This window comes from Marinobacter sp. NFXS9, from assembly GCF_040148665.1.
Lineage (GTDB): Bacteria > Pseudomonadota > Gammaproteobacteria > Pseudomonadales > Oleiphilaceae > Marinobacter_A > Marinobacter_A mangrovi.
In genome coordinates, this window is record NZ_JAGDDW010000020.1 from 1 (window position 1) to 52,981 (window position 52,981).

Sequence of the window (52,981 nt, forward strand, 5' to 3'; positions counted from 1 at the left end):
CGCCTTGGGCGCCGCTATGCGGAAACTGGTGCAGATGGCCTACGGCGTGCTGAAGCACCAGCAAGGCTACGATCCTCAGTGGGCAGCGTAAGCCCATTGAGGACTGTAGGGACAGATGGTATCTACGATAACGCTTCTGTTCGACCAGACCGAGGGGCATGGAGGCGTTGCGTTTAACCGGAATTACGCCGCTTCTTCCTCATCCACGATCGCCGAACGATCCTCACCGCCCAGCGCTTCCAGCAGTGCCGGAATCAGGCGCGCCAGTTCCAGTGTCATCAGCGTGAACGCAGCATCGAACTTGGCGGCGGCGTCATCGGCGTCCACGTCGTCCAGTTTTTCCTGGAAGGTGTCGCCGAACTTGAGGCGGCGCAGGGCCAGTTCTTCGTCCAGTACAAAGGTCAGGCTGTCTTCCCAGCCCAGGGACAGCTTGGTCACCTGCATGCCGGCGTTGAGGTGGTTGCGGATTTCGTCGCCCAGCAGGTCCAGGCCCTTGCAGCGGACCACGCCCCCGTCTTCGCTGGTGTCCTTGAGTTCGCATTCGTTGCCCAGTGAGAAGGTCGAGGGCAGGTCGATGGTTTCGCTCAGCCAGCCGGAGAAGGTAAAGGTCGGTGCTTGTTCCAGCGCGGGCGGGCGGATCGGCAGGGAGCCGATGCACTTGCGCAGGGTGGTGGCGATTTCCTCGGCCTGCTTGTCGGACCCGGCGTCGACAATCATGAAGCCGTCCTGCGGTGCCAGGTAGGCAAACGTGCGCTTGGACTTGGTAAAGGCCCGTGGCAGCATTTCCTGGGTCAGCTGCTCCTTGATCTCGTCCTTTTCCTTGCGCGGAACCTTGCGCATTTGCTCCGCTTCAATCATCTCGACCCTTTCCGTCACGGCTTCCTTGAGCACCGCGGCGGGCAGAACACGCTCTTCCTTGCGCAGGGCAATCAGGTGATAGCCATTGGCGCTGTGTACCAGTTGCTGGCCATGGCGACCCAGCGGCGGGACCCAACCCTGACGGAAAGACTCCTGCGGACCGCAGGGTTTAAAGGCGGATTCACCCAACTGACGTTCCAGCTCTTCGGCGGACACGGTGAACGGTTTGGTGAATCGGTAGATACGGGCATTACGAAACCACATTCAGATGTTTCCCTGAGTTGAATGGTTATTGGAACTTGATGGCCGGAGGGACGGCTCCGGCAAAAGATATGTGCGCATTGAAGCACAAAGCGACCGCAAAGGTCAGTGTCGAAATTGCGGACGGTCGAACGCCGTTTGGACAAGGGGTTGAGTGGGCTCAGAAATCCATCGTTTCAACCAGGATCGTCTTGATGACGAAGCCTACAACGCCGGCGCCCAGCACCACGAACAGAATCGCGGTGCCGAAGCGTCCGGCTTTGGAGCGTTTGGCCAGGTCCCAGACGATGAAGCCCATGTAGGCGATCAAGGCCGTCAACAGGACATAGAGGGCGATCTCGGAAAACAGGGCTTCGTTCATGGATGCTGATCAGGCCGGTTCGTCCCGCAGGAAGACCCAGTTGTCGCCGCTAGATTGTTCTTCGCTGAAGTAATAGCCCGCCGAGTCGAATTGCTTGAGGGCTTCCGGATCGTTGATGCGGTTCTTGATGGCGTAGGCACACATCAGTCCGCGGGCTTTCTTCGCATAAAAGCTGATCATCTTGTACTGACCGTTCTTCCAGTCCTTGAACTGCGGCGTGATGATGCGACCGTCCAGTTCCTTCTTCTTGACGCTCTTGAAGTACTCGTTGGACGCCAGGTTGATCAGAACCTGGCCTTCATCCGCCAGTTCGTCATTGAGCGCCATGGTCAGCTTGTTGCCCCAGAAGGCATACAGATCCTTGCCGCGTTTGTTCTCGAACCGGGTGCCCATCTCCAGCCGATACGGCTGCATCAGGTCCAGCGGACGCAGGATGCCATAGAGACCGGACAGAATGCGCAGGTGATCCTGGGCAAACTCGAAATCCCGGTCGTTGAAAGACGGCGCGTCCAGGCCGGTGTATACGTCGCCGTTGAACGCCAGGACGGCCGGTCGGGCATTGTCTGGCGAAAATGGCGTATGCCACTGTTGATAGCGCTCGGCGTTCAGCTGGCCCAGCTTGTCGCTGATGCCCATCAGGTTGCTGACCTGATGCGGCTCCAGGGTCTTGAGCTGGTCGATCAGTTCGCAGGCGTCGTCCAGGAAAGCCGGCTGGGTGTATTTCTGCGTCGCCAGGGGGCTCTCGTAATCCAGGTTCTTGGCCGGGGAAATGACCATCAGCATGATTAGGTCCTCGCTCTCGAATAGGGGCTATCGAAATAGTCGATAATCATAAATTATAAAATACTGATTATTAAATTGAGTTTGGCTATCTCACGCATCGGTTCAGACTTTGTCCAAAAACGCCATCAGGTCGTCCCGGGTAAACGGCCAGTCCAGTTCGCGGCCGTTGTCCGCACGCCGCAACACGGGAATGCGCTCGCCATAGCGGGCGACCAGTTCCGTGGATTGGGCGATGTCCACCACGTCCACGGGAATCGGCGGATCCATGGGCGTTTGTACGAGCAGCGTCTCGGCCAGTTCACAAAGTTGGCAGTTGTCGGTGGTGTAAAACACCAGCTGCATGGGATGAAGCGCGTCCTGGCTCATAGGGTTACCGCGCGTCGAGCTGCTGGCCGGTCACGCCGTGGCTGTCCGGCCCCATCAGGTAGAGGAACATCGGCATGATCTCTTCCGGCGTCGGATTGCTGTCCGGGTTCTCGGCCGGGTAGGCGTGGGCGCGCATGTTGGTGCGGGTGGCGCCGGGGTTGAGGCTGTTCACCCGCACGTTGTGGCGCTCGTCGTCCAGTTCGTCGGCCAGGAGTTGACTCAGACCTTCCAATGCAAACTTCGACACCGAATAGGCGCCCCAGTAGGCCCGCGCCTTGCGGCCCACACTGGAGGAGACGAAGACAATGGAGGCGTCGTCGGATTTGCGCATGGCCGGAATCAAGGCGCGGGACAGCAGAAAGGGTGCCGTGACGTTCACCCGCATCACTTGCTCCCAGATTTCCGGATCGTAGTGTTCAATCGGCGTGCGCTGGCCGAGCAGGCCGGCATTGTGCAGGATGCCGTCCACCTGGCCGAAGGATTCCTCGATGGTCATGGCCATCTCCTCGTAATCCTTCACCGCCGCGCCTTCCAGGTTCATCGGGACAATGGCCGGTTGCGGGTGGCCGGCGGCTTCGATCTCGTCATAGACCGATTCCAGCTTGCTGATGGTGCGGCCCAGCAGGATGACGGTCGCCCCATGGGCGGCGTAGGTCTTGGCGGCGCATCGGCCGATGCCGTCACCGGCGCCGGTGACCAGGATGATGCGACCTTTCAGCAGGTCGGCAGGTGCCTTGTAATCTTGCATGGTCTGCGCTCCTTGATCCGGGCCTGATTCCCTCAGGCTTCCTTTCCAGTGTACCGGTTCTGCAGCATGGCCAGCAGTTGCCCGGCGGAATCGATGACAAAATCCGCCTGCCAGCCGGGGATTTCGCCAGGGTGGCGGATATAGCCGTAACGGGCCGCCACCGTGGTCATGCCGGCCCGGCGCCCGGCCTCGATATCGCGCACATGGTCACCGACATAGACGCAGTCGGCGGCCGGGATGTGCAGCAGCTCGCTGGCCAGGAACAGGGATTCGGGGTGGGGCTTGCGCTGGTCCACGTCGTCCGGGCAGACCAGGGCATCGCAGCGGTCATGAAGATCCAGTGCGTGCAGCAGCGGGACGCTGAAGCGGCGCGGTTTATTGGTGACGATGCCCCAGGCAATGCGGTTTTCTTCCAGCCAGGTCAGCAGATCCGCCATGCCGGGAAACAGTTTGGTTTCCACGGCGATCTCGCTTTCATAGAGATCGAGGAATTCGCTGTGCCGATCGAAATAGTCCTCGTCTTCTGGGGTCAGCCCGAAGCCCACGTGGATCATTGCCCGGGCGCCGTCGGATACCGCCTCGCGGATGTCGGGCTCGGGCAGGTGGGGCAGCTTGTAGCGTTCGCGCACGGCGTTCAGGCAGCGAATGAAATCCGGCGCCGTATCGATCAGGGTGCCGTCCAGGTCAAACAGGATGGCGCGCGGTCGCTTCACGCCGACTCGCTCCCGTCGTCCAGCTTGGCGTGCATCAGATAGTTGACGTCCACGTCACGGCCCAGCTTGTAGATCTTGGTGATCGGATTGAAGGTCATGCCGGTCAGGTCTTTCACCTCAAATCCGGCGTGGCGCAGGAAGTCGGACATCTCTGAGGGCCGGATGAACTTGCGCCACTCGTGCGTTCCTTTAGGCAGCATGTTGAGCACGTATTCCGCGCCCACGATGGCAAACAGGAACGACTTGGGATTGCGGTTGATGGTGGAGACGAACAGGTCACCGCCCGGACGCAGCAGCTTGGCACAGGCCTGGATAATCGAGGCCGGTTCCGGCACGTGTTCCAGCATTTCCAGGCAGGTGATGGCGTCGTACTGGCCGATGTGCGCCGGATCCTCCGCCAGGGTTTCGATGGGAATCTGCTGGTAGTCCACTTCGATACCGGATTCGAGACCGTGCAGACGGGCGACGGAAAGCGGTGCCTCACCCATGTCGATCCCGGTGACGTGCGCACCGCGCTGGGCCATGCCTTCACTGAGCAGGCCGCCGCCGCAGCCCACGTCCAGTACCTTGCGACCGGGCAGGGGCGCGCGCTCGTCGATGTAGTTCAGGCGCAGCGGATTGATGTCGTGCAGCGGCTTGAACTCGCTGTTGGGATCCCACCAGCGGCTGGCCAGCGCCTCAAATTTGGCAATCTCGTTGCGGTCTACGTTGTTACCACTCATTCGTGTCTTTCCTGTGAGAAAACAATAACGAGTCAGGGGATCAGCCCTGGCGAATGCGTTGCGCCCAGTGGTCGACCCGCAGCATCAGGTCCGGTACGTCAATGCGCGTCAGGACGCCGTCCTGCACCTGAGGTACGCCGCCGATCCAGCTGTGGCTCAGTTGGCGGCCATGGCGGCTGTAGATCAGGTGCGAGGCCGGGTCGTAAATCGGCTGGTTGAAAGGATCGCTCAGGTCGATGGCGATCACATCCGCCAGTTTGCCGGCTTCCAGCGAGCCGATGTCCTGTTCCCTGCCCAGCGCCCGGGCCCCATTGATGGTGGCCATGGCCAGCGCATCGTGGGCGGACAGGGCCGCGGCGTCCTCGGCCACCGCCTTGGCCAGCAGCGCAGCGGTACTGACTTCGCCGAACAGATCCAGGTCGTTGTTGCTGGCAGCGCCGTCCGTGCCGATGGCCACGTTCACGCCCGCTTTTTGGAGCTTATCCACCGGGCAGAAGCCGCTGGCCAGTTTCAGGTTGGATTCCGGGCAATGGACCACGTGGGCGCCGCTCTCCGCCATTAACGTCAGGTCGCTGCCGTCCACCTGCGTCATGTGGACACACTGGGTGCCGGGGGACAGCAGGCCCAGATCCGCGAGACGCTGGGTCGGGCGTGTGCCGGATTTCTCAAGGGCGTCGGCGACTTCGAAGGCGGTTTCGTGCAGGTGGATCTGGATCGCCGCCTGCTTGTCCGCAGCGAGGCTGACAATGTCCTTCAAAGGCCCGTCGGAGACGGTATAGGGCGCATGCGGCCCGATGGCGATCCGGGTATGACTGTGATCGCCCCAGTGGTCGATCAGGTCCGCGCCTTTTTTCAGGTAGGTGTCCGGCCCATCGCCCCAGGCCGTGGGGAAATCGAGGACCGGAAAGCAGATCTGGCTGCGAATGCCGACATCCGTCGACACCTGGGCGGCCACCTCCGGGAAGAAGTACATGTCCGAGAAGCAGGTGGTGCCGGTACGCAGCATTTCCGCAATCGCCAGTCGCGTGCCGTCGGCAATGAAGTCGTCGCTGATGAACTTGGCCTCGGCCGGCCAGATGTGGTCGTTCAGCCAGGTCATCAGCGGCAGGTCATCGGCCAGCCCGCGCATCAGCGACATGGCGGCGTGCCCGTGGGCATTAACCAGACCCGGCAACAGCACATGATCGTTGAGATCGAGGGCTTCCCGGGCATGGAAGCGACGGTCGGCTTCGTCCTGCGGCACGATGGCTTCAATACGCCCGCCCTGGATCAGCAGGGCGTGATGATTGAGGACGGTGCCGGCGGGAACCACCGGAATAATCCAGCGTGCGTTGATGCGGGTATCGACAGCGGTAATGGTGTCTGCGGTCATGCCTGTCCTGGTTGGGTTTCCATGGAATGTCGGCGCGGGCCGGTATGCTCGCCAGTATAGCGACGTCCGACCGGTGGAACCAGCAATCCGGGTGCTCCGGGCGGCCCTGAAGCGTTATAATCCGGACCAGTAAGCCCTCAATTTCAGGACGCTTTTTCATGACTGACAATACCCCACAGACGCCCAGTCCCGACAGCCTCGGCACCCTGGCCATTCTCTGGCACGGCGACCACCTGGCATTGCTCGACCAGCGCCTGCTGCCAGACCAGGAGATCTGGCTGACCTACCAGGACCCCCACGGCGTTGCCGATGCCATCCGGGACATGGTGGTTCGTGGCGCACCGGCCATTGGGATCAGCGCGGCCTACGGTGTGGTGCTGGCGGCGATCCAGGCACGGGTGAAGGACGACTGGAAAGGCGCGATTGGCGAGGCGATCGATGTCCTGGCCGCCTCCCGGCCCACCGCCGTCAACCTGTTCTGGGCGCTGGAGCGGATGAAGACCCGGCTGCAGGCTTGTCAGGCGCCGGATGAAGCGATTGCCAGCCTGACCGGCGAAGCCGAGGCCATCCACGCCGAGGATGTGGCCGCCAACCGGCTGATGGGTCGCCACGCGCTGTCCATTATGGAAGAGTCGCCTTTCGCTGTGCTGACCCACTGCAACACCGGCGCGTTGGCTACCGGTGGCTATGGTACGGCACTGGGCGTGGTGCGCAGCCTCTGGCACGCCGATCGGCTCACGCGGGTTTACGCCGACGAGACCCGCCCCTGGTTGCAGGGCAGCCGCCTGACGGCCTGGGAACTGCAACAGGAAGGCATCCCCGTCACGTTGAATGCCGACAGCGCCGCCGCCCAGATCCTGCGTCAGGGCGAGGTTCGCTGGGTGATCGTCGGGGCGGACCGGATTACCGCCAACGGCGACGTCGCCAACAAGATCGGCACCTACAGCCTGGCGATCCTGGCGCGCCATCATGGGGTGCGCTTTATGGTGGTAGCGCCTTCCAGCACGGTCGACATGGCGCTGCATTCCGGCGCGGACATTCCCATTGAAGAGCGGGACGGTACCGAAGTCCGGTCCGTGCGCGGCGTGGCGATTGCGCCGGGAAAGGTGCCGGTCTACAACCCGGTCTTTGATGTGACGCCGGCAGAATTGATTGACGCCATCGTGACGGAGAAAGGGGTGATCGAGAAGCCGGATGCGGAACGGATGACGGCAATGTTCGGCAGTCGCTAAAGGACGTGTGACCAGCCCGGCCTTACCGCCGGGCTGGTCGAGAGGGCTTTCAGTAAACGAACGGCGCGCTGCGCAGCTGGGCGAGGGCGCTGTCATCGGCCTTTTTCTCAGCGCCGGTGGACACGCGCAGACTGTGCAGTCGTGGTTCGATGGTCTGGCGGTAGGTCTTGAGCACGTCGTCCAGGGTGACGTTGCGGATGGCCTTGGCCAGTTGCTCACGACTGTCGAAATCGAACTCGCCCCGGTCGATCTCCTGCCAGTAACGCTCGGACACCTCGCTCAAACGACGATCCTGCGCCAGCAGCTGGCTCAGGACGGCCTGCTTTTCCCGCTCCAGGTCGGCTTTGCTCAAGTCGGCGAGCTTATTGTCGAAACCTTTCAGGAAATCACTGACCGCCTGGTCGATGGCGGCGGCGCTGGCCTTGGGCGACTGGATCATGAAGCCCAGGGCCGGGACCTCCAGCATCTCGAAGGACGACGCGGAGACGATGTAGCCCAACTGCTGCTGGGTGCGCAGGCTCTCATAGAAGGGCGCGCCGATAATCTGCGCCAGAACGCTGAAGCGGGCCCGCTCGTCGAAATCCGTTGAGTCACCCTGCAGGTACAGCGCATAGCCGGTGTCCGGGTGGTCGACCTGCAGGTTCACCGACAACTCGCCCTTGGGCAGCTGGCGAACTCCGCTGCGGGGCACGTCGTCGATGGTGCTGTCGCTGAACAGGATGGCGTTGGCCTGACGCTGCAGGTTCATGGCGGCGGCTTCAGTCAGGTTGCCGTGAGCCAGCATCACCGGATCCACCTCCGCCAGGAACTGACGGGCGAATTCGCGCAGGTCGGACAGCGTGACCGCATTGGCCGCAGCCAGCTTGTCATCCACCGACCAGGCGCCTTCGATCAGGGCGCTCTGCAGCTTCATGGCCGCCTGCTGGACCGGCTTGCTCTTCTTCTGGTTGCGCAGGTCATCGATCAGCTGTTCCCGGTTGATCTGGAAACGCTGGGCGTCGATGTCCGGGTGCGCCACCTGGTTCATGATGCGACGCAGCAGCACGTGCAGCTTGTCGTCGTAGCCGCTCACACGGAGGGTCATGCCCCGCAGATGGTTGTAGACGGCGTAATCCAGGCCGGCGAGCTGGGCCGGGTAGGCGTACGCGTTCAGGTTATCCTTGATGCTGTCCACCAACAGGCTGGTCAGCACCTGACCACGCGCGGAATCCCGGGTCAGGGGCGAGCGCAGGCTCAAATACACGTCGGCCTTGGGGGCGCCAAAGCGCTTGTCGCGCGCGTACCAGACCTTGGGAGCTCCCTGGCCGGAAAGGGCAATCGGGTGATCCATGGTCTTGCCGTCCACCATGCCAAAGTTTTCCGGGATGAACGGGTTAGGTGCCGGCAAGCCCAACTGGGCCACCAGGTTTTTCGGGGCGTCATCCAGACTGGCGGCGTTGAACGACTGCACCTGATAGGGCGTGTCGTACCAGGTCGTCTTGGGTGCGTCGTCCGGCAGGGCTTCGGGGGTCATCAGGGAGATCAGCGCATTGTCCGGCGTCAGTCGCTTGAGCACGTCCCGGTATTTCTCGGGCGTGTAGTCCTGCATCATGTAGGGCGCCTGCAGCACGTCTTTCGGCGCCACGCGCTGAAGCTGCATGGCCAGCGAGCTGACCTTGTGGATCGGCGACGACTTCTCCTGGAAGCGGAAGCCAATGTCCGAGAGCTGCCGCAGTTCGTCGTAGTAGGTCTTCTGGATGCCGTCCTTACGGATCTGGTCGATGTAGTCGAACGTCAGCGCGACCACCGTTTTCCAGTTGTCCGCCCCTTTCGGCGTCAGCGACATGCTGATGTTGAAGCTGGTCTGGTGGCCGTCATCCTGGCCCTGCCCGGCGGAAAGACTGTCGGCCAGCCCGGCGTTCTTCAGCACGTTGAGGAGGCTGCCCTGGCCCTCATGACCAATCAGGTTGGCGACATAGCCCGCCGGTTTGTCCGCGTAGTCTTCTTCCATCGACGGCATCGGGAAGGAGAGATCCAGCTGGCGCACGTCTTTCAGGGACTGGACCTGCATAAAGGCCGGCAGGAAACCCGGTTTGAACAGCGGTGCGCTGTAATCGGTCTTTTCCAGGTGGCGGTTTTCGATAGCGGAGAAACGCGGGCGAACCATCTTTTCCAGGCCATCCAGGGACTGCTTGCCGTAGACCACCAGGGTCATCAGGTTGGCGGAGTAGTGGGTCTTCCAGAAATTCACCAGATCTTCCCGGACCGGGTCATTCGGGCGATCGGCCAGGGTATCCAGGCTGCCGACGGCAAACCGGCTGGAAGGGTGTTCCGGATTGTAGATGGCTTTCTCTGCCGAGAAATAGCGGCGTCCGTCGTCTTTCAGTTTGGACGAATACTCGGAATTCACGGCGTGCTTTTCACGTTCCACCAGATCGGCGGTAAACAGCGGCGCGGAGAACTGCTGGGCAAAGCGATCCAGCGCGGGCTCCAGCGAATCGGCCTGGATATCGAAGAAGAAGTTGGTGTCCCGGAACGCCGTGAACGCGTTGTGGCTGCCACCGTGGCTGGTAATGAACTGCTGGTATTCACCCGGTTTGGGGTATTTCTGGGTGCCCAGGAAGAGCATGTGCTCCAGGAAGTGGGCGAGACCCTGGCGATTTTCCGGGTCATTGCCGCTGCCCACGGCCACGTTCATGGCGGCCGCTCCCTTGTCCGCATCCGGATCGGAAATCAGGAGCACTTGCAGGCCGTTGTCCAGCTCCAGGTAGCGGTATTGGCTGTCGTCATTGGGGCTCTTGATCGGCGTCGTCGCAGCGAGCGCCAGGTGGGGCAGGGTGACAAACAGCAGGAGGACCAGTAAACGAAACGGGGACCTGTGGCCGATCAACACAACACTCCTTTTCCCAAGTTCAAAATAGTGTGGCGACCACGCTGGGGCATGATCGCCTGACAATCAATGCTCAGTGAATGGGCCGGTTCGCGACATTATGGCCGGAACCCGCCAGGGTCTTACGGGCCAATTCCGAGGCCGACTCGCCGCTGAGTTCGCCGGAAGCGATCCGCTCGAGCACCGACCCCATGACCGCCAGGGACTGACGGTAATCGCTGAACTCGGCCTGGAAGGCGTCGTCGATGGCGTCGTAGACCTTCTGGATCTTCTCTTCCCGACTCTCGCCGCCGGTGCCGGAATCGTTGATGGCCTTCAGGCAGGCCCGGGCGATCTTGATATAGCGCTCGGAATGGGCGTTTTTCTCAGACATGGTGTGCTCCCGAAAAGTTCAAAGGTCGCGGATTATGTCATTGCAACATCATTGTGTCCCGTCTGCGCAGGGAATTCTGCAAGGCCTGGCTGGTCCATTGTGCATGGTCCGCAAGCCCGCGCACAGTTGTGGAAGGGATGCGACCCAAATCAAATTCAGTACACAGGCGCCATGCGCCTGGTGGACGCTGTGCTAGGCTCATTTGAGAGGTGTCCCGAATGCGCTGTTACGTCCCGTCGCCCCGGGCCCGGGAGGTGTACCTGCCCCAGATCCCTCTCAAGAAATTAGAGTAATTAATCTAGCAAAAACAGTGAATTACACGGAGTAAAAGCTCTAATAAAGTACAATACTTGCAAAAAACAATTGCGTACAATGCGACCGATCTTGCCGGGGTACGCACGCCACGGCGGATCATGGAGAGGGAGTCCTCCAGCTGTCCCCACAGCGATGCTGATCGAGACGTGCAGGCGACCACAGGCCTGCAGCCGTCAGCGTACGTTGAGGGTGGTGGATTCCAAATAAAAGCAATAAGTGGATGGGCAAACTATGGACTATTTCCTGACGGGTGGAACCGGATTCATTGGGCGGTTCCTGGTAGAGAAACTGCTCGCACGAGGCGGTACCGTGCACCTGCTCGTACGCGAGGAGTCACTGGAAAAAATCGACCGGCTGCGTGAGCGTTGCGGCGTCGACGAGACACGGATCAAGCCGGTGGTGGGCGATCTCACCAAACCGCAGTTGGGCATTGATGGCGACGTGCTCAAGTCGTTGAAGGGGCACATCCGCCACTTCTTCCACCTGGCAGCGGTATACGACATGGGCGCGGACGAAGAGTCCCAGCGCGCGGCCAACATCGACGGCACACATCAGGCAATCGCCGCGGCTTCGGCCATGGATGCCGGTTGCTTCCACCACGTGTCTTCCATTGCGGCGGCCGGCCTGTTCAAGGGCACTTTCCGTGAGGATATGTTCGAGGAGGCCGAGAAGCTCGATCACCCCTACCTCAAGACCAAACACGACAGCGAACGGGTGGTGCGCTACGAGTGCACGGTGCCATTCCGCATCTACCGTCCGGGTATGGTCATCGGCCATTCCAGGACCGGTGAGATGGATAAGGTCGACGGCCCTTATTACTTCTTCAAGATGATCCAGAAAATCCGCTCGGCGCTGCCGCAGTGGATGCCGACCATTGGTATCGAAGGCGGCCGGCTCAACATCGTACCGGTCGATTTCGTCGTGGCCGCGTTGGATCACATTGCCCACCTGGATGGCGAGGACGGCAACTGCTTCCATCTGGTGGATTCCGACCCCTACAAAGTGGGCGAGATCCTCAACATCTTCTGCGAGGCCGGTCACGCGCCGCGTATGGCGATGCGGATCGACAGCCGCATGTTCGGCTTCGTGCCGCCGTTTATCCGCCAGAGCCTGAAGAACCTGCCGCCGGTGAAACGCATCACCAGTGCGGTGCTGGACGACATGGGCATCCCGCCGTCGGTGCTGTCGTTCGTGAATTACCCGACCCGGTTCGACGCCCGTGAGACCGAGCGCGTGCTGAAGGGCACCGGCATCGAAGTGCCGCGCCTGACCGATTACGCACCGGTGGTGTGGGACTTCTGGGAGCGCCACCTGGATCCGGACCTGTTCAAGGACCGCACCCTGAAAGGCACCGTCGAAGGCCGCGTGTGTGTCATCACTGGCGCCACCTCCGGCATCGGCCTGGCCACCGCCCAGAAGCTGGCGGATGCCGGCGCGATCCTGGTGATCGGTGCCCGCAAGCCGGAACGCCTGAAAGAAGTGGCCGCTGAACTGGAATCCCGCGGAGCCAGCGTGCATCCGTACCAGTGCGATTTCTCCGATATGGAGGCCTGCGATCAATTTGTCAGCACCGTGCTGGACAACCACGGGCAGGTGGACGTGCTGGTCAACAACGCCGGTCGCTCGATCCGCCGGTCGCTGGACCTGTCGTTCGACCGGTTCCATGACTTCGAGCGCACCATGCAGCTCAACTACTTCGGTTCGGTCCGCCTGATCATGGGCTTCGCACCGAAGATGCTGGAGCAGCGTCGCGGCCACATCGTGAACATTTCATCCATCGGCGTGCTGACCAACGCTCCGCGCTTCTCGGCGTACGTGGCGTCCAAGTCCGCGCTGGATGCCTTCAGTCGCTGTGCCGCGGCTGAATGGTCTGATCGCAACGTGACCTTCACCACCATCAACATGCCGCTGGTGAAAACGCCGATGATCGCGCCCACCAAGATCTACGATCAGGTGCCGACGCTGACACCGGACGAAGCGGCCGACATGGTGGCCCAGGCGATCATCCATCGACCCAAGCGCATCGCGACCCGTCTGGGCACCTTCGCCCAGGTGCTGAACGCCTTGGCACCGAAGCTGGGTGAAATCGTGATGAATACCGGCTACCGCATGTTCCCGGATTCCGCCGCGGCTTCCGGTTCGCGCAGCGGTGAGAAACCCAAGGTATCGACCGAGCAGGTGGCGTTCGCGGCCATCATGCGCGGGATTTACTGGTAGGTTTTGTCGGGCAACAAAAAAACCGGAGGCGTGGCCTCCGGTTTTTTTATGGGCGATGGAAACGCCCGGTCAGGCGTCAGGCGGGCCGCTCCCGTTCAGGTGTTGGCACTGCCCGCTTTTAGACTCGACGGATACAGCGGTGCCAGCCCCGGCGAGGCCTGTTGCAGGGGGCGATCGCGCAGCCGCTGGAGGGCTTGGAGCAGGGGCTCGGGTTGCCAGCGGGTCTCTGAAGACTTGCCGCCATACAGTCGCTCCTGCAGCTTCTCCAATTCTTCCGCCAGGGTTTCGTCGGTGCTGAAGCGAACCACATCGCCGGCGCTGCGCAGATGTTGGTTGCCGAATCGTTGGCGGGCCCACCGTGGCAGCAGACTGAGCGTTTGGGCTTCTCCGGCGCGGGCGGCTTTTTCCAGATCCGCATAAAGCGCCGCTTCCGCCGGATCACCTTGTGGACCGCTTTCACCGGACGGGTCCGTCGCACGGCGGCGGTTGAGCCACCAGAACACGACCGTCAGTGCCCAACCGGTGCCCAACGCCACGGCGAGCCACAGCCAGGTGTTGTCCAGCGGTGAGTGCAGGGGCTGTGGCGATTCGTCCATCGATGTGTCCCGGGTTTTGGCAACGACCGGCTCGGCCTTGTCCGGCGACGACGGCGAGTTCTTGGCGGCTGGTGGGGTTGCCGCCACGCCGGCGCTGTCGGTGATGGTCACCGTGCGGGCCGGGATGACGGCCACACGCTCCTTGTCGTTCACAGTGTCCCACCAGGGCACGCGGACTTCCGGCAGGGTAATCTGGCCCGGTTTGACCGCCACCAGCGCCGTACTCTCGGTGCGCGAGGAGGTGACCGTGCGGTTGTCCACGTTGGATTTCAGGTCCGGCTTGTCCGGGTAGCTGCGCACGGCGTCCGGGTATTCGACATTGAGCGGCGGCAGCGCGGAGCCCAGCAGGCCCAGGGCGTTCAGGGTCAGTGTCCGGGTCACGCTCTTGCCGGCCTTGAGGGTGCTGCTGGGATCGCTCCAGTCCTGGGACAATTCCAGACTGCTGGCCGGCAGCCAGGTGTCGCCGGTGAAGCTGGCGGGAATGCCCTTGACCGGAATCTCGAGCGGGTCGGCCGCATCCCGCAGGAAGGTCAGGTTGCCGGAGTCGTCGCGGGCCTGGCCGTTGAACTTGATGCCGTCGATGGTCAGTGTGCCGGCCGACTGCGGGTAGATGGCGTAGCGCCGTTCCACCACGCGATAACGCACGTTGTTGCGGACCCGGGCGTATTCCTGCTGTTCGCCCATGGATTCGACGATCGCATCCCCTTGGTCCGGCTGGCTCAGGTCGCCGCGGATCAGGTTGCCCCGGTAGAACAGGCGCACGGTCAGGATCAGTTGCTCCTGCACGTAAACCGAATCCTTGTCCGTTTCCACCTCGACAAAGGCGGGGCGGGCGGTACCGTCCGGCGCGGGGGCGTCACCGGGCTCGACAGTGATGGTCACGGGGTTGGAATGGGTCTCACGGAATTTCAGCGAGGGGATTTCCAACTGCCCCGTTTTCTTCGGCGCCAGTTCGTAGATCCAGGTGACGATGGCCGTGGCGTCGCCGTTGACCGAGCGCAGGCTGTACTTCTGGTGCTTGCTGAGAATCTCGAAGTTCTCCTTCAGCGCATCCTCTTCGGGGGAGGGCAGCTCCAGATCGCCGATGTTGAACAGCATGTCCAGGTCCATGGAGAACGGCATCTCGCCCTTGACCGTTAATGTCAGGGTCTGATTCTCGTGCAGGGTCTTCCGATCCACGTGAACGTCGAGCGTTCCTTTCTCGTCCGCCCAGGTGTGGGTCGTGACAAGGGCCATCAGGATCAGCAGGAGCATCTGCCGGACGTGATTTACCATGGTGTATCGCCTTCCATTTGTTGCTGGTTGCCGCGCTCACGGTATTGGTAAAGGAATTTGCGGCGCATCAGGCCGGACGGGTCGTCCGGTATCCGCCGAAGCCATTGTTCCTGGCTCTGGGTCAGTTGCTTTTCATCGCCGGCCTTGTAGGCAGGCTGGGGTTCGGCCTGGGCTTCCTGGCCGGATTTCTCGCCGGACTGCCCCTGTTGCTGGGCGGACTGGCCTTGGGATTGCTGATCGTCCTGTTTTTGCTGGCCAGATTGCTGCTGGGATTGATTCTGCTCTCCCTGCTTGCCCTTGTCGGCGTTCTGGTCCTGCTGGGACGGGTTCTGCCCCTGCTGGCCGTTCTGCTGTTGTTGCGAAGAGGACGGGTCCTGGTTGGGCTTGTTCTGCTGCCCCTGGCCGGACTGGCCCTGCTGTTTCTGCTTCTGGTCAGACTGCTTGTTGTCCTGATTCTGCTGGTTCTGTTGATTCTGCTTTTGCTGCTGTTTTTGCTGTTGCTCCAGCAGTTTCTTCACCAGGTCGCGGTTGAATCGGGCGTCCTGGTTGTCCGGATTTCTCTCGAGCGCCTTGTCGTAGGCGGCCAGGGCGTCTTTGAGGTTGCCTTTGCGAGCCAGGGCGTTGCCGCGGTTGTATTGGGCATCCGCCGAATCCGCCTTGGCGAACGCATCGGCCGCGCGGCCGTAGTCGCCGGCCCGGTACAGGGCAGAACCTTTCCAGTCGCTGTCGTCCAGTTTATCGGCGGCGACCGCCGGGTCCTTCTGGATCAGTTCCTCGGCGCGCTGGTCCGGGCGGCTCCACCAGTCGTCCCAGTCCATCGCCTGGGCGGGCTGTGGCATCAGCGGCAGCAGCACCAGCGGAATCAGCAGCAGGGCACCGCGGCGCCAGGCGACCAGGGCGAGCGGCACAGCCAGCCACAGCAGCCAGTAGCCGTCGTCCTTCCAGCGTTTGACCGTCAGGTCACGCTTGCTTTCCTGCCAGTCGTCGCTGTCTTGTGACCGCAGTTCCAGGGTGCGGATATCGTCGTCGTCCAGTGTGACCGGCGAACTGAGACCGCCCGTGGCGCTGGCCAGCTGGGCGAGTCGATCCGGCTGCGCCTTGGCGATCACCACGTGGTCGCCGTCCCGGATAAAACCGCGCTTGGGCAACGGTATCGGGCCGCCTTCGCGGGTGCCCACCACCAGGGTGCTGAGGTTGTAGGGCGAGCCCTGCAGGGTCTCGCGGATGGACTGGTAGTCGCTGGCGCGCAGGGCATCGGTGACCAGCAGGATGCGACCTTTGCCGGGCGCGCCCTGATCCAGCAACTGTTCGGCCTCTTCCACGCCCAGGTCGGCGCGGTTACCGCTGGCGGGCATCATGAAGGGATCGATCACATCCAGCAGGCTTTCGATGGTGCGGCCGTCATCGGTCAGAGGTGTGACCACATGGGCGTCGCCGGAGTAGACCACCAGCGCCGTGAAGCTGCTCCCGCGCTGGGCCAGGATGTCGCGGATCTTGCGCTTGGCCTGGGTCAGCCGGTCCGGATCCACATCCTGGGCCAGCATCGACAGGGACAGGTCGAGCACCACCACCAGGCTGTCGTTTTCCTGCATCAGGGGCGTGGGCGCCTCGCGCCAACTGGGGCCGGACAGGGCCAGGGCGCAGGCGATCACCAAGGTGCCCAGGATAATGCCCGGGCGTTTACGGCGAGCGTTCTGCTCCACCGCTTCCCCCAGCAACGGCCGCAGCAGCGCCTCGGGGATCACCCGGGACCAACCGCTCTGACCTTCACCCTGAAAACGCAGCAGGAAGGGAATCAGCGGTAGCAGCACCAGAAGCAGAAGCCACAGGGGGCGCACGAAGTGGAAGTCAGCCATGACTCACCTCCGGAATCTCGCGCCGGCGCACGTGGGACAGCAATTGACCGATCAGCAACAGGGCCACGGCCAGGCCCGCCGGCCAGTAGAACAGATCGGTGGTGGGGCGATACTGTTTGCCTTCCAGTTCGATCGGCTCCAGTTTGTTGATGGTTTCGTAGATGGATTCCAGCTCCGGGGTGCTGCGGGCGCGGAAATACTGGCCGCCGGTCTGGCTGGCAATACGCTTGAGCAGGTCTTCGTCCAGGTCCCGGGACGGGTTGATCTTGCGGGTACCCAGGAAGCCGCGTTGCAACATGGCCTCTGCGCCAATGCCGATGGTGTAGATGCGCACGCCGGCGGCCGCGGCGATTTCGGCGGCCTTGTCGGGGCTGACTTCGCCAGCCGTGTTGGCGCCGTCGGTAAGCAGGATCAGCACCCGCTGCTCCTGCGGGCGGTCCCGCAGGCGTTTCACCGCCAGGCCAATGGCATCGCCAATCGCCGTGGCCCGGCCCGCCATACCCAACTGCGCTTCCTGCAACAGCGTCTGGATGGTCTCGTGGTCGAACGACAGCGGCGCCTGGATGTAAGGCTGGGTGCCGAACAGCAGCAGCCCGAGGCGATCGCCTTCCCGGCGCTTGATGAATTCATCGAGGACATTCTTGACCGCCGTCAGCCGGTTCACCTGGCGCTGGCCCACGATCATGTCCTCCTCTTCCATACTCGGTGAGATGTCCACCGCCATCAGCAAGTCGCGACCGGTGACGGGCAGGTTAACGCCTTCGCCGATGTACTGCGGACGGGCAAGGGCAGCGACCAGCAGCATCCACGCCACCAGTAGTATGACCTTCTGCCAGAGGCTGCGGGCATTGCCGCTGCGGCTGACACCGGGCAGGTCGGCCAGCCAGTGCCCCACGGGAATGGCCGGCGCGGCCACCTGGTCGGCATCGGTCTTGCGACGCCGCCACCAGAGCAATGGCAGCAGCACCAGCAGCAACAGCCAGGGATAGGCAAAACTCAGCATTTCTGCCCTCCCAGCCAGCGTTCAGCCAGCGCGCGGGCCTGGTCCGGTTCGATGCCCGGCGATGGGCGCCAGGCGGCATTCACGAGGGCTTCCACCTGCTGGCGCTCCAGCGTCGGTTCGGTGCGGGCGAGAAAATCGGACCACTGCGACCCGCTCAGGGCATCCGGATGCTGGTCCGGGTAGCGCTGACGGGCGCAGCGTTTGAGCAGGGCATTGAGCTCGGTAAACCAGTCGTTGTCGGACCGGGCCGAGGCACTGAGCCGGGCCAATTCCTGTTTGGCGTCGCGAATCCAGCGGTTGCGCCGGTGCCGGCGCCAGGACCACCAGATGACGGCGGCCACCAGAATCAGCACCAGCGCGGCAAGAATCCACCAGCCGGGCGCGGGCGGCCAGAAGCCGCCGGGCTCGGGCAGGTGGATGTCCCGCAGTTGTGCGAGAGGATCGCCCTGGTTCATGGGTTGTTGTACTGCCTGTGTCATGCTGTTGTTGTGACCGTTGTGCTTATCCCAGTCGGCCCCGCGGGCCGAGCACGGTTTTCAGGACCTGCGCCGGCTGCTGCCCGGTGTAGATCGGCACGGCTTTGACCCCGGCCAGACTGAAGCAGCGGTCCACCTGGTATTCGTGTTCCGCCACTTTCGCCTGGAAGGCCTCTCGGAAGGCGGCGTTCCCGGCATCGAACCAGAGCGGCCCGTCCGGTCCGGCCACCGCGAAGCGGCCCCGTTCCGGCGGCGCCTGTTCCAGCGGGTCAATGATGCGCAGGGCGCTGATCGTGTTGTGCCGGGCCAGTTGCGCAATCAGCGCCGGAGTCTCGGGCGACAGATTAATAAAGTCGCTAATGATGAAAACACGGCTGCCGGTGTGGGCGATACGACGTGCCTCACGCAACGCTTCATCCAGTTTACTCCCGGTCGCGCTTTGGCCCGAGCGGCCGGTGTGGTCGTCCTGGCGCTGCACCAGACTGTCCAGCAGGCGCACCACGGCGCGTCGGCGGCGGGCCGGTCGCAGCACGTCGCACTGCCGGTCGGAGAAGACGATGCCACCCACCTGGTCGCCGGCAAACAGGCCCAGCCAGGCAATCAGCCCGGCCACCTGCGCCGCACGCACGCGCTTGTAGGCACCTTCGCTGCCGAAATACAGCGAGTCGCCCAGATCGCACAGGATTAGCAGCGGGCGTTCCCGTTCCTCTTCGTAGAGTTTGGTGTGCGGCTGTTGCCGGCGCGCGGTTACCCGCCAGTCGATGCTGCGGATGTCGTCGCCGGGCTGGTAGAGCCGCACTTCCGAGAACACCATGCCGCGGCCTTTCTGCCGCGAGCGGTTGACGCCGGCCTGGCGTACGGTGACCGGTCGCGTGCCGGGCAGGCGCAGGGCGCGGGCGTCCGCCTGCAGGCGGATCAGCTCCGGCAGGTCAATGCGAATCAGTGGAGAGGCGTCCGGCATGGTGTCAGGCGGCCACCGGTACCCGATCGATCAGGCGCTGGATAACGTCGTCCGGCGTGATCCCATCGGCCTCGGCTTCAAAAGTCAGCAGCACGCGATGGCGCAGCACGTCGAATGCGATCGCACGCACGTCGTCTGGACTGACGAAGTCCCGGCCGTCCAGCCAGGCCTTGGCGCGGGCGCAGCGGTCCAGCGCGATGGTGCCGCGTGGGCTGGCACCAAAAGCGATCCAGCGGGCCAGATCGGCGTCCAGCGTGTCCGGCTGGCGGGTGGCCAGCACCAGCGCCACCAGGTAATCCTCGACCGCTTCCGCCATGTACAGTTCGCTGGCGTCCAGGCGGGCCTGGAAGATGTCATCGGCACGCAGGCGCAGGTCCGTCGGTGCGACGCCCTGCTGGTAATCGCGCCGCGCCAGGTGGAGGATGTCGCGCTCGGCGCCCGCATCCGGGTAATCGATGGTGACGTGCATCAGGAACCGGTCCAGCTGCGCCTCGGGCAGGGGATAGGTGCCTTCCTGCTCGATCGGGTTCTGGGTGGCCATGACCAGGAACAGGCGGTCCAGCGGGAAGGTCTTCATACCCACGCTGACCTGGCGTTCGCCCATGGCTTCCAGCAGGGCGGATTGCACCTTGGCCGGCGCCCGGTTGATTTCATCGGCCAGCACCAGGTTGTGGAAGATCGGACCTTTCTGGAATTCGAACAGGCCGGTCTCGGCGCGGTAGATTTCAGAACCGGTCACGTCCGACGGTAACAGGTCGGGCGTGAACTGGATGCGGTGAAAGTCCCCTTCGATGTGGTCGGACAGGGTCTTGATGGCGGTGGTCTTGGCCAGACCCGGGGCGCCTTCCACCAGCAGGTGGCCGTCGGCGAGCAGGGCAATCAGCAGCCGGTCCACCAACTTTTCCTGCCCTATGATCCTTTTCGCTAATTGGGATCGCAGATCCCCGAATATACGCTGTAACGACATTGATCCTTCCGTTTGTTTCGGAGCTGTTGAAAAAGCCCATGCTGTGGCGAGTTGCAGTGTTGCACAGTGTTTCCATTAGATCTGCCCATCAGGTGGACATTCCTTGCTGCGCGTCATGTCTCTGGTCTTCACTGTCTGATCTTTTTCAACCACTCCCTGCCATTTTTCTGTTTCGGACCGCATCGGACGAAAAGCACCCCGGGGTCGTCATGAACGATTCGTAGGGTGCTTAGGTTGCAAACCAGTCCGGGGTCCGTATTGACCACAATCGCTGTAAGCGACCAGTGTTTGTAACCTACCAGCAAAAATCAAGGGTTTGACTATGCTAGTGGAGTAAGCCAGCTGCCTGTCATGACCCGGTAGTGGAACCCAGTCTGTGACAGGTCTCCACTGGATTTGTTTATTAACATTCATTCAGAAAGTTGGGGTAGCACATGAACGCGCTGACGGTGACCAGCAAGGACCAGTTCCATGACTTGCTGGCCGAAGCCTTTGCCGAAAAGATCAACAAGACCGAAGCGAAGAAGATCAGTGAATTTGCAGTTCAACATTTATCCCACCTGCCGCTCGATGAGCTCCTGGCCCGCCGGTTTGCCGATGTCTACGGCTCAGTGCTGGCCGCCTGGAAGTTCATCCAGAACCGCGCGGCAGCGGACTCACCGGTGGCGGTGTTCAACCCGGACCTGGAAAGCGACGGCTGGCAGTCGACCCACTCCGTTATCTTTATCCTCCACCCGAACATCCCGTTCCTGATCGACTCGATCCGCATCGCTATCAACCAGCGCGAAATCGGAACCCACACGCTCTACCACGCCATCCTCCAGGTGGAACGCGACCGCAGCGGCAAACTCAAGAAACTCCACGACCGGGACAGCAAGGCGAGTAAGGCGAAGACCAGTTACGAGGCAATGATCGTGCTGGAGATCGACCGGCACAGCGACCCGGAAGAGCTGCGCGGTCTGGAAGACGAGCTGCAGCAAGTGCTGCAGGAAGTGCGCATCGCCGTGGACGATTTTCCGGCCATGAAGGCCAAGTCCGCCGAAATCCTGAAAGAGCTGGACAATTGCAAGGCCAAGATCAGCAACGACGACATCAAGGAAGCGCACCGTTTCCTGGAATGGCTGGCGGACGATCACTTCACCTTCCTCGGCTACGACGAGTACGACTTCGTCAAAGAAAAGGGCGGCATGCTGGTCACCCAGGTGCCGAATTCCGAAATGGGCATCCTGCGGGTCCACAACGAACGGCCGGTTAAAGTCCGGCTGGAAGAGCTGCCCCAGCGCACCCGCACCGAGATGACCCGCACCGACGACATCTTTATCTTCGCCAAGTCGGCCCAGCGTTCACGGGTGCACCGGCCGGCCTATCCCGACTACATCGCGGTGAAGAAATTCAATAGCAAGGGCGAGGTGATCGGCGAACGCCGCTTCCTTGGCCTGTACACCTCCCGGGTCTACCAGGAGCGCCCCGATCGGATTCCACTGCTGGGCCGCAAGGTGGCCGAAGTCATCAAACGTTCCGGCTTCCTGCGGGACGACTACGCCGGCAAGGAGCTGGACCAGATCCTGACGGTCTACCCCCGCGACGAGCTGTTCCAGATCGAGCCGGACGAGTTGTACAAGGTGGCGCTGGACATCCTCTATATCCAGGAACGCCGCATGATCAAGGTGTTCATGCGCGAGGACGTCTACGGCCAGTTCGTCACCTGCCTGGCGTTCTTCCCGCGGGACATCTACAACACCGAGCTGCGCCTGAACGTGGAGCAGGTGCTGATGGAACGGCTGGGCGCCGAGGACATCGAGTTCGTGACGCACTTCTCCGAGTCGGTACTGGCCCGGGTCCAGTTCACCATCCGCGTGCCGCAGGTGGAAAACCGGCAGCTGCCGGTCCATGACATCCAGGAGCAGGTGATTGCCCTGGCGCAGTCCTGGCGCGACGGTCTGTCCGAGGCGCTGCACGAGACCCACGGCGAAGAGCGCGGCAACGAGCTGATCCGTCTGTATCGCAACGCCTTTCCCGGCAGCTATCGAGACCGCTTCTCACCACGCCGGGCGGCGATCGACCTGGAGCACATCGTCGATGCCGCGAACAGCTCCCGGCTGGAGATGAGCTTCTACCGCGCCCTGGAAGAGGAAGAGAGCACCGTTCACTTCAAGCTGTTCTCTCCGGACTCGCAGCTGCCCCTGTCGGATGTGCTGCCGATCTTCCATAACCTGGGCTTCCGGGTTCTGGGCGAACATCCGTTCGAAGTGGTGGATCGCAACGGCCGCGCGGTCTGGATCCACGATTTCTCGCTGCAGGCCTACACCGGCAAGATCGTCGACATCCACCGCATCCGGCCGATCTTCGAGGACCTGTTCCGCCGGGTCTGGTACGGCGAGGCGGAAAACGACAACTTCAACCGCCTGATCCTGGCCTGCTATCTCGACTGGCGCCAGATTGCGATGCTGCGGTCCTACGCGCGCTACATGCGCCAGATCCGCATCTCCAACAGTCAGACCTTCATCTCCAATACGCTGGTGAACCACGTCGGCCTGGCGCAGAACCTGCTCGACTTCTTTGCCGTGCGGTTCGATCCCGAACGCAACCAGAGCGCGGGCAAGAGCGCTGCGGCCCAGCAGAAGCTGGAGCTGGAGTTCAACGCCGGCCTGGACGACGTGGAAAACCTCAGTGAGGACCGCGTGCTGCGCCTGTACCTGGACCTGATGAAGGCGACCCAGCGCACCAACTACTTCCAGGCGGACGGCGACGGCAACCACAAGCCGTACATCAGCTACAAGTTCCGTCCGTCCGAGATCCCGGACATGCCGCTGCCCATGCCCATGTTCGAAATCTACGTCTACTCCCCGCGGGTGGAAGGTTGCCACTTGCGCGGTGGCAAAGTCGCTCGCGGTGGCCTGCGCTGGTCGGACCGCTTCGAGGACTACCGCACCGAGATCCTGGGGCTGGTCAAGGCCCAGCAGGTCAAGAACGCGGTCATCGTACCGGTGGGGGCCAAGGGCGGCTTCGTCGCCAAGCAACTGCCGGACGGCGGCGATCGCGACGCCTTCCAACGTGAGGGTATCGAGGCCTACAAAACCTTCGTGCGCGGCCTGTTGGACGTCACGGACAACCTGATCGACGGCGCCATCCGCCCGCCGCAGAACGTGGTGCGCCACGACGAGGATGACCACTATCTGGTGGTTGCGGCCGATAAGGGCACCGCCACCTTCTCTGACATCGCCAACGGCCTGTCGAAGGAATACGACTTCTGGCTCGGCGACGCCTTCGCGTCCGGCGGCAGCCAGGGTTACGACCACAAGAAGATGGGCATCACTGCCAAGGGCGCCTGGGTGTCCGTGGAACGTCACTTCCGCGAACTGGGCATCAACCCGGCGACGGACGACTTCACCGTGATCGGGATCGGCGACATGGCCGGGGACGTGTTCGGCAACGGCCTGCTGCGATCCGATCACGCCAAGCTGATCGCGGCGTTCAACCACATGCACATCTTTGTGGACCCGTCACCGGATCCCAAGAAGAGCTTCGAAGAGCGCAAGCGCCTGTTCGAACTGCCGCGTTCCGCCTGGACCGACTACAACGCCGACCTGATCTCCAAGGGCGGCGGCGTGTTCAACCGCAGCGCCAAGTCGATCCCGGTCAGCGCGGAAATGAAGAAGCTGTTCAACATCAAGTCGGACCGCGTGCCGCCCAACATGCTGATCAGCCACATCCTCAAGGCCCAGGCGGACCTGCTGTGGTTCGGCGGCATCGGCACTTACGTGAAGGGCTCGAAAGAGACCCACAGCGATGTGGGCGACAAGGCCAACGACGGTCTGCGGGTCAACGGCAAGGAACTGCGGGTGAAGGTCGTGGGCGAGGGCGGCAACCTGGGCATGACCCAGCTCAGCCGCATCGAGTTCGGTCTGAACGGCGGCCGCCTGAACACGGACTTCATCGACAACGCCGGCGGGGTGGACTGCTCCGACCACGAAGTGAACATGAAGATCCTGCTCAACCGCGTGGTGGCCAACGGCGACCTGACCGAGAAGCAGCGCAACAACATGCTCGAGAAGATGACCGACGACGTCTCCGATCTCGTGCTGCTCAACAACTACCGCCAGACCCAGGCCCTGAGTATCGCCAACACCGATACCACCACCCGGCTGGAAGAGTACCGCCGGCTGATGATTACCCTGGAGTCGGAAGGCAAGCTCAACCGCGAGCTGGAATTCCTGCCGGACGAGGACACCCTGGCCGAGCGCAAGCTCGACAAGAAAGGCCTCACCCGGCCGGAGCTGTCGGTGCTGATTTCCTACGTGAAGGGCGATCTCAAGCAGCTGCTCACCGAGAGCGACCTGCCGGACGAACCGTCCCTGGCCAAGGAAATGAACAAGGTGTTCCCGGACGCGCTGATCAAGAAATTCGGCAAGGAACTGGGCGAGCACCAACTGCGCCGCGAGATCATCGCCACCCAGATCGCCAACGACATGGTCAACCACATGGGCATCACCTTCGTCGACCGGCTGGCCAAGTCCACCGGCGCGTCCGTGTCGGCCATCGCCATGGCGTGGCTCATCGCCCGGGACGTGTTCCGCATCGACGAGTGGTGGAACAAGATCGAGGCGCTGGACAACAAGGTGCCGGCTTCCCTGCAGCTGGAACTGATGAACGAGCTGATTCGCCTGGTCCGCCGGGCCGTTCGCTGGTTGCTGCGCAATCGTCGCAGCGAGCTCAACATCCAGTCCCACGTGGACCGGTTTGCCAAGTCGCTGTCGGATATCATTGCCCAGTTGCCGGATTATCTGGGGCAACAGTCCGGCGAGGAGTGGCGCGAGCACTACGACGCGCTGGTCAAGAAGTCGATTCCGGAAGATGTGGCGGCCGTGGTGGCCGGAACGTCCTACCTGTACGCGGCGCTGGGCATCATCGAAGCCCACGAGACCACCCAGGTGCCGCTCAAGCAGGTGGCCAACCTGTACTACAGCCTGGGCGAGCGGCTGGACCTCAACTGGTTCGCTGGTGCGGTGGCCAAACTCTCGCCGTCTTCCCACTGGGAAGCCCTGGCGCGGGAAAGCTTCCGCGAGGACCTGGACTGGCAGCAGCGTGCATTGACCACCGGTGTGTTGCGCATCAGCGGCAAGGAAGGGGACGTCAGTGCCGCCATCGACGACTGGATCGAACGCCACAAGCCGATGGTCGATCGGTGGCAAACCATGCTCTCCGAACTGCGCAGCACCCGGGAGCCGGAGTACGCCATGTTCTCCGTTGCCCTGCGGGAGTTGCTGGATCTGGCTCAGTCGTCGATCCACACGCCGCTGGAGGCAACGGCCAGCCCGATGGGTTGAACTTGACGGGCATATCCCGTTCAATTTGTGCGCCGGTACCCGACCGGCGCTGGTTTGATGGCCGGGGTGGGGCACCCTCCCGCAACATCCCGGCTACCGATGGGCTCTACTGGATCCGCTGAACCTCACCGGTCACCGCCGACCGCGCAGGGCAGCGGCTCCCCAACCAGAGAAGGAAAACATGCGACGGCTTAATCATATCTTTGAAAGCAACCGTGACTGGGCAGAGAAGATCAAGGAAGAAGATCCGCAATTCTTCGAGCGTCTGTCCAACCAGCAGTCCCCGGAATACCTCTGGATCGGCTGTGCCGACAGCCGCGTGCCGGCAAACCAGATCATGAACCTGATGCCGGGTGACGTGTTCGTTCACCGCAACGTGGCCAACGTGGTGGTGCATACCGACTTCAACTGCCTGTCGGTCATCCAGTTCGCGGTGGAAGTGCTCAAGGTCAAGCACATCATGGTGGTCGGCCACTATGGCTGTGGCGGCGTGAAGGCGGCCCTGAAAGACCAGGGACTGGGTCTGATCAACAACTGGCTGCGCCACATCCAGGACGTTCGCGATCAGTTCAGACCGGTGCTGGAAAAGCTGCCGACCGAACAGGACCAGATCGATCGCCTGTGCGAGCTCAACGCCATTGAGCAGGTGCGCCACGTGTGCCAGACCACCATTGTCCAGGACGCCTGGGCCCGCGGCCAGGACCTGTCGGTTCACGCCTGGGTGTATGACGTGGCCGACGGCTTACTGCGCGATCTGGGGCTGTGCATCACCAACAACGATGAGCGTGAAGAGATCTACGACAAAGCCGTGAAGGGACTGGTCGACCGGCCGGTTCGTTCACTCAGCGCGTGACGGCACGTCCGTAACGCAGGTCTGATTTCGGCCGCCCTCTTTCGCTTCGTAGAGGGCGGCGTCGGCCCGCTCGATCCATTGCGTCGGGGTCTCGGTGTCGTCGGTGATCGGCGCCACGCCCAGACTGATCGTATAGCTGATCCGCGCCGTGCCGGTGTCCACCGGTGACGATTCGATCGTCTGCCGAATGCGCTCGCACAACGCCACCGCACCATCGACGGTCGTCTCCGGCAACACGATGGCAAACTCCTCCCCACCGTAACGCCCCGCCAGATCCGCATGGCGCAGGTTGGACCGCAGCACGTCGGAGGTCCGGCGAATCACCTCATCACCCGCCACATGGCCGTAAGTGTCGTTCACCGATTTGAAGTGATCGATGTCGAACATCACCAGCACCGAGTCGTTGCCGTAGCGTCGGCAGCGCTCGTAGTCCGCCTGTAGCAGGCTCTCCCAGGTGCCCCGGTTGAGCAGGCCGGTCAGGCGGTCCGTTTCGCTCAGGCGCAGCAGCTGTTCATTGGCCTGTTCCAGCGCCTGCTTGCCAGCGGCCATGTCCGTCACGTCGTAGACCATCAGGCACACCATGCGCACCTCGCCGTCGGCACTCGTGAGCGGGCTGATGGTCAGGTTCTGGTACATGTAGGGCGCGGTACCGGTGATCGGCCGGGTGTTCCGAAAATGGAACAGGTAAGGGCGCTGCTCCCAGGTGGTGAACGCGCGGGTCTTCAACATGCGCACAGACTTCACTTTACGTCGCAGCCACGGCTCGGGCAGGTCCGGGAAAAATTCGAACAGGTTCTGGTCCTTGATGCGCGATGCGGTCACGCCGCTGTGGTTCTCCATAAAGCCATTCCACACGTGCACCCGGAACTCGGCGTCGAGCACGATCAGGCCCACCTCGACGGTTTCCAGCATGTCCATCAGCCAGTGGAATTCGAGCATGTCGTCCTGGTTGACCGCCATGGGTTACTCCGTCAGGTAGTCGATGGCTTGTTGAAGATGGGGGATCGAGTCTGCCGTGAGCAGGATTAGCAGGTCGCACACCACGTTGTAGTCTTCGATGGCGTAGTTGATCTCAATGCTGAGCAGTTGTTGATCCCGGGCCTCGTGATATTCCAGCAGGTCGCTAACCTGACGATGCTGGCCCAGCACCGTGGGGTGACTGAGGCCGAAGTGCAGATCCAGCTGATCGCCCAGCCCCTTGATAAAGGCCCCGAACAGGATGCTGGACAGGTCCATCAGGACTTCCAGTTCGAGAGCGTTGCGATCATCGCCCTCGTAGCCCAGCAGCCGGGCCATATCATCGAAGCTGGCATCCGAGAAGAGCAAAAGGGCTTCGCCTGCGACGCCGGCGCCATTGAAACCCTGGCACACGGCGGAATAGCTGTCGCGCTCGCCGGCGGCCCCCAGCGCCATGATCAGTTCGCTCTGGGCCAGCGTGGCCACCCGCGGTACCGGCAGTTTGATGAACACATCCAGCAGGCGCGCCAGCAGATCCGCCGCCTGGCCCATGGCCACGTTGGACATCTCCTGCAGGTAGGCGTTGAGATCCAGATTGTCTTCGGGCTGGGGTTGCGGGCTGGGCGACGGGGCCGGCTCCGCCGAGTCGGCCTCGCTGTAAAGGCCGTAGGCGCCCAGGATCTCGGTGATCTTCTCCGGATCGGTGGGCTTGCGGATGAAATCCATGGCGCCGAGTTTGAGCACCCGCTTGCGGGCCTCGGGCTGGATATCGCCGGACACCACCAGCGTCATCACCGGCAAATCCTCGCCAGCAATTGCCTCCAGCACCCCGTAGCCGTCGAGCACCGGCATGTTCAGGTCCAGGAACAGGACGTCGCTGTCACCTTCGCGGATGATCTCCAGGGCGGCCTCGCCGTGTTCGGCAAAACGCACATCGGCCGCCCAGCCATCGGGCAGGGCGCGGGCCATCTGTTTGCGGGCCATGGAGGAGTCGTCACAGATCAGGACGCGGTAACTCATGCCGTATAACTCATTGACGTGTGTAAGAAGTCTAGCAGTCACTCTCAGGTCGCGTATGGCATTCCGTCGTCATAGGCCCGCAGAATCTAGCGTATTCGCCGCGCATTTTGATGACCAGAATGTAATTTGTTGTAAGACCTCAATCACAGTTTGGAATGACCGGCGGCGATTCCGTGGCCTAATGTGACAGGTCTCACTTAAATGACTGAAATGCCCACCTATAGTCGTCACGCAAGCAAATAATAACGGGTCCTGAAAGGCTCCTGAAAATGCTGTGGCTGCGATACCGGAACCCCTCAAGGGGACGTCGTCCCGGATAACAAAAACAACGCGTCGCGTCTTGCCGCAGTGACTGTCGGACAGCAGTCAATCACTCAGAGACACTAACAATGAACAGGGATGCGCTTAAACGCGTGGCCCCGGTGTGCTTCGGCCTGATGTTGTCATCAGTCGTACAGGCGGAACTCAAGCCCATCTCCGACAGCGAGATGGAGCAAATCACCGGTCAGGCCATGATGGCCGTGGATATCGATGGAACGCCGGAACACCGCTACACCCGCGTGACGATGGGGCTGGATGCCGAAATCCAGACCAACATCGACACCGTAGCCCTCGGCGATACCGGCGACGGCGCCGACGTGTTGGTCAGCCAGCTCTCGCTCGGTCATATATCCACCGACGCCACCCAGGTCCAGCTCAACGGCCAGACCTATGCCGTCAACGACATCGTGCCATTCGAAGCCAGCAACCCGTATTTCGAACTGGCGGAAGAGAACGGCGACATTGTCGGCTTCCGCATGGGCTTCGGGCAGGCCCGGGGCACGCTCTCCGGCGATTTCGAAAGCTTCTCCGGTAACCTGGGCATCAAGCTTGAGGACAGCAGCGGCAACGTCTCTGACGCCCAGCTCTATGACGCCAGCGGCAACGCCACCAACACCCGCGCCAGCTACATCGGCCTGAACGACGCCGCCACCGACTGCACCGCCGGCGTCCAGTGCGCACCGCTGACCAACCTCAAAACCCTGGATATCGGCGCGGACAACGGCGACGGCACCGTCAGCCCCACGGAAGACTTCTTCATCTCCTTCCAGAAGGCCCCGGTAAGCTGGTCCAGCAACGCCACCGGCGGCACCGCGGTGGATGCGGCCGCGGGCGTGTACCTGAATATTCCGACGTCCATGCAGATGGACCTGACCACCCTGCAGAACGGCATTTCCCGGGCGCGGACCGAATACATCGATCGCGGTGTCGGCCTCTTCTGAGGCCGGCCTGCTGATCCCTTTTCACGGCTTTGCTACACTCGGCAGCCAAACGACATGGCTGAGGTTGGCAAACACGTGATTAAAAGCTTCTACTGGCACGACTACGAAACCTTCGGTGCCGACCCGGTGCACGACAGGCCCTCCCAGTTTGCCGGCGTGCGCACCGATGCCGACCTCAACATCATCGAAGACCCGCTGGTCATCTACTGCCAGCCCACCGAAGACTACGTGCCGGACCCGGTCGCCTGCCTGATCACCGGCATCACGCCCCAGCAGGCCCGCGCCGAAGGCTACCCGGAAGCCGAGTTCATCAGCCTGATCCACGAGGCCTTCAGCCAGCCGGGCACCTGCGTGGTGGGCTACAACAGCCTGCGCTTCGACGACGAGGTCACCCGCCACACCCTGTACCGCAACCTGCGCGATCCCTATGCCCGGGAATGGCAGAACGGCAACTCCCGTTGGGACATCATCGACATGGTGCGCCTGACCTACGCGTTGCGGCCCGAGGGCATCAACTGGCCGAAGAAAGAGGACGGCTCCCCCAGCTTCCGCCTGGAAGAACTCACTGCCGCCAACGGCATCAGTCACGAAGCGGCCCACGACGCCATGTCCGACGTCACCGCCACCATCGCCCTGGCCAAGCTGATCAAGGACAAGCAGCCCAAGCTGTTCGAGTACGTGCTGGAGCACAAGGACAAGCACTCCGCCCGCGCCATGCTCGACCTGGCCACCATGAAGCCGGTGTTCCACGTGTCCAGCAAATACCCCGCGTCCATCGGCTGCTGCGCCATGATCGCCCCGGTGGCCCAGCACCCGGTCAACAAGAACGCCGTCATCGTCTACGACCTGCGGAAAGATCCGACCGAGCTGATCAACGCCGACGTCGAGGAAATCCGCCGCCGCCTGTTCACCACCCAGGCGGAACTGGGCGATGAAGAACGCTTCCCCCTGAAAGCCATCCAGCTCAACAAATGCCCGGTGCTGGCCCCCGGCAACATGCTCAAATCCCTCAGCCCGGAACGCCTCGAGCAACTGCAACTGGACGGCGACACCCTGCGCGCCAACCTCCAGATCCTGCGACAGGCGAGGGGACTTGGCGAGAAGCTGGCCGAAGTCTACCAACCCCAGGACGACGGCCCCGGCGACCTGACCGACCCCGACGAACAGCTCTACGCCGGCGGCTTCCTCAGCCCCAACGACCGTAAGCGCCTCGATCAGCTGCTCCAGCAGCCCGTCGAAGTGATGGGCGAAGCCACCCCCGAATTCGACGACGCCCGCCTCGCGGAAATGGTCTTCCGCTACCGCGCCCGCAACTACCCCCAGACCCTGGACTCGGAAGAGCAGGAGCGCTGGGAAGCATTCAAGCAACAACGCCTGATGCACCCCAAAGCCGGCTGGCGCTCGCTGGAAGGCTTCTTCGCGGACATCCAGCAACGGCTGCAATCGCCGGAACTGGAGGCGAAGGATCGGCATGTGCTGGAAGAGTTGGCGTTGTATGGGGAATCGTTGATTCCTTATGTTTGAGGGGTAGGGCAGACCAACTGCCCATCTCTACCTCTGAAGATCCCTTCGGATAAATCCTTTCTTTGAGACTGTCGCCCGATTCGGGGCGACGGCATACGCCTGCCTGATTTGTTGATCTGCCTCATTGGCGTGGTGTGGTTGGTTTGGCTACATTGGTTAGCGGGCGACAGGTTGGTGTTTGTTATGAGGAATTCGGTGATATTGCAGGATTTGGTTGCAAGGTGGTTTTAGGATTTGGAAAACAATGGATTTATCTGCTCTTCGGTAATGCTGTTATACCGCATGCTTCGATCAATCAATAATGACGCGTTACGTCTAATCACCGTTAGGGAAGTGCGTGAAAAAAACTTACAGCTCAGTCCGGGAGCCACGATGGGCTAACCGCGAAAAGACAGCGATTGACTGTGTGGTGTATTTCGAACACCTAAAGTCTGAAGTGCTTTTCACCGCCTCTGAAACTGACCTTGAGCCGCATGGCCGAGAAATATTCGGCCGTTGTATCCAGGGCGAGTTTGGAGAAATTGCTCCACCGATAGCCAGCACTAAGCCTTCTGAAAGCGACGGGGCTCTGAAGCTCCCTGCTGGATGGCATGACGTTAACCAATTTCTTGATGAAGCGAATAGTGAGAACGCGAGTGGGACCGAACGTGGTCTCGTTCTAGTGTGGGCAGCAATGCTCGACGAAATGCTTTGTAGGCTGTTAGAGCACTTTTTGGTCGAAGACAAAGTGACTCACGGAGTTTTGCGTGGCGGGCCTGGCGACCCACTGACTTCGTTTTCGTCTAGGACTAAGGTTGCTTTTTCCTTGGGGTTGATCGCGAAAGATGAGATGCAGGCTATTGATAAAGTGCGAGCAATAAGGAATGACTTCGCGCACAAAGTGGGGATTTCGCTTGAGGATCAGCGCTTTCGAAGCAAGTGCAAGGATCTCTATAGTAGAACGGTTGGCGATACTGCTAAGTTTGAGGCTCGCCATCTTTATTCAACGGTCTGCGCACGTTTATTGATGGTTCTAAGCAAACGTATTGCTGAAATTGAAGGCGATCGTTGTCAAAAGAGAACTGAATCAAAGCCACTACAGCAAAGATAGCGTGTACGGACAGAAATCCCTGACAATTGACTGTTGCCGTACGCACCTACGCCTAGCGCTCCGGTGCGCCGCAAAGCCAAAGCTTTAATTTCTAAAGAGGTCAGTAGCGGTCGTGACGCTTACGGATTTTGTACAAATAGTGTTCGGTCTAGGAATCGCTTATCTATTATGGTCTGCGGTCATATGGAAGGACTGGAGCTTCCTGGTCGGCATGGCAGCACTTATTGTGGTGCCTATTTCAGTGATATTGATCTCCAGCTATCCAATTCCGGGATTTGGGGTTATCTATGTGGTCTGGTTTGTCATACTTTTTGGTTCAAGGGATAAAGGCCTTAAGGAAGACGAAGCGGTGCCGACAGTTGGATCTGTTGCAATCAAGGCGGCTCAATATGCGTTTGTAACTGTTTTAGTTGCAGGTGCCATTAGTCTATTGTTCAGTGGAGGTGCAACTGACGGCGGGTGTTCTCGAGCTACGCCTCAGTTCTGCTAGAAGAATCAACCATTGCAGGCAACGCGACGCCCATTACATTGCGCCTATGGCTCCACTCTAAGAGTGCGCATACTGTAATCGTTAACTTTAAAAATTATAATGTAAGAAGATTTTTTATGAAGTTTAGAACTTTGAAGAATTGGCAAAATCTGGAGCAGCTAGAGGGGTTGGTTTTCTTTGTTCAGCTTCTAGAAGAGCTGTTATTCGATTACAGCTTAGACACTTACAAGCCGTCGGCAATGAACTCTAGCACTTTGTGCCTAGAAACTTTAGAGCTCATAAAAGATATTGAAAACGAGGTCATTGATCAAGCTAACCTTCCCCACGTGTTAGAAGAGCTTGCCATGAATCTTAAAAGGGATGAGATCGTACAGAGTCTTATGGACATTGACATTGATTCTGTATGCTCACAAATTCTCAATGCTGACACAAATTTGTATCAGATAAAGGTTACAGTTCAAATAATATACTCGCAAATAAGGCTGCCTTTGTATAAAGAAAAAAATGAAAACCTATTATTTGAGGCTGTTCGAAATGGAAGGGAAAAAAATAGAATTAGAGGTTTAACCAGAAGTTACGTCTCATCTCTCATCACTTTAGGGTATAGCAATCAATATCTATATGCAGTAACAAGAAGGATATTTCACTGGGGTGATAGTAAAATTCATCAGCCTGAGGATGTAAGGCTGTTTTTTAACGTGGTGAAGGGAGATCCTATTGAATATCAAGTTTTATTTAAGGGCGATAGCTTATTCTTAGAGATTGCGGATTCATGTGAAAAGTTGGATATATCAATTTCAAGGGATGTGCCGGCAGAAATGGAGAATCACCTAAATGCTAAGAATTTTAGCCTCGATGGAGGGGAAGATGTTTATCTTATATGTGAAAAGGTAAGTTCTCTTGATGTTTTTTCAGCACGAGAGTCCGTGGAGAGAAGACTTGACCGTCTGAGCGCTTTAACAAATATTTTTCACCATAAACAGGTGCCTTCTTGGTCTAAAGGTGCACTACTTATCAACAAGAGTGTAAATTCTTCTCGCATGGTTCCTGCTTCAAGAAATCCCATGCATATGTGTAGCGATAGGCGTTCAAATGATGCTGCCAATGACTTGTATAAATTTATTGAAAATTTTTCTTTGGCCGAAAAACAAAGTTTCCAAAAATATACTCGTGCTGTTGAATTGCATGCACTCGCACTAAGAAGTGACTCACCCGAGAATCAACTCTTGAATCTTTGGGTTTCACTAGAAACTATAACTCCCGGTAAGCTTAATCGGAACAAAGCAAAAATTAACAACATAATAGATTCCACACTTCCATTCCTATCGCTAACATATTTGCACTCTCTTACAGACCGACTTGTTCAAGATTTCAAGCTATGGAATGCCCGGGAAACATTCTCGTTGTTAAAGCCTGTTCCTGGAGAAAGTGACCGGGAGAGATTAATTAAGCTCCTAGTGCTTCCTCAGTACGAAGATCAAAAGCACCTTCTTTATAAATCGCTCGGGGATTTCCATCTTCTAAGGAATAGGGCTCACTATTTTTCTGAAAATCTATCATCAACTAAAAAGATAAAAGGAATTATCGACAATCATTGGCTTAGAGTAAGCTGGCAAATCAGAAGAATATACAGGGCAAGGAATCAAATAGTTCACGCCGGGCATACTCCAGCGCATATTAATATTCTAATAAAAAATGTTCATGATTATCTGGATGTCGTGATGGGGCGTATCGCCGATCTTGCTGCCGACGGAGATAAGATAAACACTTTAGATCAGGCGTACAGATATGTGGAATTATTCTATAAAGATTTTAGAGCCTCGCTAGGGGATGGGCCCGTAGACGATAACAATATAGATCAAATTCTAATATCGAGAAATATTTAAAAAACCGGGGCAGTTTTATTTTCAGCACATCGAATTAATGGGGTCGTAGCGCTTTATTTTTGATCAGATTGGAATATCGACCCTACAAGGAAGGTGAGAGATGCCAGGGAAATACCCGGATAAAATCCGTACATTGCCACTCTTTGACGGGCGCTTTGATGCCTACCGCCTGGCGGCCGATGGCGCCGATGTTCTGTTTGCTTCATACCCTGCCGGAACCCGAATTCCACCCCATACCCACGACACGCAGCGTAGCGCGGGGTCAGGTCTTGCCTTTTGCTAACGGAGAGCAGGGTTAAATCTATTTTTGTATTTTCAGTGCAGTCACAATTAATGGGGCGTAGCGCTTTAATTTTGATCAATTCGCCTCGCAATGATACGCGTCAGTCCTGGATAGTCGTAAGAATTGAGGCGGATGTATTGAGGTCGCTGTCAAACTGTCAGGACCAAGCCTGTCTCGCGGCCACTGATTGGAATATCGACCCTACAAGGAAGGTGAGAGATGCCAGGGAAATACCCGGATAAAATCCGTACATTGCCACTCTTTGACGGGCGCTTTGATGCCTACCGTTTGGCGGCCAGCGGCGCCGACGTTCTTTTTGCCTCGTATCCTGCAGGCACCCGAATTCCACCCCATACCCACGACACGGACAACCACGGCGTCATCATCCGCGGTGAGCTCAAACTTTCCATCGAGGGCCGGACGGAACGCTATGGTGTTGGCGACTGGTATCACGTCCCGGCCGGAGTTGAGCATGCGGCGGAGTTCGATCAGGAGACAGATGAGATTGAGTTCTGGTTTGAAGCGGGGCCGTAGTTGGCGAGTCAGGATGTTCAGCGCGTTATCCGCATGTTCGGATGCGGCACTGGGAGCTGGGTCAGGCACCACCTCCCCAGGATGCGACCCGGTATATTCCGAAAAATGACGAGTTCACCAAGCCGGATGCGAGACGATGTCGACGATACGGAGCCTAACCACGCCCTATCGTCCGAATCTGATGCGTCAGCATGTTCGGTAGGTAAGCTGATTGGGGCTCTGAAGATGTTTCAACAAGAAGAAGGGGCATAAACATGCAGCACATCCGCTTTTCGCTCAACACATCCCGCGAGTTCGTGCGCCGCCTGTCGGCGTGCCGTTTGCGCCGCGGCTTGCTGGCACTGGTTTTACTTCCGGCGGTGGCGAGCTCGGCGGGCACAGGGAGCACGAGTGAGGTGGGTACGTTGCACTACAGCGGGGACTACAACGGCAAAGTCACGTTCCGGGATTCGGATTGTATTGTGATGGACGGTCGGTTGGTCTCATTCAATGCGCCGCATTGGAAGGACGGTGTTCCCGAACCACAGGGCACGCAAATCGGCATGACGCTGGAGAAGCCCGAAGTGCCGACGGAATTCAACTTCCAGATCGACGATGGCGCCGCCCAGAATGTTTTTGCCACAACGAATCAAACCCGGCCGATCGAAGGCATTCAGGTGCGCAGGGCCGGCGGAAAGTGGGCGATAGAGTTCGATGGATTTCGGATCGCTGGCACGAACTGGTTGCAGCAGATGGACCCCAGCAAGAAAAAATGGGTGACCCTGAAGGGAGTGCTGCATTGCACGAACATGCAGTAGCGCCGCACCGGCTTTGGCGCATTGCGCGGGGTTAGGTCTTGCCTTTTGCTAACGGAGAGCAGGGTTAGATCTATTTTTGTATTTTCAGTGCATTAACTGAGGTCCTATGGCCCTAACACAAATGCAGCTCATCCAATCACTGGGCGACGCGATGGCCTGGTTCGAGCGCGAACTGAACTGGGGAGTGCCACCGACAGAGTTGCGTCATCTCTGTGGTCGCATTGGCGAGCTATACACGGCGCTGATCACCAACGGGCAGATGGCGACCGAGGTGAATCAGCAGGGCTATGACGTCGTCAGCGGTGACGGCGAACGAATCTCTGTCAAAACCACCGCCATGATGGGGGCGGGCGGACACATTGCCTTTAATTCCAACTCCATGGAGTTTGTCGACCGGGTTATTGTTCTCCGAGTCAATACCGATGAGATGCAGATCGAGACGCTTCTGAATGCGCCGGTGGCGGAAGCGGTAGGCCTCATGTCCCCAGACCAAGGCGGAAAGCGGAGCTTGCCGCTCAGTCGTTTAGCCCGAACTGAACGTCCGCGATCCGAACTCAAGACGGTGAGTGAGGTAAGTTTCGAAACCTTCACCGTTCGTGAACTGGAGAATGGCAGCATCGAGGTCGAGAAGGCCGGAACGCTTCAGGTGCCCACGAAACCAGCACTTCGCGAGTTAGCCCGAAAGCTCAACATCAGCCTCCTGAACGGCAGTGGTAACCCTCTGAACACCCGACAGCTCGGTAGCCAAATCATCAAGAGCTTGAGCGATGCGTGAGCAGAAGAACTCGAACTGAATGATCCAAGTGGACGGTGATTATCGAATGCCAATTGATGGCTCCAGGGACGACCTGATTCGTTCTCTCATTGGAAAACGACTGACCGGTCTGGCGAGAAGTCAGTATGTGTTCAATGGGGAGGCCGATGAGGTCGATGCGGGTGATCTCGAATTCACCTTTGATAACGAAACGAAGATCACTCTGGAGTTAGCCTCCGATGGAGAGTCGGTCCTGGCCCGTGATGGCGCTCTGTCTCTGCCTGAGCCCTTTGATCTGGACGCTGAATCTCATTGTTCCTGGGTCAGTGTTGACCTACTTCAGGCATCCCGGTTTGCAGTGCTTCGGCATTCGATCCTGCAAGCCGCTTACGCGGTGATCGGACGTTGGCCGGCACCCGTTCGGGATGAGTTTCAAATCGGTTGGTTGTTACGCTTTGATGACGGTCAGGAGCTCACATACTTTAACAACGGCGATGACGCAGTCATCTTGCTTGAAGACACAATCCCGGCTTCCGCTGAAATGGAAATACTGATTCGGGAAATGGTGTGAACCCGGATCAGACGGGATGGCGTTCCCAGTGTATTGCGGTACGCTCAGTCGTACAGGCGTTGTAAGCCAAGCCTGACTCGGGAGGTCTATTCGGTCAGCCCGTAGAAACGATGACCCTTCAAAGCCTTTCGTCGCTCCTCCCAATCAATACTCTCTGAATAGTGTACCCAGCGCTCCCACGCTTTCTGGGGTCCGTCTTTGGCAGATATGAAATCAATGAACTGAGGGATATCGGCCTTCGTGAATAGCTGAATCTCCAGGTTACCCAGGCCAAAGAGTGCTTCGTCGAGAATCGAGCGAAGATCGTCGTTTTGGCAGGCTTCAAAGTGATACCGAAGTTCCAGCGTTTCCGCTTTGTCTCGCACTTGTTCTTCCGACAAGTCGCCGATCTGCCATTGCGAAAGCCATTTGATGAGCTTGCGCTGAATTTTTTGCACGTGCTCGCCTTCAACCAGAATGAGCTCTCGCATTTTCTTTCATCATTCTTTAGAAAATAAAAAGTAGCGGGAAGTGAGAGCGGTTGTAGCGCTCTCACTTCAAACCAGTGAACGATACCTCTTGGATATTTCCAATCGTCAAAAATGCGCCAAATACCAGGTGCCACACAATAAGCTTCGTTCTCTGGAGTCCGGACTTCAAGTGAAGCGTTTCGGATGGCTTACCCGTACGCTGGCTTTTACCCCGCGATTGCAGTGAATTTCACGTCTCATGCTCAATGCGAGAAATAAGCCGTCACCGTGCAGTCCTCGACCACACTGTTCGTCGTGTAGGTATTGACGGACTCGGCACCGTCGCAGCCAGTGACGTGATCCAGGGTGAAGCCGGAATCCGGTGTCAGGGTGAAGGTTGTTGTCAGGCTCTCCGCCACTGTCGCGCTGGTTGGGCTGATGGTGCCGCCGCTCTGGGCATCGATGGCGTATTGGTTAATGACGGAATTGTTGAGGTTGGTTACGTAGGCGAACTGTCCGGTCGGGTCGACGGTCATGGAATGTCCAGAACCGGAGCTCGTTGCGACGGACTCGGGGCTCAGGGCGGTTAGGCTGCCGTCGGCCCCAATGCCGTACTGGGAAATCGTGTCGTCGTTCGTATTCACCGCGAAGACATACTGACCTGTTGGGTCGACGGTGATGCTCTCGGGGGAATTGCCTGTGGCGACGGTCGCCGGGTTCATAGGCGTCAGCTGTCCGTCATTCCCGACGGTGTATTGAGAAAGGGTGTTATCGTTTCCATTTGCCACATAGACAAAGTGCCCGGTTGGATCCATGGCAATCTCACGAGGGAGCGAGCCCGAATTGACGTTCTTGGGGCTTAGCGCCGTCAGGGTGCCGTCGTCGCCAATCGCGAATTGGGAGACGGTGCCTACGTTCTGGTTGGCGACATAGGCGTATTGACCACTCGGGTCAACGACGACGGATACGGGGCCGGAGCCCGCGAGTATTTTTTGGGGGCTTAAATGGCTCAGGGTGCCGTCGGCTCCAATGCTGTACTGGAAGACAGTGTTGTCAGTGGCGTTGGCATTGGTCACGTAGACATATTGGCCGGTCGGATCGACGGCGATGCCGGACGGCCCGACGCCGGCATCGATCGTTGCGGGGTCCAGCGCCTTCAGGCTGCCGTCTGCTTCAATAGAAAATTGCGATACGTTGGAAGAGAAGTTGTTCGTGACATAGGCGTATTGGCCTGTCGGGTCGATGGCAATATTTCTTGGTGAGGAGCCGGCACTGACACTCAAAGGGCTCATCGGCGCCAAGCTGCCATTGGCCTGAATGGTGTATTGATCGATGTTTGAACCCGCGATATAGGCGTATCGACCGCTGGGATCGACCGCTAAGCTCGATGCCCCAGTCGTCGATTCGACAGTAGAGGGTGTCAGCGCTGTCAATCCAGGCACGACGCCAACGCGTGTAGATACCGTAAACGTGGGTGTCTTGGTATCACTGTCGCCGTCACCACCACCGCATGCACTCAGTGCGGCCATCGAAAGAAATGTCATTGTCCAGAGCGTTGTTTTTTCCAAGCTCCACATAGTCTGCCCTCAAGTCTGCAATAATGATTCGGGCGATCATCGCAGTGAGTGTGGGTAGTCGGTACCCGACAGATGTTGGGAGGGTGCGGAAAAAGCTCACGAAAGTCGCAATAAACGTATGTAAAGCCATAGTTCGGGCCCAAGGCACGAGGTCCAGGTGCCTTGATTAACCTGCTTCGTCGTCGACATGGATCGCCAGACCTGTTTTCCCTGAAGAGAGGTGCCCCGCAAGTACGTGCCCCTCGTAGTCACCGCCATTTTGGTGCCGGAACGGGATGGGAGCCTCGTCGAAGAGGTGTTCGAGACGTGAGCGCCAGGCACTTATTTCCGCTTCCGCAGTGGACGGTTCCAGTTTGCCCGTGCCATAGACGGCGTGGGTCGGTAACACATCCATGCCCGGGAAGAAGAGGGCGCCGTGTGTAATGGGGAAGAGCAGCTCTTCCAAGGGGCCGTTGATGCCCCGGGGCGAATAGTCCTCGGCAGGGCCGCCCACCATGACGGAGAGCAGGGCCCGTTTGCCTTTGAGAATGCCGTCGCCATAGCGGTACCGGTTGCCTTCCCCTTTGTAGCCATAGGCAAAGCCGTACGCGTAAACCCGGTCGATCCAACCTTTCAGGATCGCCGGCATGCCAAACCACCAAAGCGGAAAGTGAAAGATGACCGCGTCGGCGGCCAGCAGTTTTTTCTGTTCTTCCGCGACGTCCTGTGTCTGCTGCTGGGTCGCGTAGGCGTGCCCGGATTCCTGGATAAAGGCGAGCCGGTCCTGGTTGATGCGGCTGGGGAAGTCCGCCTCGTCAAAGGTGGCTTTCCAGTTCATGCCGTAGAGGTCGGACTGCATGACGCGGTGACCCAACGCCTCGAGTGTTGCCACCGTTTCTGCCACGAAACGGCGGGTGAGGGAGGTGGGTTCTGGGTGGGCGTAGATAACCAGGACGGTCTTTTTCATTGCTTCACTCCTTCATCGGGGTTAACCAGGGGTGCCTGGTGTGTAGAGGTCGGAGCAAGCGTGCAATAGAATGAACTATTGATGAAATCACCAATGTTCTGCGCAGCTATATAAAATATGGATACCAAAAGACTGGATCTCAATTTGCTGGCAACGCTGGAGGCCTTGCTCGACGAGCAGAATGTCACCCGGGCAGCGGCTCGCCTGCATATGAGCCAGCCTGCCGTTAGCGCTCAACTGAGTCGCTTGCGGGACCTGTTCGACGATCCGTTGCTGATCCCGGCCCATCGAGGCATGATCCCGACCGCCAAGGCCCTGGAATTACAATCACCGCTGCGTCTGGCGCTGGATCAGGTGCGGGACACCCTGGCGACCCATCAGCATTTCGATCCGGCGGGGGCGAACCTGACGGTGACGCTGGCCTGCACCGACTACGTCCAGGCGACGGTCGGTATGTCGGTCATCAACTCGTTGAGGCGCCGGGCGCCGGGGATAAGGATCGGTTTGCGCAATCTCGAACCGACCCGTCTTGAGGCCCAGATGGCCCGCGGTGATGTGGATCTGGCGTTCATGACCCCGGAGGAAGCGCCTCCCTCGTTGCGGCACCGGCACCTGTATGACGAGGCCTATGTGCTGATCGGACGTCTGGACCACCCGCATCTTTTCGACGGAATGGCGATTGACGACTATGTCCAACTCGAGCATGTCATCGTCTCACTCAGTGGAGGCGACTTTTCGACCCCTGTTGATCAGGCCCTGAAAGTGCTGGGGTACGCCCGTGATGTGGTGCTCTCGGCGGCCTCCTTCCTGCTGGTTCCCGAGGTCGTGACCCGGTCGAACCTCGTGGCGCTGGTGCCGCAGCGGCTGGTTGCGGAGCGTAAGGATCTCAAGGTCGTTGCCTCGCCCATTGAATCGACAGGGTTTTCCGTGGGGATGGTGTGGCACGAGCGTAATCATGCTCACCCGGCCCAGAGGTGGGTGCGGGAGGCGATCGGACAGGCGCTTTAAGGCGTTCCGACCTGCCGGGCCCAGGATGGCACCGGCAAGTCGATCTGCCGGGTCGAAGTCAAAGGTCTTGTTCACCCGAATAACCTGGTCGAACCAGGCTTTGAGTGCTGCAGGCATGCCGTAGTTATACATGGGGGGCGAGAGGACGATTAGATCGGCTTTGTCCACTTCATCGATAAGCCGATCGAATTCCATCAGCGCCTGTTTGTGGGAATAGCCACGTTTATCGTCCCGGGTAAAGCAGGACTCAATCCAGAACTCGCTGATGATGGGAAGAGGCGGAAAATAAAGGTCTGGCGGCCCTGAAATTTGTTCGATGGATCAAGTCGGTGATTCGCCCAAACGACCGGTAGCCCCGGTTTTGACTGTCGAGCCCTTCAGTGACGTGCGCCTTGAGTGGCTCCCGTCCCACTCTCCGAAGGCTGACTCGGCTCCGAAAGCCGCCGAACCCGCTCGAAGTCCTCCTCGGTAAATGTGCCGTTCACGCCGGCAATCGCCGCCAGTTTCATGCCGTGTTTCAGGCCCAGCTTGTAGATCTCCTGCACCTTCTCCCACTCGATGTGGCGGCCCAGGGTGTAGTTTTCGAAGCGGCCCTCCAGCGCCAGCACGATGGTCTCGGCCAGGCAGGCGTAGACGATGCCGTTGGGCAGGCCGATGTCTTTCATCTGGACGTTGCCGGGCAGTTCGATCTCGCCGGACTCGATCACCAGCACGTCCGGGCGTTTGGCGACGTCTTCGGCGGGGATGTCCAGGGGTCGCGCCACGTCCGTGATCACACACCCCGGCTTGACCCTCATGATGTCGAGTATGCGCTTGCCGGCGCCGGAGGTGGCGGTAACGATCATGTCCATATTCGCCACATCCCTGTCCGCTGCAGCCGCCAGGTGCACCTGGGCGCCCGGGGTTTCCTGTTCGATGCTTTCCTTGAGGGCCAGGAGTTTGGCTGGCTCGGGTGAGGCGAGGTAGATGTTCTCGACGGCTTTCGCCAGTAACCGGGCGCACACGGATCCGATGGCGCCCGTCGCGCCGACGACCATGGCATTACCGGCGAGCTTGCCGCTGTCACCCACACGCACCCGACCGATGCGACGAGCCGCTTCGTGCGCCGCCCAGAGGGCGCCGGAGGCGCTGTAGCTGTTGCCGGTGGTGATGGGTAAGGGGGCCTGTCGGGCCACGGTGACGCCGGCATCGCCCACTACCTTGGTGAACGCGCCCAGCCCCATGATTTGTGCCCCGAGTTTTTTCGCCAGCCTGGCGGCGGCCAGCAGGCGTCCGTAGGTGAACTCCGGTCGGTGGGCCATGATTTCATGCGGTGTACCGCCCACGGTGATCAGCCAGCCCTCGGCTTCGTCCCCTGTGGGCGATCGGATGCCGGAGACTTTGGAATAGACGAAGGGTGGTGTGTAGGCGACCGCTTTTTCCACCAGGTTCATGATCGGCCCGGGTGAGACCTCCGCAATCCAGTCCAGCGGGTGGGTTTTGGTGAGGTATTGCTGGGACAGCGGGTGAATCACAAAGGCAAACCGGTTCACCCGGCGATAGCCGTCCGGGTAAAGGATCCGGGGCTCAATGCCCGTGGCGCGAATCGCCTGGAGATAATCGTCGTCACTCAGCTGTTCCGGACTTCGGGATGTCGTCGCACAGATCAGCGCTTCAAGAACATTCACACCAACGGGGCGACCGTTCAGCCACGGGCTGTCGTCTACCACCATGGCCACCTTGTGGGCCTTCATCCAGGCAAGCGTCTTGTCGGTGACCCGCGATGTCATGATGGTTTTGCCATCCAGGTCCGTGTCTTCCAGCGATTGCAGGTGATTCGGGCTGGCCACGATGACGTGGGACTCTGCGATCGCATGATGGAGGGCACCGTCGGCCAGCGGTTTGCCCAGTTGCCACAGGGGACTGTGTGCTACGGTGCGGCGAACCCACTGGGTGGCCGGGCGCTCGAGCAGTGCGCCGGCGAGTTCGGAATACGTGTTCATCTGCTCGATCGAGGTCAGCATCCGGGGGAGGCCAAAATCCAGCCAGGGGTTGGCGAAGCTCAGGTTGTCGGTGTGTTCGTGGAGCGCGCGGGCGATCGGATAACGGCTGCGGCCGTCCAGGATGAGCACCCGGGCGTTATCGAAGAAATGCTCCAGAGTGGTCTGCACGTGCCGAACCGCCCATTCCTGCAACAAGCCGCGCAGGTCTTCTCCGGTGCCAATGCAGGCTTCCGGCGCCCGCTGTTTCAGGTAGGTGAATTGGGCTCTTCTGCTGGCGGGAAGTGTGCTGTGGGCGGTGTCTGGAATACTCAGGCCGATGGCGTCCGCCTGGGCCCGCACGTTTTCCAGCAGCTGGCCGGCTTTTTCCAGGTCGCCGTCGGCGCCAAGACGAATCACCTTGACGGCTTCGCCGAGAAAGTGGGCTTCGACCGTGTAATCCTCGTCGGACGATCCGAGACTGATACTGGCGATGGTTTTCACGATAGTGCTCCGCCTACCGCAGTTGGCTGACAGAGACGAGCCGATATCCGGCAGGAGTGTTCATCTCCAAGCGGCGTCGTCCCCTATGCGCCATGAAACCACCAAACGCGTGGTGACACGTTAATCTGGATCAAGTCCGCGACGACTTGTGGAACAACCTGGGGATGCTGAGAGGTGATTCCGGACAGGGGATAGTCGGGATGAGTAGTATTGAAGTGGCCTGCTTCGATACTCAGACTCGCCCGCGAGCAGGGTGAATATCGGGAGCAGCGAGCGATGCAAAAGTATGCGCAGAAAAGAATGCTGAAAGGAAAGCGATAAGGCTTCAGCGAGTCGGCTTCTGGAGATCACAGGCGATCGGGAGCACGACGAAGGGATTTCGAGACAAGGACTTCAATTTGATGCATTTCAGTACGCCTCTTTCAATCATCGCACTTTCGTTTTTCCTCACTGCTTGCACGGATTCCTCGGCAGAGATTGCGTTGTCCAGCAAGGCGCCGAAGGTGACGCTATCGGATGAACCGCTGGCAGATGGCTCGTGTGTTGGATGGCGGCGGAGTCTGTCCCGCGGGCGTCACTTGGGTGATGTCGAACGATGTCTGCGCGAGATGGCGCTGCGTGATCGACCGGCCGCTGTTCGTGACGCCCGGGTGATGAGTCAATGGGATATTCACGAAAATGGTTATCCGGAACTCAAACCCCTGATCGCGGCGTTGGTCCATTACCCGGAACCAGGCAGCCTTGAGGCGCACCTGGATAGTCTGGCGTTGTTGCCCAATGAGCCCGGCCCATACAGCCACCCGGAAAAGGCGCTGACGGCCTCGGATTTCATTCAGGCGAAAGGCAATATCCACTGGTTCGACACCGAGACTGGCATGTTCCCGAATGAGCACGATGTACTGCTCAGCGACGTGGCGGCACTGAGCGACCTCCGGACGGCTACCTTCTCCGAAATCCCGCCCTCTGACTTCGAGGCTGACGATGAGCCCTACGGTCTGGTGGGCGTGGTTGATGACAAAACCTACCGACAGCAAGCCGAGAACTACGGCGATTGGTACGACCTGAGTGCGGTACTGATGCTGCTGAATCGGATGGCTCAGGATCGCGACCTGAAAACGCGCTTCGTCACCCTTCCCACCGGCGATCAGACGGCCATCATCTGGGCCGTGGATGACGACGTGCTGACCCCACTGATGGACGAGGGGCTGATCGCTCTGAGTCCCGATGAAGTGGCCATGAAATCGGGAAAGGCTTTTGAAGCCGAGGTTCGCGAGAAGCTGGGTGCTGCCGTCGAGTAGCGGTTGGCCTGTTGGTATTGGGGACCGGCGGGTGATCACTGCCGGCCCGGCATAGACTGTTGAAAAGGAAGGACCCATGGAAAACGCCTGGAAACCCAAGGCCTGGATTGCCATCGTTCTGGGCGTGCTGCTCCAGCCGTTCACGTTCCTGTACGTGAATCGTTTGATGCTGTTCTGGATCTACTTTGCAGCGGTTGTGGTGGTGGCGGTCATTGACTGGTCGCTCGGCAGTTTTTGGGGACTGGCTTTCAGTGTGATCTGCCCGGTCCACGCGTATTTTTCGACCAGGCATTATGACCCATCGGCGCCAAGATCCTGGTATTCCCGGTGGTGGGGAATACCGGCCATCTATGGCGTTGCTTTCTGTGCGATATTCCTGCTCAGGGCCTTCCTGTACGAACCTTTCACCATTCCGGCCAGCTCGATGGCCCCCACGCTGAAGCCCGGTGACCGGATCATTGTCAGCAAAATGGGATACGGCCATTACGGGACTTTCGGCATTCAATTGACCGACGGCGAATCCCAGGGCGGTCCAAACCTTGAACGAGGCGGGGTATACGTGTTCTATCCACCTCATAAAACGACGCCTTATGTGAAGCGACTGGTGGGGCTGCCTGGCGACCGGCTTAAGGTTGTTGACGGGCATATCTCGATCAACGGCCAAGCGGTAAGGGGGGAGCTGGCCTATCGCAACCGTCTGGGGGACGTTTTCAGGGAATCACTGGGCGACGAGTCCTATTTCGTCCAGAGGCTGGATCTCGGTGGTCCGCTGCCTCCGGTCCAGGTGGTTGTGCCGCCGGGGCACTACTTCTTCCTGGGAGACAACCGGGACAATTCGGCGGACAGCCGGGTTTGGGGCTTTGTGCCGTCCGCGGACATTCTCGGTGAAGTGGTCTACGTGTTCTAGCATCGGATATGGGGCTGTGCCAACGCTGCCTTTTGAGCCAGTGATCCCTGCTAATTAATGGGGTCGAGGCGCTTTAATTTTGATCAACCCGGGTGGTAAGCCGCGGAAAACCACTGCAGATTTTTTAGCTCGCTTTCAACTTATCAGGAATGAATCCTGATCCTGAGAAGGCCCGACCTTGCCCACATAAAGCCTTCGGATGACGTTGTTCAACCGATGCGCTAGGATGCGTTCACGCAATAACCGGGAGCAGGATGCTCCCGCTCAGACTCCCAGAATGTCAGTACAAGGAGTATCCACGGATGGCGCAGTCCAACTCGTCGGCGAATGGCACATCGCCTTCGTCGTTATCCTGTCCCTGTGGTCGCCTGACGGCCAATCATCCCCGGGAACAAAGCACCCTCGGCAACCACCCGCCCTGCATGTGGCACGATTTCATCGTCGAAGTTCACGGTGAAGACCATGGTCCGCACCAGAAGCTCGTCGTCTATGAAAAGGCCGGGCCAGAAGGCACAGGGAGCGAGAACCCCCGTTATCCCGATGGTGAGCGCAAACACGCCGGGCTGAATAATCGCTCGTCCACGCTTCACATCTGGCCCTGGCAGGGGCAAGCCGACAGCCGGTTGATGCTTGAAGTGGACACTGACGATGGGCGACCCATTCAACTACCGTTGTTGGAGACGGCTGAGGAAAGCCAGTGGCAGGACGGCAAGGCCGGGCAGCAGCACATCCTCCTGCCGGTCGTGCCATTCGACTGGGTGAAGGGGCGCGATATCGGCGGCAAATCGCCGACTTGGCCGGTGTTGAGTCGCCCCGGCTATTTCTATGTGTTTCGGGAAGCCCGGCTCTGGCGGGAACTGCGCATCACCTGGGAGGAGGGCAATCTCCGCTTCCAGGATGTCCGCCTGGACGACTACCGGGACGGCAACGGCCGAGTGATCGAAGACAGGCGCGCTCCTGTAGGGAAGGCCCTGACGGACGTCTGGGTACCGATGCGGCTGGACAGTACCGACGTTGAACTGGAGGTGGCCTTTTCCGAATCTCCCTTGCCGGCGGCTCGCATTAACCGGCTGCAAACCGATTTCAGTCTTCGCTACGATCGCTGTCAGCAAATCAGTCAAATGAAGCCGCATGACACCCCTGCCGACGGTGCCATGTTGGATGTCGGTCCCAGCGACCGACCGGTGTTCTATCTCGACAAGTTGGCGCCCCAGCGCCCGCGCCAGCCGGCCCTGGAATGGCAGTTTGAACGCCCCTGGTTTTTCCTCGAAAACGTGGCGGGAACCTATCCGTCAAAGGCCTACGATATGGCCCGGGATCTGTTTGAGCAGTACGAAGCTGGCGAACGAAACGAGCCGCTGCAGGATTATGAAAAGCCCGAACCCGGGGCGCTGGCGCTCAGTATCCAACAGGCGGTCGATGAGAATAGTGAGGACCAGAAAACACGGTTCTTCTCTTCGGAGGACTGGCAGGCCCAAGCGGCTGCCGCCGATGCGGTCGAACCCTTGCGCAAGCGGGGTGTCTGCGGCCTGAAGATCGACGACCGCCTCTACGAGATCCGCCACCAGGCACACCGCGTGGAAACCGCGCGGGAATTGTTAGCCCTGTGCAGTGAACGGGCCCGGCAGCACCCGCAACTGGAGAGCGCCCAGTTGGTGAACCAACTGATCTTACCGTCTCAGTTCGATGGTGAGAGCAACCCACTCCATCACTATGTCTCAGCCTTGCCATTATCCGGTCTAGAGCGGATTGAGCGGACGCTGATAACCCAGGAGCGGGAACTGGGGCGTGAGTATCTGGACAAGGCCCAGGATGAATTGTTGCTCTGCCTGCGTCGGCAACCCTATCAGCAAGTGCTGGGCGACCTGTTCAGCAGCGAAGGCTTTGACTACGCTGCCGCATTCCGCTTTGCCGGGCGATTGGTCAGCCTGGTGCTGGAACCCTCGATCAAGCAGGATCCGCTGCATCCCCAGCAAGGGCTGCCAGGCGGGGACTCCAAAGGCAAACAATGGCTGCGCAGCTTGTGTACCGAACACGAAGCCGTCAGCCAGAGCCAGGGCGTGGTGTCGTTGGCCCGCATGCTTTGGCCCCAGGCCGATGCGTCCCAGCAGCAAACGGCCTATGAGCCGCCCAAGTCAGCGCCGGACAATCCCGGCGACGGGGTGTTTCGGGGCCCGGCGCTGGCCCGGCTGGAAACCCTTAACCTGCCGGAGGACCTGTCCGAAATCCAGACGCTGGAAGGATTCCGGCTGGCTGCGGAGATCCAGGCCGGTGGCCTGACCCACCTGTTGTTTGCCGGCATGGCACAGGGTACCAAGGCTCTGAACGCTGCCCACAACGAGCTGCACAGCGCCATACGCAGCGCACTGACGGCCCTGGAGAACAACGACGGTGAACTCAAGCAGCTTCGGGCTGAGTATCGTCAGCTTAACCGACAACAGGCCGAACTGACCCGGCGCTACGAACAAAAGGCCCAGGCCGCCCTGAAAACCAGTGAAGAAGAGTATCTGGCGGTGCTGAAGGAATCCCGAGAAGCCCACCAGCAACTGGAACGAACGCGGGCGGAAGCGGAACTTCGCCTCGGCCAGACCCAGGAAGCCCTGAACCAACGCTTCATGGCCCGCCGTCTGGCCATGATGAGTCATCCGCTGGAAGCCATCCGTCAGTCCATGCCGACGCTGCTGCCGGGATTGCGGCTGATGCCCCTGAGCGACGCCATCGAACAGGGGAAGTACGTGTTGGGTCTGGAGGATCTCTCCGCCGAAGGCGAGCGGGTGACGCCGTCGACGGCCAAGGCGAAGAAGATGCTGGCCTGGATCCTGGAGCGGGACCGTCCTGCCACCCAGGCCCTCAGCCGCCTGAGTCAGGCCCAGAACGAACTGATCCTGGCCCGCAAAGCGGTCGAGCAGAGCACGACCAACACGGCCAGCGCCCGGGACAGGCTGGAAGCCGCACAGCGACGCTTCAGCGGCATCACCGACGAACTGGAAAGTCTGGGTGCGCGCACCACCTCCGTCGCGGCCGCCATCAAGGCGACGGAACAGGCCATCGAGGACAACCGATCTCAGCTTGATCAGGCCGAGAACAGTCGGCTTTACCGGCTGTTGAATACGCCGGTGCTGCCGATGGTGGTGTTGGGGATTGAGGCGGTTAATGTTTGGAATGCTTATTCGTCTGCCGACAGTATCAAGCGTGAAAGGGGGGCAGTGCGAGCAGTCTCCGGGATATTTGGCTCAGGGTATAACGCGGTAGCTGCGGCAACATTGATGACGGAACGGTTTGCCAACGACTTGGTGAAGGAAAAAGTTGGAGCTGTACTTGGACGCGAGTTCAATGGTGGAGTGGCTAAATCTTTGGCCGAAGCCCTTGGTGTCAAAGCCATTACGAGTCGAATGTTTCTTGGTGCAATTGGAGGGGTAGCCGTCACCGGTATCAGTTTATCTGACACTCTTTACGCGCTCGAAACGGGTGATCCCGCAGCCTGGGGCTACGGTGTGACAACGGCGAGCGGTGTTGTCATGACCATGGCTGCAATCATTCCCGCTCAGGCCACCCTTTTAGGGATGGGGCCCCTGGGCTGGATTGGCCTGGGATTATTGCTCGCAGGCACAGCGTTGATATGGGTGTTGCAAGACGAGCCTATTGAGAACTGGCTACGCAACGGTCCCTTCGGCGATCACGTTGGCTTGCCTCATTTGCAAGGGGACGATAATGCCGCTGAGGCCTACTATCGACTCTTGGGCCAGTTGATGAACCTGCGCTTGGTATATAGGTCGATACCGCTAACCGCACCAGCTCAGCAGGCGGCCGTCAAATCGCTTAATGCCGCTGGTCTCGAAGCGATTCAAGAGGCTACTCATATTATCCGTGCTGACAGTAACCTGCCTGGACTGCTGAGTGCTCCTGAAGGCATACAAGCACTTTGTAAGGCCCAACTATTATGTAAGGTGTTCAACCTGGGTCGGGATTACGGCCTCGTTTCATCGAAGCCGGTTCCAGACGGCGAGGAGCAGGACCACATTATCCTGCAGCAGCCCACGGCAACCGGGTACGTAATGCTGGTCCGAAGGCCGGACTCACATCGAGAGTCCCGGACATTTCTGGGCCTGCCTGCGGGCGAGCAAGAGTTGCGCTATGAATGGCAGGCCAAGGTTCAGTATCAGGTGACACTGAAAGGAAAGCCGTTTGCCTTTCCGGCACCATCACCGAAGGACACGACCCGGTACGATCCTAAAAATGATGAATTCACCAAGCCGGATTTCACCGAAGATGATCAACTCTTCTGGGTTAGTGGCTTTGCCAAACCCGGTTCAGCCTGATGTCGGATGCTGAAACAATGACTGAAAACTACTATGGCCCCTGTGCTTATCGCTCGGACCGGATTCCGGAACAGAAGCGCCAGGTCGCCGATCCAGGGCGTTCCTGGTTTAATCGGAAGTTCGACATGCGCTTGCCATGGGGGCGCACAGAGGAAGTGGCGCCACTATCTTTTAGAAATCGCTTTAGTCCAGATGTGCTGAGGAAAATCGAGAAAAAACCTAAAGGCTTTGAAAGCGTTGAATTTCATCAGCGTATTGACCATGAGAAATACCGTCACGCCATGCCAGCTTTTAGAACGCGTTTGCTGCTGTTCGCGGAAAGTCTTGGAGGATTCTTCTTTAAGTTCCTGACGCCGCTGTTTTTGATTCTATATCTAGTTGCATTGACTGCATTTGATTCTGATGAATGGGGCAGTGTCATCAATGAGACGATCCCACTAGTCATGGGATTAATTTTTGTACCATTGCTTTTGAATAAAATACCTTGGTTTTTGTTCAAAGCTATCCCTGGCTGGATAATTAGGCCCTCCAAAGGACCCAAGTGGGAACTCAATCGCCGTACCGGTCTCGTAACGGCCTACCACCACGACAGCAAGGGCTCATCCGAAGAAGAGCAGGCACCTTTCTACGAATTCGACGCCTACCTCACCAACGAAATGATCCCACCGGGCCAGGTGGTGCATACCCTCTACCTCGTCCACCGCTACCGTCCCATCCTTCTCCCCATTGGCAATCTGATCGGGAAGACCACGGGTGAGGAGTGCTTCGCGCTGTGGGACATGTTCCAGAACTTTATGGACACCAGCCGACCGTTGCCGGATATCCCGTTGTGGGAGGAGTTCCGTTCGAAGGATCCCGTCACCGCCGAACACGATCGCCAGACAGGGCGCCCGGCCCGCTATTGGCGGGATATGGACGACGAGATCTGGAAGCAGAAAGAAAGCGAGATGATGTCGAAGGTACGAAGCCTGACCACGCCCCACCGGCCCAACCTGATGCGCCAGCATGTTCGGTATGTGAGCTGATCAGGGCCTGCCTGCCGGAGAGCAGGAGTTGCGCTATGAATGGCAAGCCAAGGCTCAGTATCAGGTGACACTGAAAGGAAAGCTGTTTGCTTTTCCGGCACCATTACCAAAGGATACGACCCGGTACGATCCTAAAAATGACGAATTCACCAAGCCGGATTTCACCGAAGATGATCAACTCTTCTGGGTCAATGGCTTTGCCAAGCCCGGTTCAGCCTGATGTCGGATGCTGAAACAATGACTGAAAACTACTATGGTCCCCAGGCTTACCGCTCGGATCAGATTCCCGAACAGAAGCGTCAGGTTGCTGATCCAGGGCGTTCCTGGTTCAACAGGAAATTCGACATGAGGTTACCTTGGGGGCGAACCGAAGAAGTTGCGCCCCAATCACTTCGAAAACGCTTCCGGCCTGAAGTGTTAAGGAAGATTGAGTCGAAACCGAGTGGCTTTGAAAATATTGATTTCCATCAGCGGATCGATCATGAAAGATACAGGCATGCCACTCCGGCTTTCAGGACCAAGTTGCTGTTTCTGATAAATGCCTTTGGTAATCCTTATGTCATGGTTTTTATCCTCTTCCCAGTTGCCATTACATATTTGACTTTGTTAATCAAAAATCCAAACCATATGGGAGCGCTCAATTTTTCACTCTCTTATTTATCTTTTGTTGCCTGGATATACGGGCCACTGCTTGCTTGCCGAGTGATCCCCAGCTTCATATTCAGGTTTGCCCCAAAATGGTCTATCAAGCCGGGAAGAGGGCCCAAGTGGGAACTCAACCGTCGCACCGGACTTGTGACCACCTATAGCGATGAAAAGAAGGGCCCGCCCGAAGAGGAACAGGCACCTTTCTACGAATTCGACGCCTACCTCACCAACGAAATGATCCCACCGGGCCAGGTGGTGCATACCCTCTACCTCGTCCACCGCTACCGTCCCATCCTGCTCCCCATTGGCAATCTGATCGGGAAGACCACGGGTGAGGAGTGCTTCGCGCTGTGGGACATGTTCCAGAACTTTATGGACACCAGCCGACCGTTGCCGGATATCCCGTTGTGGGAGGAGTTCCGTTCGAAGGATCCCGTCACCGCCGAACACGATCGCCAGACAGGGCGCCCGGCCCGCTATTGGCGGGATATGGACGACGAGACCTGGAAGAAGAAAGAAAGCGAGATGATGTCAAAGGTACGGAGTCGCCCCTGCAAAAGTAAAAACCTGAACAAAGGCAATGAGTTGGCCTGACTTCGGGGTATAATATCCATCATAAATCTCCCCGTTTCGTCCAAAAACCGGAAGAAAGCCCCATGATCCCACGGGA

42 protein-coding genes and 1 pseudogene are annotated in these 52,981 nt (G+C 59.4%); 20 read left to right on the plus strand and 23 right to left on the minus strand.

Annotated elements, in window-relative coordinates; translation table 11 throughout:
* Positions 1-183: 183 nt before the first annotated feature.
* The 8 genes from rdgC to J3364_RS21220 form a co-directional block, all read right to left on the minus strand.
* Positions 184-1,122, minus strand: coding sequence for a recombination-associated protein RdgC (rdgC, locus tag J3364_RS21185; protein ID WP_203141799.1), 939 nt, complete (start codon positions 1,120-1,122; stop codon positions 184-186).
* Positions 1,123-1,279: 157 nt separating this feature from the next.
* A complete protein-coding gene (locus tag J3364_RS21190) occupies positions 1,280-1,480 on the minus strand; it encodes a DUF2788 domain-containing protein (RefSeq protein ID WP_123634951.1) in 201 nt (66 codons plus the stop codon).
* Between the two features lie 9 nt (positions 1,481-1,489).
* Positions 1,490-2,263, minus strand: a complete 774-nt coding sequence (yaaA, locus tag J3364_RS21195) for a peroxide stress protein YaaA (RefSeq protein ID WP_349560143.1) — start codon at positions 2,261-2,263, stop codon at positions 1,490-1,492.
* A 102-nt stretch (positions 2,264-2,365) separates the two neighbouring features.
* A complete protein-coding gene (locus J3364_RS21200) occupies positions 2,366-2,605 on the minus strand; it encodes a glutaredoxin family protein (protein WP_203141916.1) in 240 nt (79 codons plus the stop codon).
* Positions 2,606-2,633: 28 nt separating this feature from the next.
* The gene (locus J3364_RS21205) at positions 2,634-3,377 is read right to left on the minus strand and encodes a YciK family oxidoreductase (protein ID WP_349560144.1); all 744 of its coding nucleotides are present in this window, start codon (positions 3,375-3,377) and stop codon (positions 2,634-2,636) included.
* 32 nt (positions 3,378-3,409) lie between these two features.
* Positions 3,410-4,090 carry an HAD family hydrolase gene (locus tag J3364_RS21210; protein ID WP_349560145.1) on the minus strand — a complete coding sequence of 227 codons (681 nt, stop codon included), beginning with the start codon at positions 4,088-4,090 and terminating at the stop codon, positions 3,410-3,412.
* Positions 4,087-4,812: a bifunctional 2-polyprenyl-6-hydroxyphenol methylase/3-demethylubiquinol 3-O-methyltransferase UbiG gene (gene ubiG, locus J3364_RS21215; protein ID WP_349560146.1), complete on the minus strand. Its 726-nt coding sequence runs from the start codon at positions 4,810-4,812 to the stop codon at positions 4,087-4,089. Before ubiG ends, J3364_RS21210 begins: the two co-directional genes overlap by 4 nt.
* 40 nt (positions 4,813-4,852) lie before the next feature.
* Complete coding sequence (locus J3364_RS21220) at positions 4,853-6,184, minus strand: TRZ/ATZ family hydrolase (protein WP_349560147.1); 1,332 nt, start codon at positions 6,182-6,184, stop codon at positions 4,853-4,855.
* A 158-nt stretch (positions 6,185-6,342) separates the two neighbouring features.
* On the opposite strand from J3364_RS21220, the gene mtnA reads away from it, so the two are divergent.
* A complete protein-coding gene (gene mtnA / locus J3364_RS21225; RefSeq protein ID WP_349560148.1) occupies positions 6,343-7,416 on the plus strand; it encodes an S-methyl-5-thioribose-1-phosphate isomerase in 1,074 nt (357 codons plus the stop codon).
* A 49-nt stretch (positions 7,417-7,465) separates the two neighbouring features.
* Here the strand turns inward: mtnA and J3364_RS21230 are convergent, their stop codons facing one another.
* On the minus strand, positions 7,466-10,285 hold the full coding sequence (locus tag J3364_RS21230) for an insulinase family protein (protein WP_349560149.1): 2,820 nt from the start codon (positions 10,283-10,285) through the stop codon (positions 7,466-7,468).
* A gap of 73 nt (positions 10,286-10,358) precedes the next feature.
* Entirely contained in the window at positions 10,359-10,658 is a 300-nt protein-coding gene (locus J3364_RS21235; RefSeq protein WP_349560150.1) for a hypothetical protein, read from the minus strand.
* A gap of 546 nt (positions 10,659-11,204) precedes the next feature.
* On the opposite strand from J3364_RS21235, the gene J3364_RS21240 reads away from it, so the two are divergent.
* Positions 11,205-13,190 (plus strand): SDR family oxidoreductase, encoded by a 1,986-nt coding sequence (locus J3364_RS21240; protein WP_349560151.1) that lies wholly within the window; start codon positions 11,205-11,207, stop codon positions 13,188-13,190.
* Positions 13,191-13,285: 95 nt separating this feature from the next.
* Here the strand turns inward: J3364_RS21240 and J3364_RS21245 are convergent, their stop codons facing one another.
* From J3364_RS21245 to J3364_RS21270, 6 genes are read right to left on the minus strand one after another with little or no spacing between them, the layout of a single operon-like run.
* Positions 13,286-15,061, minus strand: coding sequence for a BatD family protein (locus J3364_RS21245; protein WP_349560152.1), 1,776 nt, complete (start codon positions 15,059-15,061; stop codon positions 13,286-13,288).
* A complete protein-coding gene (locus tag J3364_RS21250) occupies positions 15,055-16,917 on the minus strand; it encodes a VWA domain-containing protein (RefSeq protein ID WP_349560153.1) in 1,863 nt (620 codons plus the stop codon). The genes J3364_RS21245 and J3364_RS21250 overlap by 7 nt, the downstream gene beginning before the upstream one ends.
* Positions 16,910-17,920, minus strand: coding sequence for a VWA domain-containing protein (locus tag J3364_RS21255; RefSeq protein ID WP_349560154.1), 1,011 nt, complete (start codon positions 17,918-17,920; stop codon positions 16,910-16,912). Before J3364_RS21255 ends, J3364_RS21250 begins: the two co-directional genes overlap by 8 nt.
* Positions 17,914-18,399, minus strand: coding sequence for a DUF4381 domain-containing protein (locus J3364_RS21260; protein WP_349560155.1), 486 nt, complete (start codon positions 18,397-18,399; stop codon positions 17,914-17,916). Before J3364_RS21260 ends, J3364_RS21255 begins: the two co-directional genes overlap by 7 nt.
* Positions 18,400-18,421: 22 nt before the next feature.
* Positions 18,422-19,357 carry a DUF58 domain-containing protein gene (locus tag J3364_RS21265; protein ID WP_349560156.1) on the minus strand — a complete coding sequence of 312 codons (936 nt, stop codon included), beginning with the start codon at positions 19,355-19,357 and terminating at the stop codon, positions 18,422-18,424.
* Positions 19,358-19,361: 4 nt separating this feature from the next.
* Positions 19,362-20,324: an AAA family ATPase gene (locus J3364_RS21270; protein ID WP_349560157.1), complete on the minus strand. Its 963-nt coding sequence runs from the start codon at positions 20,322-20,324 to the stop codon at positions 19,362-19,364.
* A 434-nt stretch (positions 20,325-20,758) separates the two neighbouring features.
* Here J3364_RS21270 and J3364_RS21275 point away from each other — a divergent pair, with 434 nt between their 5' ends.
* Both J3364_RS21275 and can read left to right on the plus strand, forming a co-directional pair.
* Entirely contained in the window at positions 20,759-25,651 is a 4,893-nt protein-coding gene (locus J3364_RS21275; protein ID WP_349560158.1) for an NAD-glutamate dehydrogenase, read from the plus strand.
* Positions 25,652-25,832: 181 nt separating this feature from the next.
* Complete coding sequence (gene can, locus J3364_RS21280; RefSeq protein ID WP_349560159.1) at positions 25,833-26,504, plus strand: carbonate dehydratase; 672 nt, start codon at positions 25,833-25,835, stop codon at positions 26,502-26,504.
* Here the strand turns inward: can and J3364_RS21285 are convergent.
* Both J3364_RS21285 and J3364_RS21290 read right to left on the minus strand, forming a co-directional pair.
* Positions 26,490-27,464 (minus strand): sensor domain-containing diguanylate cyclase, encoded by a 975-nt coding sequence (locus J3364_RS21285; protein WP_349560160.1) that lies wholly within the window; start codon positions 27,462-27,464, stop codon positions 26,490-26,492. The two genes, can and J3364_RS21285, sit on opposite strands and share 15 nt — an antisense overlap.
* Before the next feature lie 3 nt (positions 27,465-27,467).
* On the minus strand, positions 27,468-28,481 hold the full coding sequence (locus J3364_RS21290; protein WP_349560161.1) for a response regulator: 1,014 nt from the start codon (positions 28,479-28,481) through the stop codon (positions 27,468-27,470).
* A gap of 437 nt (positions 28,482-28,918) precedes the next feature.
* On the opposite strand from J3364_RS21290, the gene J3364_RS21295 reads away from it, so the two are divergent.
* From J3364_RS21295 to J3364_RS21335, 9 genes are all read left to right on the plus strand, one after another.
* Positions 28,919-29,743, plus strand: coding sequence for a hypothetical protein (locus J3364_RS21295; RefSeq protein ID WP_349560162.1), 825 nt, complete (start codon positions 28,919-28,921; stop codon positions 29,741-29,743).
* 75 nt (positions 29,744-29,818) lie between these two features.
* The gene (gene sbcB / locus J3364_RS21300; RefSeq protein ID WP_349560182.1) at positions 29,819-31,267 is read left to right on the plus strand and encodes an exodeoxyribonuclease I; all 1,449 of its coding nucleotides are present in this window, start codon (positions 29,819-29,821) and stop codon (positions 31,265-31,267) included.
* A 337-nt stretch (positions 31,268-31,604) separates the two neighbouring features.
* Positions 31,605-32,357, plus strand: coding sequence for a hypothetical protein (locus J3364_RS21305; protein ID WP_349560163.1), 753 nt, complete (start codon positions 31,605-31,607; stop codon positions 32,355-32,357).
* 211 nt (positions 32,358-32,568) lie between these two features.
* On the plus strand, positions 32,569-32,847 hold the full coding sequence (locus J3364_RS21310; RefSeq protein ID WP_349560164.1) for a hypothetical protein: 279 nt from the start codon (positions 32,569-32,571) through the stop codon (positions 32,845-32,847).
* Between the two features lie 116 nt (positions 32,848-32,963).
* Complete coding sequence (locus J3364_RS21315) at positions 32,964-34,733, plus strand: hypothetical protein (protein WP_349560165.1); 1,770 nt, start codon at positions 32,964-32,966, stop codon at positions 34,731-34,733.
* A gap of 502 nt (positions 34,734-35,235) precedes the next feature.
* On the plus strand, positions 35,236-35,550 hold the full coding sequence (locus J3364_RS21320; protein ID WP_349560166.1) for a cupin domain-containing protein: 315 nt from the start codon (positions 35,236-35,238) through the stop codon (positions 35,548-35,550).
* Positions 35,551-35,804: 254 nt separating this feature from the next.
* On the plus strand, positions 35,805-36,347 hold the full coding sequence (locus tag J3364_RS21325) for a hypothetical protein (RefSeq protein WP_349560167.1): 543 nt from the start codon (positions 35,805-35,807) through the stop codon (positions 36,345-36,347).
* 106 nt (positions 36,348-36,453) lie between these two features.
* Positions 36,454-37,122, plus strand: a complete 669-nt coding sequence (locus tag J3364_RS21330; RefSeq protein ID WP_349560168.1) for a DUF6998 domain-containing protein — start codon at positions 36,454-36,456, stop codon at positions 37,120-37,122.
* Between the two features lie 19 nt (positions 37,123-37,141).
* Complete coding sequence (locus J3364_RS21335; protein ID WP_349560169.1) at positions 37,142-37,672, plus strand: hypothetical protein; 531 nt, start codon at positions 37,142-37,144, stop codon at positions 37,670-37,672.
* 86 nt (positions 37,673-37,758) lie between these two features.
* Here J3364_RS21335 and J3364_RS21340 read toward each other — a convergent pair whose 3' ends face one another.
* The 3 genes from J3364_RS21340 to J3364_RS21350 form a co-directional block, all read right to left on the minus strand.
* Complete coding sequence (locus tag J3364_RS21340) at positions 37,759-38,142, minus strand: hypothetical protein (protein WP_349560170.1); 384 nt, start codon at positions 38,140-38,142, stop codon at positions 37,759-37,761.
* 242 nt (positions 38,143-38,384) lie between these two features.
* Positions 38,385-39,698: a lactonase family protein gene (locus J3364_RS21345; RefSeq protein WP_349560171.1), complete on the minus strand. Its 1,314-nt coding sequence runs from the start codon at positions 39,696-39,698 to the stop codon at positions 38,385-38,387.
* A gap of 166 nt (positions 39,699-39,864) precedes the next feature.
* Entirely contained in the window at positions 39,865-40,644 is a 780-nt protein-coding gene (locus J3364_RS21350) for an NAD(P)H-dependent oxidoreductase (protein WP_349560172.1), read from the minus strand.
* Between the two features lie 117 nt (positions 40,645-40,761).
* Between J3364_RS21350 and J3364_RS21355 the strand changes: the two genes are divergently transcribed.
* Positions 40,762-41,652 (plus strand): LysR family transcriptional regulator, encoded by an 891-nt coding sequence (locus J3364_RS21355; protein ID WP_349560173.1) that lies wholly within the window; start codon positions 40,762-40,764, stop codon positions 41,650-41,652.
* Between the two features lie 36 nt (positions 41,653-41,688).
* Here J3364_RS21355 and J3364_RS22635 read toward each other — a convergent pair.
* Positions 41,689-41,970: pseudogene (locus J3364_RS22635) on the minus strand (NAD(P)H-dependent oxidoreductase); the annotation flags it as partial.
* A 59-nt stretch (positions 41,971-42,029) separates the two neighbouring features.
* Positions 42,030-44,114 carry a DUF8754 domain-containing protein gene (locus tag J3364_RS21360; RefSeq protein WP_349560174.1) on the minus strand — a complete coding sequence of 695 codons (2,085 nt, stop codon included), beginning with the start codon at positions 44,112-44,114 and terminating at the stop codon, positions 42,030-42,032.
* Between the two features lie 578 nt (positions 44,115-44,692).
* On the opposite strand from J3364_RS21360, the gene J3364_RS21365 reads away from it, so the two are divergent.
* From J3364_RS21365 to J3364_RS21390, 6 genes are all read left to right on the plus strand, one after another.
* On the plus strand, positions 44,693-45,412 hold the full coding sequence (locus J3364_RS21365; protein WP_349560175.1) for a hypothetical protein: 720 nt from the start codon (positions 44,693-44,695) through the stop codon (positions 45,410-45,412).
* Between the two features lie 76 nt (positions 45,413-45,488).
* Positions 45,489-46,319, plus strand: coding sequence for a signal peptidase I (lepB, locus tag J3364_RS21370; protein WP_349560176.1), 831 nt, complete (start codon positions 45,489-45,491; stop codon positions 46,317-46,319).
* 302 nt (positions 46,320-46,621) lie between these two features.
* The gene (locus tag J3364_RS21375; protein WP_349560177.1) at positions 46,622-50,638 is read left to right on the plus strand and encodes an ABC transporter permease; all 4,017 of its coding nucleotides are present in this window, start codon (positions 46,622-46,624) and stop codon (positions 50,636-50,638) included.
* 17 nt (positions 50,639-50,655) lie between these two features.
* On the plus strand, positions 50,656-51,663 hold the full coding sequence (locus J3364_RS21380) for a hypothetical protein (RefSeq protein ID WP_349560178.1): 1,008 nt from the start codon (positions 50,656-50,658) through the stop codon (positions 51,661-51,663).
* Between the two features lie 28 nt (positions 51,664-51,691).
* Positions 51,692-51,883, plus strand: coding sequence for a hypothetical protein (locus J3364_RS21385; protein WP_349560179.1), 192 nt, complete (start codon positions 51,692-51,694; stop codon positions 51,881-51,883).
* Positions 51,884-51,900: 17 nt separating this feature from the next.
* On the plus strand, positions 51,901-52,905 hold the full coding sequence (locus J3364_RS21390) for a hypothetical protein (RefSeq protein ID WP_349560180.1): 1,005 nt from the start codon (positions 51,901-51,903) through the stop codon (positions 52,903-52,905).
* Positions 52,906-52,981: the final 76 nt, after the last annotated feature.

Bases quoted from the DNA above. Each gene is read 5' to 3' on its own strand.
- rdgC (WP_203141799.1), bottom strand. From the start codon at position 1,122: ATGTGGTTTCGTAATGCCCGTATCTACCGATTCACCAAACCGTTCACC.
- J3364_RS21190 (WP_123634951.1), bottom strand. From the start codon at position 1,480: ATGAACGAAGCCCTGTTTTCCGAGATCGCCCTCTATGTCCTGTTGACG.
- yaaA (WP_349560143.1), bottom strand. From the start codon at position 2,263: ATGCTGATGGTCATTTCCCCGGCCAAGAACCTGGATTACGAGAGCCCC.
- J3364_RS21200 (WP_203141916.1), bottom strand. From the start codon at position 2,605: ATGCAGCTGGTGTTTTACACCACCGACAACTGCCAACTTTGTGAACTG.
- J3364_RS21205 (WP_349560144.1), bottom strand. From the start codon at position 3,377: ATGCAAGATTACAAGGCACCTGCCGACCTGCTGAAAGGTCGCATCATC.
- ubiG (WP_349560146.1), bottom strand. From the start codon at position 4,812: ATGAGTGGTAACAACGTAGACCGCAACGAGATTGCCAAATTTGAGGCG.
- J3364_RS21220 (WP_349560147.1), bottom strand. From the start codon at position 6,184: ATGACCGCAGACACCATTACCGCTGTCGATACCCGCATCAACGCACGC.
- mtnA (WP_349560148.1), top strand. From the start codon at position 6,343: ATGACTGACAATACCCCACAGACGCCCAGTCCCGACAGCCTCGGCACC.
- J3364_RS21235 (WP_349560150.1), bottom strand. From the start codon at position 10,658: ATGTCTGAGAAAAACGCCCATTCCGAGCGCTATATCAAGATCGCCCGG.
- J3364_RS21240 (WP_349560151.1), top strand. From the start codon at position 11,205: ATGGACTATTTCCTGACGGGTGGAACCGGATTCATTGGGCGGTTCCTG.
- J3364_RS21245 (WP_349560152.1), bottom strand. From the start codon at position 15,061: ATGGTAAATCACGTCCGGCAGATGCTCCTGCTGATCCTGATGGCCCTT.
- J3364_RS21250 (WP_349560153.1), bottom strand. From the start codon at position 16,917: ATGGCTGACTTCCACTTCGTGCGCCCCCTGTGGCTTCTGCTTCTGGTG.
- J3364_RS21255 (WP_349560154.1), bottom strand. From the start codon at position 17,920: ATGCTGAGTTTTGCCTATCCCTGGCTGTTGCTGCTGGTGCTGCTGCCA.
- J3364_RS21260 (WP_349560155.1), bottom strand. From the start codon at position 18,399: ATGACACAGGCAGTACAACAACCCATGAACCAGGGCGATCCTCTCGCA.
- J3364_RS21265 (WP_349560156.1), bottom strand. From the start codon at position 19,357: ATGCCGGACGCCTCTCCACTGATTCGCATTGACCTGCCGGAGCTGATC.
- J3364_RS21270 (WP_349560157.1), bottom strand. From the start codon at position 20,324: ATGTCGTTACAGCGTATATTCGGGGATCTGCGATCCCAATTAGCGAAA.
- J3364_RS21275 (WP_349560158.1), top strand. From the start codon at position 20,759: ATGAACGCGCTGACGGTGACCAGCAAGGACCAGTTCCATGACTTGCTG.
- can (WP_349560159.1), top strand. From the start codon at position 25,833: ATGCGACGGCTTAATCATATCTTTGAAAGCAACCGTGACTGGGCAGAG.
- J3364_RS21285 (WP_349560160.1), bottom strand. From the start codon at position 27,464: ATGGCGGTCAACCAGGACGACATGCTCGAATTCCACTGGCTGATGGAC.
- J3364_RS21290 (WP_349560161.1), bottom strand. From the start codon at position 28,481: ATGAGTTACCGCGTCCTGATCTGTGACGACTCCTCCATGGCCCGCAAA.
- J3364_RS21295 (WP_349560162.1), top strand. From the start codon at position 28,919: ATGTTGTCATCAGTCGTACAGGCGGAACTCAAGCCCATCTCCGACAGC.
- J3364_RS21310 (WP_349560164.1), top strand. From the start codon at position 32,569: ATGGCAGCACTTATTGTGGTGCCTATTTCAGTGATATTGATCTCCAGC.
- J3364_RS21315 (WP_349560165.1), top strand. From the start codon at position 32,964: ATGAAGTTTAGAACTTTGAAGAATTGGCAAAATCTGGAGCAGCTAGAG.
- J3364_RS21320 (WP_349560166.1), top strand. From the start codon at position 35,236: ATGCCAGGGAAATACCCGGATAAAATCCGTACATTGCCACTCTTTGAC.
- J3364_RS21325 (WP_349560167.1), top strand. From the start codon at position 35,805: ATGCAGCACATCCGCTTTTCGCTCAACACATCCCGCGAGTTCGTGCGC.
- J3364_RS21330 (WP_349560168.1), top strand. From the start codon at position 36,454: ATGGCCCTAACACAAATGCAGCTCATCCAATCACTGGGCGACGCGATG.
- J3364_RS21335 (WP_349560169.1), top strand. From the start codon at position 37,142: ATGATCCAAGTGGACGGTGATTATCGAATGCCAATTGATGGCTCCAGG.
- J3364_RS21340 (WP_349560170.1), bottom strand. From the start codon at position 38,142: ATGCGAGAGCTCATTCTGGTTGAAGGCGAGCACGTGCAAAAAATTCAG.
- J3364_RS21345 (WP_349560171.1), bottom strand. From the start codon at position 39,698: ATGTGGAGCTTGGAAAAAACAACGCTCTGGACAATGACATTTCTTTCG.
- J3364_RS21350 (WP_349560172.1), bottom strand. From the start codon at position 40,644: ATGAAAAAGACCGTCCTGGTTATCTACGCCCACCCAGAACCCACCTCC.
- J3364_RS21355 (WP_349560173.1), top strand. From the start codon at position 40,762: ATGGATACCAAAAGACTGGATCTCAATTTGCTGGCAACGCTGGAGGCC.
- lepB (WP_349560176.1), top strand. From the start codon at position 45,489: ATGGAAAACGCCTGGAAACCCAAGGCCTGGATTGCCATCGTTCTGGGC.
- J3364_RS21375 (WP_349560177.1), top strand. From the start codon at position 46,622: ATGGCGCAGTCCAACTCGTCGGCGAATGGCACATCGCCTTCGTCGTTA.
- J3364_RS21380 (WP_349560178.1), top strand. From the start codon at position 50,656: ATGACTGAAAACTACTATGGCCCCTGTGCTTATCGCTCGGACCGGATT.
- J3364_RS21390 (WP_349560180.1), top strand. From the start codon at position 51,901: ATGACTGAAAACTACTATGGTCCCCAGGCTTACCGCTCGGATCAGATT.